The 56,828-nt window shown below is 61.0% G+C and carries 53 protein-coding genes (2 of these 53 cut by a window edge); 33 read left to right on the forward strand and 20 right to left on the reverse strand.

The genetic code is table 11. The features are described 5' to 3' along the window. The 6 genes in view from BJ985_RS01105 to BJ985_RS01130 are tightly spaced (at most 53 nt apart) and all read left to right on the forward strand, a layout consistent with a single transcriptional unit that may run on beyond the window. Positions 1-286 carry the final stretch of a PIG-L family deacetylase gene (locus tag BJ985_RS01105; protein ID WP_179386318.1) on the forward strand. Its footprint begins 584 nt before the window's first position, so 286 of the gene's 870 nt are visible here — the last part of the coding sequence; the start codon falls outside the window, past its left edge; it ends in the stop codon at positions 284-286. Beyond that, positions 286-663, forward strand: coding sequence for a hypothetical protein (locus tag BJ985_RS01110; protein ID WP_179386319.1), 378 nt, complete (start codon positions 286-288; stop codon positions 661-663). The genes BJ985_RS01105 and BJ985_RS01110 overlap by 1 nt, the downstream gene beginning before the upstream one ends. A gap of 53 nt (positions 664-716) precedes the next feature. Then, positions 717-1,040, forward strand: coding sequence for a ferredoxin (gene fdxA, locus BJ985_RS01115; RefSeq protein WP_005323553.1), 324 nt, complete (start codon positions 717-719; stop codon positions 1,038-1,040). 3 nt (positions 1,041-1,043) lie between these two features. Further along, the gene (gene dapC / locus BJ985_RS01120) at positions 1,044-2,132 is read left to right on the forward strand and encodes a succinyldiaminopimelate transaminase (RefSeq protein ID WP_179386320.1); all 1,089 of its coding nucleotides are present in this window, start codon (positions 1,044-1,046) and stop codon (positions 2,130-2,132) included. After that, a complete protein-coding gene (locus BJ985_RS01125; RefSeq protein WP_236587075.1) occupies positions 2,089-2,964 on the forward strand; it encodes a pseudouridine synthase in 876 nt (291 codons plus the stop codon). Before dapC ends, BJ985_RS01125 begins: the two co-directional genes overlap by 44 nt. Before the next feature lie 30 nt (positions 2,965-2,994). Further along, positions 2,995-3,558: a GtrA family protein gene (locus BJ985_RS01130; RefSeq protein WP_005323549.1), complete on the forward strand. Its 564-nt coding sequence runs from the start codon at positions 2,995-2,997 to the stop codon at positions 3,556-3,558. Positions 3,559-3,742: 184 nt separating this feature from the next. On the opposite strand, the gene BJ985_RS01135 is transcribed toward BJ985_RS01130, so the two are convergent. From BJ985_RS01135 to BJ985_RS01160, 6 genes are all read right to left on the reverse strand, one after another. Then, the gene (locus tag BJ985_RS01135; protein ID WP_179386321.1) at positions 3,743-4,225 is read right to left on the reverse strand and encodes a SoxR reducing system RseC family protein; all 483 of its coding nucleotides are present in this window, start codon (positions 4,223-4,225) and stop codon (positions 3,743-3,745) included. Next, complete coding sequence (locus BJ985_RS01140) at positions 4,218-4,427, reverse strand: helix-turn-helix transcriptional regulator (RefSeq protein WP_005323547.1); 210 nt, start codon at positions 4,425-4,427, stop codon at positions 4,218-4,220. The genes BJ985_RS01135 and BJ985_RS01140 overlap by 8 nt, the downstream gene beginning before the upstream one ends. A 57-nt stretch (positions 4,428-4,484) precedes the next feature. Beyond that, positions 4,485-5,342 (reverse strand): type IV toxin-antitoxin system AbiEi family antitoxin domain-containing protein, encoded by an 858-nt coding sequence (locus BJ985_RS01145; protein ID WP_005323546.1) that lies wholly within the window; start codon positions 5,340-5,342, stop codon positions 4,485-4,487. 313 nt (positions 5,343-5,655) lie between these two features. Further along, positions 5,656-6,987, reverse strand: a complete 1,332-nt coding sequence (locus BJ985_RS01150) for an amino acid permease (RefSeq protein ID WP_236587151.1) — start codon at positions 6,985-6,987, stop codon at positions 5,656-5,658. 99 nt (positions 6,988-7,086) lie between these two features. After that, on the reverse strand, positions 7,087-8,058 hold the full coding sequence (gene dapD / locus BJ985_RS01155) for a 2,3,4,5-tetrahydropyridine-2,6-dicarboxylate N-succinyltransferase (RefSeq protein ID WP_150851324.1): 972 nt from the start codon (positions 8,056-8,058) through the stop codon (positions 7,087-7,089). 17 nt (positions 8,059-8,075) lie between these two features. Continuing rightward, positions 8,076-9,434: an amino acid permease gene (locus BJ985_RS01160; RefSeq protein WP_179386323.1), complete on the reverse strand. Its 1,359-nt coding sequence runs from the start codon at positions 9,432-9,434 to the stop codon at positions 8,076-8,078. 89 nt (positions 9,435-9,523) lie between these two features. Between BJ985_RS01160 and dapE the strand changes: the two genes are divergently transcribed. The 7 genes from dapE to BJ985_RS01195 are packed head-to-tail and all read left to right on the forward strand — an operon-like array spanning position 9,524 to position 14,278. Beyond that, entirely contained in the window at positions 9,524-10,612 is a 1,089-nt protein-coding gene (gene dapE, locus BJ985_RS01165) for a succinyl-diaminopimelate desuccinylase (protein WP_179386324.1), read from the forward strand. Between the two features lie 2 nt (positions 10,613-10,614). Next, entirely contained in the window at positions 10,615-11,379 is a 765-nt protein-coding gene (locus BJ985_RS01170; RefSeq protein ID WP_005327506.1) for an LOG family protein, read from the forward strand. Between the two features lie 14 nt (positions 11,380-11,393). Beyond that, positions 11,394-12,206 carry a dihydropteroate synthase gene (folP, locus tag BJ985_RS01175; RefSeq protein ID WP_179387555.1) on the forward strand — a complete coding sequence of 271 codons (813 nt, stop codon included), beginning with the start codon at positions 11,394-11,396 and terminating at the stop codon, positions 12,204-12,206. Beyond that, positions 12,203-12,925 carry a glucosyl-3-phosphoglycerate synthase gene (locus tag BJ985_RS01180; protein ID WP_179386325.1) on the forward strand — a complete coding sequence of 241 codons (723 nt, stop codon included), beginning with the start codon at positions 12,203-12,205 and terminating at the stop codon, positions 12,923-12,925. The genes folP and BJ985_RS01180 overlap by 4 nt, the downstream gene beginning before the upstream one ends. Before the next feature lie 3 nt (positions 12,926-12,928). Next, positions 12,929-13,222, forward strand: coding sequence for a DivIVA domain-containing protein (locus BJ985_RS01185; RefSeq protein ID WP_005327512.1), 294 nt, complete (start codon positions 12,929-12,931; stop codon positions 13,220-13,222). 12 nt (positions 13,223-13,234) lie between these two features. Next, positions 13,235-13,402 (forward strand): DUF3117 domain-containing protein, encoded by a 168-nt coding sequence (locus BJ985_RS01190; protein WP_005323535.1) that lies wholly within the window; start codon positions 13,235-13,237, stop codon positions 13,400-13,402. Positions 13,403-13,411: 9 nt separating this feature from the next. Further along, on the forward strand, positions 13,412-14,278 hold the full coding sequence (locus tag BJ985_RS01195; protein WP_179386326.1) for a methyltransferase domain-containing protein: 867 nt from the start codon (positions 13,412-13,414) through the stop codon (positions 14,276-14,278). 341 nt (positions 14,279-14,619) lie between these two features. On the opposite strand, the gene BJ985_RS01200 is transcribed toward BJ985_RS01195, so the two are convergent. Both BJ985_RS01200 and glgA read right to left on the reverse strand, forming a co-directional pair. Then, positions 14,620-16,062: a GH32 C-terminal domain-containing protein gene (locus tag BJ985_RS01200; RefSeq protein ID WP_179386327.1), complete on the reverse strand. Its 1,443-nt coding sequence runs from the start codon at positions 16,060-16,062 to the stop codon at positions 14,620-14,622. Positions 16,063-16,074: 12 nt separating this feature from the next. Further along, entirely contained in the window at positions 16,075-17,229 is a 1,155-nt protein-coding gene (glgA, locus tag BJ985_RS01205) for a glycogen synthase (RefSeq protein ID WP_179386328.1), read from the reverse strand. 109 nt (positions 17,230-17,338) lie between these two features. Between glgA and glgC the strand changes: the two genes are divergently transcribed. Further along, the gene (gene glgC, locus BJ985_RS01210) at positions 17,339-18,556 is read left to right on the forward strand and encodes a glucose-1-phosphate adenylyltransferase (RefSeq protein ID WP_179386329.1); all 1,218 of its coding nucleotides are present in this window, start codon (positions 17,339-17,341) and stop codon (positions 18,554-18,556) included. On the opposite strand, the gene BJ985_RS01215 is transcribed toward glgC, so the two are convergent. Beyond that, entirely contained in the window at positions 18,553-19,200 is a 648-nt protein-coding gene (locus BJ985_RS01215) for an O-methyltransferase (protein WP_179386330.1), read from the reverse strand. The two genes, glgC and BJ985_RS01215, sit on opposite strands and share 4 nt — an antisense overlap. Positions 19,201-19,351: 151 nt before the next feature. On the opposite strand from BJ985_RS01215, the gene sigE reads away from it, so the two are divergent. The 3 genes from sigE (at position 19,352) to BJ985_RS01230 (ending at position 21,106) form a co-directional block, all read left to right on the forward strand. Continuing rightward, positions 19,352-19,981 (forward strand): RNA polymerase sigma factor SigE, encoded by a 630-nt coding sequence (gene sigE, locus BJ985_RS01220; RefSeq protein ID WP_005323510.1) that lies wholly within the window; start codon positions 19,352-19,354, stop codon positions 19,979-19,981. Positions 19,982-20,081: 100 nt separating this feature from the next. Then, on the forward strand, positions 20,082-20,531 hold the full coding sequence (locus BJ985_RS01225; RefSeq protein ID WP_034668126.1) for an anti-sigma factor family protein: 450 nt from the start codon (positions 20,082-20,084) through the stop codon (positions 20,529-20,531). 23 nt (positions 20,532-20,554) lie between these two features. After that, positions 20,555-21,106 carry a twin-arginine translocase TatA/TatE family subunit gene (locus BJ985_RS01230; protein WP_005327521.1) on the forward strand — a complete coding sequence of 184 codons (552 nt, stop codon included), beginning with the start codon at positions 20,555-20,557 and terminating at the stop codon, positions 21,104-21,106. Positions 21,107-21,110: 4 nt separating this feature from the next. On the opposite strand, the gene BJ985_RS01235 is transcribed toward BJ985_RS01230, so the two are convergent. Beyond that, positions 21,111-22,241, reverse strand: a complete 1,131-nt coding sequence (locus BJ985_RS01235; RefSeq protein ID WP_040425048.1) for an Mrp/NBP35 family ATP-binding protein — start codon at positions 22,239-22,241, stop codon at positions 21,111-21,113. Between the two features lie 105 nt (positions 22,242-22,346). Here BJ985_RS01235 and BJ985_RS01240 point away from each other — a divergent pair, with 105 nt between their 5' ends. Then, the gene (locus tag BJ985_RS01240; protein WP_005327525.1) at positions 22,347-23,087 is read left to right on the forward strand and encodes a hypothetical protein; all 741 of its coding nucleotides are present in this window, start codon (positions 22,347-22,349) and stop codon (positions 23,085-23,087) included. Between the two features lie 452 nt (positions 23,088-23,539). Here BJ985_RS01240 and BJ985_RS01245 read toward each other — a convergent pair whose 3' ends face one another. Next, the gene (locus tag BJ985_RS01245) at positions 23,540-27,262 is read right to left on the reverse strand and encodes a multifunctional oxoglutarate decarboxylase/oxoglutarate dehydrogenase thiamine pyrophosphate-binding subunit/dihydrolipoyllysine-residue succinyltransferase subunit (protein WP_407926945.1); all 3,723 of its coding nucleotides are present in this window, start codon (positions 27,260-27,262) and stop codon (positions 23,540-23,542) included. Positions 27,263-27,439: 177 nt separating this feature from the next. Continuing rightward, entirely contained in the window at positions 27,440-28,174 is a 735-nt protein-coding gene (locus BJ985_RS01250; protein ID WP_005323499.1) for a hypothetical protein, read from the reverse strand. Positions 28,175-28,290: 116 nt separating this feature from the next. Here BJ985_RS01250 and BJ985_RS01255 point away from each other — a divergent pair, with 116 nt between their 5' ends. The 3 genes from BJ985_RS01255 to BJ985_RS01265 all read left to right on the forward strand — a co-directional run bounded on the left by BJ985_RS01255 (position 28,291) and on the right by BJ985_RS01265 (position 31,941). After that, complete coding sequence (locus tag BJ985_RS01255) at positions 28,291-29,994, forward strand: carboxylesterase/lipase family protein (RefSeq protein ID WP_179386332.1); 1,704 nt, start codon at positions 28,291-28,293, stop codon at positions 29,992-29,994. 81 nt (positions 29,995-30,075) lie between these two features. After that, positions 30,076-30,924: a DNA primase gene (locus tag BJ985_RS01260; RefSeq protein ID WP_179386333.1), complete on the forward strand. Its 849-nt coding sequence runs from the start codon at positions 30,076-30,078 to the stop codon at positions 30,922-30,924. A gap of 174 nt (positions 30,925-31,098) precedes the next feature. Then, positions 31,099-31,941: a hypothetical protein gene (locus tag BJ985_RS01265; protein ID WP_179386334.1), complete on the forward strand. Its 843-nt coding sequence runs from the start codon at positions 31,099-31,101 to the stop codon at positions 31,939-31,941. On the opposite strand, the gene BJ985_RS01270 is transcribed toward BJ985_RS01265, so the two are convergent. Beyond that, entirely contained in the window at positions 31,938-32,456 is a 519-nt protein-coding gene (locus BJ985_RS01270) for a hypothetical protein (protein WP_236587076.1), read from the reverse strand. The two genes, BJ985_RS01265 and BJ985_RS01270, sit on opposite strands and share 4 nt — an antisense overlap. A 112-nt stretch (positions 32,457-32,568) precedes the next feature. Between BJ985_RS01270 and BJ985_RS01275 the strand changes: the two genes are divergently transcribed. Beyond that, positions 32,569-33,813: an MFS transporter gene (locus tag BJ985_RS01275; RefSeq protein ID WP_179386335.1), complete on the forward strand. Its 1,245-nt coding sequence runs from the start codon at positions 32,569-32,571 to the stop codon at positions 33,811-33,813. Positions 33,814-33,921: 108 nt separating this feature from the next. Here BJ985_RS01275 and BJ985_RS01280 read toward each other — a convergent pair whose 3' ends face one another. Both BJ985_RS01280 and BJ985_RS01285 read right to left on the reverse strand, forming a co-directional pair. Further along, positions 33,922-36,804, reverse strand: a complete 2,883-nt coding sequence (locus BJ985_RS01280) for a DUF3427 domain-containing protein (RefSeq protein ID WP_179386336.1) — start codon at positions 36,802-36,804, stop codon at positions 33,922-33,924. A 1-nt stretch (position 36,805) separates the two neighbouring features. After that, entirely contained in the window at positions 36,806-37,195 is a 390-nt protein-coding gene (locus BJ985_RS01285; protein WP_179386337.1) for a (deoxy)nucleoside triphosphate pyrophosphohydrolase, read from the reverse strand. A gap of 189 nt (positions 37,196-37,384) precedes the next feature. On the opposite strand from BJ985_RS01285, the gene BJ985_RS01290 reads away from it, so the two are divergent. Further along, entirely contained in the window at positions 37,385-38,731 is a 1,347-nt protein-coding gene (locus tag BJ985_RS01290) for a YjiH family protein (RefSeq protein ID WP_179386338.1), read from the forward strand. A gap of 8 nt (positions 38,732-38,739) precedes the next feature. On the opposite strand, the gene hutG is transcribed toward BJ985_RS01290, so the two are convergent. Further along, on the reverse strand, positions 38,740-39,672 hold the full coding sequence (hutG, locus tag BJ985_RS01295) for a formimidoylglutamase (protein WP_179386339.1): 933 nt from the start codon (positions 39,670-39,672) through the stop codon (positions 38,740-38,742). Between the two features lie 63 nt (positions 39,673-39,735). On the opposite strand from hutG, the gene BJ985_RS01300 reads away from it, so the two are divergent. The 3 genes from BJ985_RS01300 to BJ985_RS01310 all read left to right on the forward strand — a co-directional run bounded on the left by BJ985_RS01300 (position 39,736) and on the right by BJ985_RS01310 (position 42,573). Next, positions 39,736-40,479: an IclR family transcriptional regulator gene (locus BJ985_RS01300; RefSeq protein ID WP_179386340.1), complete on the forward strand. Its 744-nt coding sequence runs from the start codon at positions 39,736-39,738 to the stop codon at positions 40,477-40,479. 78 nt (positions 40,480-40,557) lie between these two features. After that, positions 40,558-42,111 carry a histidine ammonia-lyase gene (gene hutH / locus BJ985_RS01305; RefSeq protein ID WP_179386341.1) on the forward strand — a complete coding sequence of 518 codons (1,554 nt, stop codon included), beginning with the start codon at positions 40,558-40,560 and terminating at the stop codon, positions 42,109-42,111. A 48-nt stretch (positions 42,112-42,159) separates the two neighbouring features. Next, on the forward strand, positions 42,160-42,573 hold the full coding sequence (locus BJ985_RS01310) for a flavin reductase family protein (RefSeq protein ID WP_236587077.1): 414 nt from the start codon (positions 42,160-42,162) through the stop codon (positions 42,571-42,573). On the opposite strand, the gene BJ985_RS01315 is transcribed toward BJ985_RS01310, so the two are convergent. After that, positions 42,556-43,341 carry an SGNH/GDSL hydrolase family protein gene (locus tag BJ985_RS01315; protein WP_236587078.1) on the reverse strand — a complete coding sequence of 262 codons (786 nt, stop codon included), beginning with the start codon at positions 43,339-43,341 and terminating at the stop codon, positions 42,556-42,558. The genes BJ985_RS01310 and BJ985_RS01315 overlap by 18 nt on opposite strands. Positions 43,342-43,530: 189 nt before the next feature. Between BJ985_RS01315 and hutU the strand changes: the two genes are divergently transcribed. From hutU to BJ985_RS01335, 4 genes are all read left to right on the forward strand, one after another. Beyond that, positions 43,531-45,207 carry a urocanate hydratase gene (gene hutU / locus BJ985_RS01320; protein WP_179386344.1) on the forward strand — a complete coding sequence of 559 codons (1,677 nt, stop codon included), beginning with the start codon at positions 43,531-43,533 and terminating at the stop codon, positions 45,205-45,207. Then, positions 45,208-46,377 (forward strand): imidazolonepropionase, encoded by a 1,170-nt coding sequence (gene hutI / locus BJ985_RS01325; protein WP_179386345.1) that lies wholly within the window; start codon positions 45,208-45,210, stop codon positions 46,375-46,377. Positions 46,378-46,420: 43 nt separating this feature from the next. Then, on the forward strand, positions 46,421-48,280 hold the full coding sequence (locus BJ985_RS01330) for a DEAD/DEAH box helicase (protein WP_179386346.1): 1,860 nt from the start codon (positions 46,421-46,423) through the stop codon (positions 48,278-48,280). A 147-nt stretch (positions 48,281-48,427) separates the two neighbouring features. Next, positions 48,428-49,654 (forward strand): HNH endonuclease signature motif containing protein, encoded by a 1,227-nt coding sequence (locus tag BJ985_RS01335; protein WP_179386347.1) that lies wholly within the window; start codon positions 48,428-48,430, stop codon positions 49,652-49,654. A 20-nt stretch (positions 49,655-49,674) separates the two neighbouring features. On the opposite strand, the gene BJ985_RS01340 is transcribed toward BJ985_RS01335, so the two are convergent. Genes BJ985_RS01340 through putP form a run of 3 tightly spaced genes read right to left on the reverse strand, consistent with a single transcriptional unit; the run spans position 49,675 to position 52,350 of the window. Beyond that, positions 49,675-50,124, reverse strand: a complete 450-nt coding sequence (locus tag BJ985_RS01340) for a DUF2269 domain-containing protein (protein WP_179386348.1) — start codon at positions 50,122-50,124, stop codon at positions 49,675-49,677. A 44-nt stretch (positions 50,125-50,168) separates the two neighbouring features. After that, positions 50,169-50,747 carry an HNH endonuclease family protein gene (locus tag BJ985_RS01345; protein WP_179386349.1) on the reverse strand — a complete coding sequence of 193 codons (579 nt, stop codon included), beginning with the start codon at positions 50,745-50,747 and terminating at the stop codon, positions 50,169-50,171. Positions 50,748-50,784: 37 nt separating this feature from the next. After that, entirely contained in the window at positions 50,785-52,350 is a 1,566-nt protein-coding gene (putP, locus tag BJ985_RS01350) for a sodium/proline symporter PutP (protein ID WP_179386350.1), read from the reverse strand. A 179-nt stretch (positions 52,351-52,529) separates the two neighbouring features. Between putP and BJ985_RS01355 the strand changes: the two genes are divergently transcribed. The 3 genes in view from BJ985_RS01355 to BJ985_RS01365 are tightly spaced (at most 3 nt apart) and all read left to right on the forward strand, a layout consistent with a single transcriptional unit that may run on beyond the window. Next, positions 52,530-55,553: a DEAD/DEAH box helicase gene (locus BJ985_RS01355; protein ID WP_506256202.1), complete on the forward strand. Its 3,024-nt coding sequence runs from the start codon at positions 52,530-52,532 to the stop codon at positions 55,551-55,553. 3 nt (positions 55,554-55,556) lie between these two features. Beyond that, positions 55,557-56,378: an SWIM zinc finger family protein gene (locus BJ985_RS01360; RefSeq protein WP_179386352.1), complete on the forward strand. Its 822-nt coding sequence runs from the start codon at positions 55,557-55,559 to the stop codon at positions 56,376-56,378. Next, positions 56,378-56,828 carry the 5' end (the start) of a metallophosphoesterase family protein gene (locus tag BJ985_RS01365; protein ID WP_179386353.1) on the forward strand. 668 nt of this gene lie beyond the right edge of the window, so only the first 451 of its 1,119 coding nucleotides appear in the window; its start codon is at positions 56,378-56,380; its stop codon lies off the right edge, out of view. Before BJ985_RS01360 ends, BJ985_RS01365 begins: the two co-directional genes overlap by 1 nt.

The raw sequence follows: 56,828 nt of genomic DNA on the forward strand, positions 1-56,828 counted from the left end.
CCTAGACAATTTCACCAACGAGGGCGCCGATGTCACCGTCGCTCTTTCCGACGCCGCCCTGGACGCCAAGCGCTGCGCCATGCGCGCCCACGCCTCCCAAATCTGGGTGGCCGATGGCTCCACCACCCGCACCAACCCCGAGGCCGCCGTGGCCGCGTTGCACGAACCCGAGCAGGTGCCCGGGGCCTATGGTCTATCCAACCTGCTGGTCATGCCCCTGCTGCGCGCCGAGTACTTCCAGCTGGGACAGGGCGAGCCGGCCGATGACCTGCTGGGCGGCCTGTAATGCGCACGGATTTTAGCCGCGGCGAGCAGGTCACCGGCCTGGTGTGGTTGGGCATCGGCGCGCTATTGTCGGTCTTCCTCGAGGTCATCTACCTCACTGCGCGCATTCCGCTGTCTAATGGGGCGAGCGTGGCTTTTCCCATCACCATCCTGCTTGCGTGGTGGTTTAACTCCGTGCTCACCCGTACCGCCCGGCTATGGAGCCCCGCACCGATGGTCGGCGCCATCCCGCTCATCGTCTGGTGCCTGGGCTTTTTTGCCTTCATGCTCCTCGTACCGATGACAGGAGACATGCTCTTGGCCAATAATATTCTCAGCCTGTTCCTGCTTTTGGCCGGGATAGGCGGGGGCGTTTGGCCATTTTTCAAGCAGAAGTGACATACTGTTAAACATCCCAAATCCGTGACATCAGGAAGTTTCAAGGAATCTCCATGACTTATACGATCGCACAGCCTTGCGTTGACATAATGGACCGCAGCTGCGTTGAGGAATGCCCTGTTGACTGCATCTACGAGGGCAAGCGCATGCTCTACATCCACCCGGATGAGTGCGTGGACTGCGGCGCCTGCGAGCCGGCTTGCCCGGTCGAGGCCATCTTCTACGAGGATGACGTTCCCGATGAGTGGCTGGACTACAACGACGCCAACGCCGCCTTCTTCGATGACCTGGGCTCCCCGGGCGGCGCGGCGGCCCTTGGGCCACAGGACTTTGACGTCCCGATGATTGCCGCGCTTCCACCACAGAATCAGGAGTAAGACATGGCACGCACACCGCTAGGAAAGACGCTTCCAGACTTCCCCTGGGATTCGCTGGCCGGCGCCAAGAAGAAGGCCCAGGCCCACCCGGGTGGAATCGTTGACCTCTCGGTGGGCAACCCCGTTGACCCTGTATCCCCGGGCGTGCAGCTTGCGTTGACCGCAGCCGCGCAGAACCCTGGTTACCCGCAGACCGCCGGCACCCCGGAACTGCGCGAGGCCATCGCCGCCGCGCTCACCCGCCGCTATAACATGCAGGTTGACCGCGTCCTGCCGGTGGTCGGCACCAAGGAGGCCATCGCCTGGCTGCCTACGCTTCTGGGCATGCGCGGCGAGACCGTCGCCTTCCCCTCGGTGGCCTATCCCACCTACGAGGTGGGCGCCCTGCTCGCCGGCGCCACGCCGCTGCGCGCGGATTCCGATTTCCAGGATGCCTCCCTGGTCTTTTTGAATTCGCCGTCCAATCCCACCGGCCGCGTGCTCGGCGTGGAGGAACTGCGCCGCATCGTGGCGTGGGCGCGCGAGACCGGCGCCATCATCGCCTCCGATGAGTGCTACATGAGCCTGGGCTGGAACGACGATAATCCGCCGGTGTCCATCCTCGATCCGCGCGTGACCGATGGTGATAACACCGGGCTCATCGCCATGCATTCGCTGTCCAAGACCGCGAATATGGCCGCTTACCGCGCCGGCTTCTTCGCGGGCGATAACGAGCTCATCGCCGAGCTGCTGCAGCTGCGCAAGCACGCCGGCCTCATCGTTCCAGGTCCCATCCAGGCCGCCATGGTCGCCGCGCTCAACGACGACGACACCGAGGCACTCCAGCGCAACCGCTACGCTTCCCGCCGTGCAGTGCTTATGCACGCGCTTGTCGACGCCGGCTTTACCATCGACCACTCCGATGCCGGCATGTACCTGTGGGCCACCCGGGGCGAGAATTGCCGCGAGACCATCGACTGGCTTGCCGAGCGCGGCATCCTCGCGGCCCCGGGTGACTTCTACGGCCCGGCCGGCGAGAAGCATGTGCGTATCGGCCTCAATGGCACCGATGAGCGCATCGATGCCGCCGTGGACCGCCTCGCCGGTGCCTAATTCCGGTAGGCCTCCCGCCCGCGCGGGCATTTCGCCGCGCAAAACGGTCCTGCGCGGCCACGTGCCCGAGGAAGGGGAGTACTTCGCCGCCCGTGCCGGCGACTCTCCCTTTTCGCCCGGCACCGTGCTGCCGCCCGGCGCCGCACTTTCGCACCCCGTGCCCGCCTGGTACCACCCCTCCGTTCCTCCGGAACGCCCGATTCCTTTCGACTACTCCGTGGTCCACGCCGACCGCGACCTCATCGTGGCCGATAAGCCGCACTTCCTGCCCACGACCACCAACGGCCGCCTCCAGCGCGAAACGCTGCAAACCCGCCTGCGCGTGGACTTTGGCGAAGACGACATCGTACCCCTGCACCGCCTAGACCGCCTGACCGCTGGCCTCGTCATCTGCTCCCGCAATCCCGCAACCCGCGCCGCCTACCAGCGCATCTTTCTGGAGGGGAGTGCGGTGAAGAAGTATCGGGGCGTCGTCAAGCAGCCGCTTTTCGTGGACCGGGAAATTGCCCTGCGCATGCACAAGCCCCGCGGGTCGCGCCAGGTGTTCGTGGCCCCCGAAGGTACGCTGACCTCCACATATGTGCGCGCCGCCGGCCGGGAGGTGACCATGTGGCCGCGCACCGGCCATACCCACCAGTTGCGCGTGCTGCTCAATCACCTCGGCCACCCACTGCTTGGCGACGATACCTATCCCACCCCGCGCAAGCTCGACCTCTATGACTTCCGAACCCCGCTCGCGCTGCTCCATGAGGCTATAACTTTTATAGATCCTCTATCACATTCCGAGCGTCAATTTTTCAGTTCCCAGGCCTTAAGAACTACAATCGAGTAGTTATTTAATCACTGGCTAGAAAGGCGGCCCATGGCAGACCTCAGCGTCGCGCGCTTTGTGTCCAATTTTGGGCAGTTTCTCAAATTCGGCATTGTTGGCGGCTCGGGTACCGCGGTTAATCTCTTTGTGGTCTATTTGTGCAGAAAGATTACTTGGTGGTCTGGCGGCATCGAGGCGGATGACCCCTTCATCAATCTCTTCGGCTCTGTTTTCCATATCCGTTGGTACCATGTGTTTTTGACCATTGCGTTCTTGGTCGCCAACACTTGGAACTACCAGCTGAATCGCATGTGGACTTTCCGATCGGTGGCGAAGGTGTCTTGGCTGCGCGGTTTCTTCCCATTCCTTCTCGCTGGAATTGGAGCTTTTATCGTAAGTCAAGTTGTGGCGACACTGTTAATGAATCCGACTTCGCCGCTGCACTTGCCCTCAGACATTCTGGATGATTCGACCGGTTTGCGTACAAAGGTGTACTGGGCATCGGCCATTTCTATCATTGTCGCTATGCCGATTAACTTTATTTTGAACAAGCTTTGGACCTTCCGCTCGCAGCCGAAGACGCCTCAACTTGTCGAAGAAACCGAGCCAGCCTAGCTAGGTCCCGTATTTCCTTCCTCTCCGCCCCTCGCGCTCACCAGCGCAGGCTGGCGGAGATTTTTCTTTCTCCCCGTGAGCGCGAAGGGCACAGTACCTTCCGTCGCGCTCACGGGGAACGAAATCAGAGAAAACCCGCCGTCCGCGGTGAGCGCGAAGGGCCGGGTGAGGTGCCGGAGTGGGACTAGTCCTCTAGCTCGGCATCGAGGCGAGCTTGGTCGCGGCGGTGCTGGCGGCGACGAATGAAGGGGGCGAGGATGAGCACCGTGGTGATACCGACGGCGGCGCCGATGAGATAGGAAACGGGGTCGTGGCCGTCGGCAGGCGCATAGGCGTTATAGGCAATTCCTGCGAACATGACAATTAGTGGGATGAGGTAGACGGCGATAGCCGCCCAATTGCGGCTGACCAGCGGGGTGGCCACGCGCTTGCGCATCCAAGCAGAACCGATGGAGTTGCCCACGATGGACGGCACGAGCGCGAGGAAGCTCAGCATAGACATCTGGCCCGGAAGGACCCAGGCCAGAACTGCGGCGACGACGAGTTCGAGGAACGGGATTGGGGTCATTCCGATTACGCAGGCCTTGTAGAGCGTGTCGCGTTCGAATTCATCGCGGGTTGCGCGATCGATTTCCTTGAGGGAGTAATTGGCGATGGCGTTAATCATGTTGTTCAGCTCCAAAAATTTCTTCGACGGTTTTTCCTAGTTCGTGGCAAATGTCCAGCGCGAGGTGCACGGAAGGGGAGTAATTTCCCCGTTCGATATTGGCAATGGTCTGGCGGGAGACGCCGGCTTTTTCAGCGAGTTCGGCTTGTGATAATTCGACCCAGCGGCGCCACTTGCGGACCATGTTGGGGTGGTCGGCCATCCGGACTCCTTTACTGTGTGTCTTGCTTACATGTCCTAATGTAAAGGATAGTTGTCATTAAGGCAAATGTCTCACACATAGATGCCACTTCCAATAGGGCTGAGCTGCTGAGATCGGAAGCTCAGGGTTGCGGCCTTTTAGCACCTCAATAGTGGCTTTGATAAGCAGGATGGCTTCGCTGAGGTGGTAATTGATGTCGTCGGCAGTAAAGCGCAAAACGGTATAACCATGGGCTACGGCCGCGTTCTGTTTGGAGCGGTCAGCTTGAAAGGCCACACTGTGCTTGTGGTATTCCCAGCCGTCAACTTCCACCAGCAACTTGCCAATCTTCAGGTCAAAGCGGTAGCCGGCGATGAGAACATTGTGCTTGGGGTAGATTCCTTCTGCGCGCAGCTGCCTGCTTAGTGTGCGTTCCGGCGGGCTATCTGCGCCTATAGCCGAGTGTCGTATCGTCTCTTTTAGAGGCTTCGGGACGCGCCTCATTCGCCGCTGGTCCTCTTCTAGGCGGCCGGGGCCGTGCTTTCCTTGGTAGTAGTCTTCCAATAAAGACCTGCACGCACGCGAAATTCTGCGTGCAGCCCATAGCGGTTGCACCACAGGTAGGCCATCGACCTTGTGTGTGGCCCTGAGGCGCGAGTGCGAAACGCGAAAGTTCTTTCCCTTCAAAGTACGCGGTCCCTCCGCTTCCAGAGGAAATGTCAGCTGCCGGCCGAGGTAAATCTCCTGCGCCGTCTTTCCCGTGAAATGGATGCGGCTGAGCCCATGCGCCAGCGCCCGCGCCACCGCCCAGGGCGTCCATTCATCGGTATAAATCCCCCTGTGCACGCGAAAGAGCTTCCCCTCGCGAACCTTGCGACGAATCGCATCCTTGCTCAAACCTTGGCCGCGCAGTTCCGCGGTAGTCCATTCCCCCATGGGGCTTAACCTAAGCGGTCGTGTTGAGCTGTAGCTATGCGCGTCGCGGCATCCTGTGGATAACCCTGGGGTTGGGGGCGATTTTCCGCTGCGTGGTCTGGATAGCTGTGGATAACTTCCCTTCGCGCTCACCGGCGGCCTCGGGTGGCCCTGATTTGTGCTCCCCGTGAGCGCGACGGGAGGGGCGTGGGCAGAGCTCGCCGTAGGCGCTCACCAGGTGACGAAAAAGAGAGACCCCGCCTCGTGCCGGTGAGCGCGAAGGGCGGGGAGGGGCCAAGGGGAGTGGGCGAGCCGTGCCTCCAGGGGCGAGGGGCTAGGTGAGGGGCAGCGTCGAGGTCGGGTTGATGCCGCGAACCTTGGAATTGATGACGCCGGCGATGGAGAGCACCACGAACATGGCGGCGGCGGAGAGGAGTTGGGTGCGGGCGGTGGCGTCGGTAAGCATGAGCACCGCGATGGCTGCAAAGAGGGCGAGGGCAAACCAGGTGAGGTAGGGGAAGGCCCACATGCGGATGGGGAGGGGGTGGAGCGCCTCGAGCTGGCGGCGCAGGCGTAGCTGGCTGACTGCGATGAAGACCCAGACGATGAGCAGGGAGGCACCGGCGGCGTTGAGCATGAAGGTAAGAAGCCAGCCGGTATCGGCGTAGTTGAGCGCGACCATGACGGCCGAGAGGAGGACAGACAGGCCGATGGCGGTGGTAGGAACGCCGTCCTTATTGGTGGTAGTGAAGATGCGCGGGGCCTCGCCGCGGGAGGCTAGGGAATGCATCATGCGGGAGGAGGCGTAAATCTGCGAGTTGAAGGCGGAGAGCAGCGCGAGGACGATGACGACCTCCATGATGCCGGCCGCGCCCGGGATGCCGGCGCGCTCGAGGACCATGGTGAAAGGGGATTCCGCGGCCGTGGAGGCGCCGCCCAAGATGGAATAGGGCAGGAGGAACGTGATGACGAGGACGGAGCCCAAGTAGAACACGGAGATGCGCAAGATGGTGGAACGCACGGCGTTGACTAGGGATTTTTCGGGATCTTCGGATTCGGCAGAAGCGATGGCAACCACCTCGATGCCGCCGAAGGCGAAGGCTACGGCCAACAGGCCAGCCGCGACGCCGCCGAGGCCATTGGGCATGAAGCCGTCCTCAAGGAAGACGGAGGTGCCGATGAAGGAATGGCCGGGCAGGAGGCCCAGGATGAGCAGCGCGCCGATGATGAGAAAGGCCACGATGACAACGACCTTGATGAGGGCGAACCAGTACTCGAATTCGCCGAAGCTGCGAACGCGCAGCAGGTTGACGATGCCGAAGAGGGCCACGCAGATGGCGGCGGGAATCCACGGTGAGACGTTGAACCAAGAGCCGATGAAGCCGGCCGCGCCGGTGATTTCGGCGCCCAGCACGGCGACGGTGGCTAGCCAATAAATCCAGCCCTGGGTAAAGCCCGCCCAGCGGCCGATGCCGTGTTCGGCGTATTCGGAAAAGGAGCCGGAGGCGGGGATAACGGTGCCCATCTCGCCCAGCATCTGCATCACCAAAATGGCCAGAAAGCCTGCGATGACGTAGGCGAGGAGCACGGCGGGGCCGGCGGCGGAGATGCCGACGCCGGTGCCCAAGAAGAGTCCGGCACCGATGGTGGAGCCTAGCCCCATCATGGTCAGGTGGCGGACCTTCAGGCCAGAACCGAGGGTGGAGGAGTTATCAGTCACCCCTCCATCTTATTTTGCCCGATTGGGCTATAGGAATCGGGGGTGTTAATTCTTGTGCAGCTCGTCGTTAAGCGCGACGGCCTCGGCCTTCCACTCCACGGCCTCAACCGCACCGGAGACGGAGTTGCGGCGCAGCAGCATGCCGGAGGCACCGGAGAGCTGGGAGCCCTTGACGTTCTCGCCATTGTCGACGCCCAGTGCTTCCGCGACCTTGCCAAAGACGGCTACCTTGGTGCCGGCGGTGACGTAGAGGCCGGCTTCGACCACGGCGTCGTCGCCAAGCGAAATGCCAATGCCGGAGTTGGCGCCGAGCAGGCAGCGCTCGCCAATGGAGATGACCTCCTTGCCGCCGCCGGAAAGGGTGCCCATGATGGACGCGCCGCCGCCGATATCGGAGCCATCGCCCACGACGACGCCCGCGGAGATGCGGCCCTCCACCATGGAAGCGCCGAGGGTGCCGGCGTTGAAGTTGACGAAGCCCTCGTGCATGACGGTGGTGCCCTCAGCCAGGTGGGCGCCCAGGCGCACGCGGTCTGCGTCACCGATTCGGACGCCGGACGGCACAACGTAGTCCACCATGCGGGGGAACTTGTCCACGGAGTAGACAACGACTGGGCCGCGGGAAGCCAGGCGGCCGCGCACCATCTGGAAATCGGACACGGCGCACGGGCCGTAGTTGGTCCAGACCACGTTGTTGAGGTGGCCGAAGATGCCATCCATATTCAGGCCGTGCGGCTTGACCGCGCGGTGGGAGAGGAGGTGCAGGCGCAGGTAAGCATCGTAGGTATCGACGGGGGCGTCATCCAGATCCTTGATGGAGGTCTCAACGGCAACGCGGGCCACGCCGCGCTCCTCGTCCGGGCCTGCCAGCGCGGAGAACTGCTGGGGAACCTCTTCCAAGCGCTTGGTCTCGGTAGTCTCTACGTTCTTATCGGTGTATACGGCCGGGAACCATACGTCCAAGACGGTGCCGTCATGGGTAATGGTTGCTAGGCCACGTGCGGATGCAGAAGTCATGCCCGCTAGCTTAGCAACTACTTCCGCGCCCCCGCGCGCTGGCCGGTGGGAAGCACAAAGGACAAGATGACGAGCACCGAAGCCAGGATGAGCACCGAGATGACCTGGTTACGCGCGGCCGGATCAAAGAGCATCAGCAGGGTCAGTCCGGCCAAAGCAGCGGCCGTAACCCACGGAAGCCAGGGGAAGCCGGGTACGTGGATCTCGGTCAGCTCGCCATTATCGCGCAGGACGGGGTGCAACTTGATAAAGGAAGCCACGATGAAGGACCAGATGACCAGCAGGCACCCTCCGACCGCGTTGAAGAGGAAGGCCAGAAGCCCTGGCGGGTTCCAGAACTGCAGGCCCACCGAAGCGAAGGCGAAGACCATGGACAAGATGACGGCGTTGATGGGGGAGCCGGCACGATTTTGCTTCAGGAAGAATCCCGGGGCGCAGTGGTCTTTGGCCATATCGAAGACCAAGCGGGAGGTGGCGTAAATCTGCGCGTTGAAGGCAGACAGCAAGGCGAGGGCGATGATGGCCTCCATGAAGCCGGCAGCAAAAGGAATCTTGGCGGCCGCGAGCACCAGGGTGAAGGGGGAATCGGCCGCGACATCGGCGTCCTGGATGGAGCTAAACGGCAGCGCCATGGTGATCACCACGATGGAGCCGATGTAGAAAATCATGATGCGCACGATGATGGCGCGCACCGCGGTGGCCACGTTGTGCGCCGGGTTCTCGGATTCGGCCGCCGCAATGGTTACCAGCTCGATGCCGCCAAAGGCAAAGGCGACGGCCAGCAATCCGGCGGCGAAGCCAGGCATGCCATTAGGCAGGAAGTTATCGGTGAAGTTGGTACCGGCCAAGGAGACATCCATGCCCGGCAGGATGCCCAGCGCCATGAGCGCGCCGATGACGAGGAAGGCGACAATAACGCCGACCTTGATAATGGCGAACCAGAACTCGAACTCACCAAAGCCACCCACGGCCGCGAAGTTGACCACCGCGAAGAAGGCCACGGCAATAAGCGCTGGAATCCACGGGGCAATATCGAACCAGTTGGAAATGATGGCGGCCGCGCCGGTGATTTCGGCACCCATGACCATGATCAGCATGAACCAGTAAATCCACCCCATGGTAAAACGCGCCCAGTGGCCGAAGGCCTGGCCGGCGTAGGTGGAAAATGACCCCAAAGAGGGGCGGGCGGCGGCCATCTCACCGAGCATCCACATCACCAGTGCGATGAGCGCGCCGGCCACGGCATAGGAGATGAGCACGGAGGTGCCGGAAATCTGGATGCCGAGGCCCACGCCGAGGAAGAGACCGGCACCCACGGCGGAGCCAAGGCCCATCATCGTGAGATGACGGGATTTCAATTGAGTGGCTTCGGCCATTGTTATCACCTTAGGGAGGACGAATTATTTGCAGTGAAGTGAACTTTACACAATGCGGTGAGCTGCGCGGAGCGCTAGCATGGCGCTTTGTGACTTTAGATCTATATGCAGACCCCATCGAACTAACCAAGGCGCTCGTGGATATTCCGAGCCCCTCCCACCATGAGGAGGCCATCGCAGACGCCATCGAAGAAGCGCTGCGCGGATTGGACGTCGAGGTTGCCCGCTACGGCAATACCGTGTGCGCCCGCACGAACCGCGGGCTAGATTCCCGCGTGGTGCTCGCCGGCCACATTGATACCGTTCCGTTGGCAGAAAATGTACCGCATCACATGGAAACCTCTGAAGGCGGGGTAGAGATTATGTGGGGCTGCGGCACCGTGGACATGAAGTCCGGCATGGCCGTCTACCTCAATGCCTTTGCCCAGCTGCACGAAGCCGACGAGCTCAAGCATGACCTCACCGTCATCGCCTACGAGGGCGAAGAAGTAGCCACTGAATTTAATGGCCTGGGCCACCTGCAAAAAGACCACCCGGAGTGGCTCGAGGGCGACTTCGCTCTTCTGGGCGAGCCCTCCGGCGCCATGGTGGAGGCCGGCTGCCAGGGCTCCATTCGCCTGCGCGTGACCGCCCACGGCACCCGCGCGCACTCGGCCCGCGCCTGGCTCGGCTCCAACGCAGCGCACAAGCTCGCGCCCATCATGAGCCGCATCGCCGCCTATGAGTCCCGCGATGTCACCATCGATGGCTGCACCTACCGTGAGGGCCTCAACATCGTCCACCTCGAGTCGGGCGTTGCCACCAATACGCTGCCGGATGAGGCATGGATGTTTGTAAACTTCCGCTTTGCGCCGGACCGCACGAGCGACGAGGCGCTGGAGTATATGAAGTCCATCATCGGCGAGGAAGAAGATGTCACCATCGAGATCGATGACATCGCGCCGGCCGCCCAGCCCGGTTTGGGCCAGCCGGCGGCCAAGGCTCTTATCGACGCCGTCGGGGGCAACGTCCGCGCCAAGTACGGCTGGACCGACGTCGCCCGCTTCTCCGAAATGGGCACCCCGGCCGTAAACTTCGGTGCCGGCGACCCCGGGTTCGCGCATAAGAAGGACGAGCAGGTCCCCACCGCGCAGATCGCCGAAGTATCCACCGCCCTCCTGAACTACCTGAAGGGATAATAATGACCCCCGAACAGATGCGCACCCTGCGCGGTCCGATGCTGCTGCGCACCGAAGGCGAGCAGGCCTCCACCTTTGACCAGCGGCTCTTGGAGTCCGGCGCGGACCATGAGTGGCAGCACGCCGATCCGTGGCGCGTCCTGCGCATCCAAGGCGAGTTCGTCGCTGGCTTCGATGCGCTTTCCAAGCTGCCGAAGGCCGTTACCGTCTTCGGCTCCGCGCGCACCACGCCGGAGGATGCGAGCTACCAGCTCGGCGTCGAGGTCGGCCGCAAACTGGCCGAGCACTCCTATGCCGTCATCACCGGCGGCGGCCCCGGCATCATGGAGGCAGCCAACCGCGGCGCCCACGAGGCCGGCGGGCTCTCCGTGGGCTTGGGCATCGAGCTTCCCCACGAGCAGGGCCTTAACGAGTATGTGGATCTGGGCCTGAATTTCCGCTACTTCTTTGCCCGCAAGACGATGTTCTTGAAGTACTCGCAGGCCTTCATCTGCCTGCCTGGTGGCATGGGCACGATGGATGAGTTCTTCGAGGTCATGTGCATGGTCCAGACCGGAAAAGTGACCAATTACCCCATCGTGCTCATGGGCACCGAGTACTGGTCCGGCCTGCTGGAATGGATGGAAAAGACCCTGGCGGCCAGCGGCTATATCAACGAAGGTGACCGAGAGCTTTTCCTGCTTACCGACGACCCCGATGAAGCCCTCGCCCACATCATCCAGCGCCACCAAGTCATGAGCGATAAGCGCATCAGGGAGCCGCGTTGAGCCTCGCGCGCGTGATGGCGATTGTCAATCGCACCCCGGATTCCTTCTATGACAAGGGCGCAACCTTTGACCTCGACCCGGCGTTGCGCCGTTGTGATGAGGTGATCGCGGCCGGTGCGTCGATCGTCGATATTGGCGGCGTGAAGGCTGGCCCCGGCAAGGCCGTGGACGCGGCGGAGGAAATCGACCGCGTGGTGCCGACCATCGAGAAGGTACACGAGCGCCACCCGGACGTGCTCATCTCCGTCGATACTTGGCGCAGCGAGGTGGCAGAGGCCGCCATCGCAGCCGGCGCCGGCCTGGTCAATGACACCTGGGCCGGTTGGGACCCCGAGCTCATCGAGGTCTCCGGCCACCACCGCGTGGGATACGTGTGTTCGCACACCGGCGGCATCACCCCGCGCACCCGGCCGCATCGCGTCCACTTCGACGACGTGGTGGCCGATGTCATCGCGGAAACCACCCAACTGGCCGAGCGCGCCGCCTCCCTCGGCTGCCCGGAGGACCTGACCTTTATCGATCCGACGCATGACTTTGGTAAGAACACCTTTCACGGGCTCGAGCTCCTGCGGCGTATCGACGAAGTCGTCGCCACCGGCTGGCCGGTGCTTATGGCGCTATCCAATAAGGACTTCGTGGGCGAGACGCTCGACCGCGGGGTAGGCGAGCGCGTGGCCGGCACCCTGGCCGCTACCGCGTGGTCTGCCGCCCGCGGCGTGGCCGCCTTTCGCGTGCACGAGGTGGCCGAGACCGCCGATGTCATACGCATGACCGCAGCCATCCAAGGCGAGGTCGCCCCGCTAGCAGCCACGCGAGGCCTTGCATGAGCGTCTCCGTTATCATCCCAGCGCTCAACGAAGAGGGCACCGTCGCGGACGTCGTGCGCGCCTGCCTCGCCGATGACCCCCTGGAAGTGCTGGTGATCGACGCCGATTCCACCGACGCCACCGCCTCCCGCGCTGCCGCCGCCGGAGCGGATGTGCGCAATTGGCGCGATATCCTCCCAGAGGAACCGCGCCCCGGTAAGGGTGAATCCCTTTGGCGCGGGGTTGCCGCGGCGAAGGGAGACATCGTCGTCTTTGTCGACGCCGACCTTGGATCCGCTGCACCCGGCATGGTCTCGGCCTTGGCCGCGCCCTTCGCTGACCCAGCGGTGGAGATGGTCAAAGCCCGCTACCGCCGCAGCCTCAATGGCCAGCCCACCGGCGGTGGCCGCGTGACCGAACTGACCGCCAAGCCGCTCATCAAGCAGTTCTTTCCCGAGCTCGCCCACATCGATCAGCCCCTCGGCGGCGAATACGCCCTGCGCCGCGCCACCGCCCTAGAACTGCCCTTCGTGGAGGGGTATGGGGTGGAAGCGGGGCTAATGGTGGACGTCGGCAAGCGGGGCACAATCGCACAGGTAGACCTGGGCACGCGGGTACACCGCAACCGGCCGCTGCACGAGCTGGCGCCGATGGCCGAGGTAGTCGCGCGCACGCTGCTCGCCCGCGCCGGGGTCATCGCTCCCGTTGCTCAACGCCCGCCGCTAAAAGGTAAGGTTTAAGCCATGCTGTCTTGGATTATGCTCCTCCTTGTCCTCATCGCCCTGACCGTCATCGGCACCTGGGTATGGGGCTCCATCTTTGGCCGCGGCGAGGTCATGCACCCGCTAGACGAGCCGCAGAAGGTGCGCGAAAATAACCGCGCCGCCCTCCGCGAAGGCCGCCTTGACCAGGTGAAATTCGAGGTAGTTCCCCGCGGATACCGCCAGGACCAGGTAGACGATCTCCTCGCGCAACTGGAGGAACAACTATCTTCCGCGCAGAAAAGGTCTAAGCTGGAAGGAAAAGAAGTTAACTAAAGGAGACTCACTATGGCAGCAATGAAGCCGCGCACCACGGGCGGAGAAATGGAAGCAGTAGAGGAGTCCCGCAAAATCGTCATGCGCATCCCCTCGGATGGCGGCGGTCGCATCGTCATCGAGCTGAGCAAGGACGAGGCCGCCGAGCTCGGTTCCCTGTTGACTGAGGTTTCTAGCTAGTCTAGGTACATGCTTTCTCATATCGTCGACATTCTGGCCGATCCCAACGATGGCACCGCGCTTTCTGGTGCCGATGATTTCTCTCGCCTCGTTTCGGAATCCGGCCACTCTTTTGATGTGGCCAAGCAGGGCTACGTCACCCTCGCAGCCGGCGCCGGACTCAAGCACAAGGGCGATGACATGGATATGGTCAACGCCCGCGAGACCTATTTGGCCATGGGCCACTTCGCGCCCTTCGTTGAGGCCGTAACCGGGGCCGTCCAGGACGGACTGGATTCCGCCTCCCTGGCCGAGTCCACGCCCGCCTCCCTCCTCGAGGTGGGTGCCGGCACCGGCTACTACCTGGCCCACACCCTGGACTCCATCGCGGAGGCCCGCGGCGTTGGCCTCGACATTTCCCCGCACGCTGCGAAGCACTTAGCTAAGTGCCACCCGCGCGTCGGCGCCGTCGTGGCCGATGTGTGGGAGCGCCTGCCCATCCGGGATGAGTCCGTCGACGCAATCTCCGTCGTCTTCGCCCCGCGTAACCCAGCCGAGTTCCAGCGCGTGCTCGCCCCGGGCGGCCAGGTCATCGTCTTGACGCCCGGCGCCGGACACCTGGACGAGCTGCGCGAGCCGCTCGGCATCCTCGGCGTGGAAGAAGGCAAGGTCGAGCGCATGTATGAGCAGGCCGAGGGCTTCCTCGAGCAGGCGGCCGACCCGGTCGATATCTCGTTCCCCATCGAGCTGGATAAGGCCTCCGTCGCCGCTCAGGTGGGCATGAGCCCGTCCGCACGCCACATCAGCGCCGGCGAACTCGCCGAGCGCATGGCCGCACTGCCCCCGACGCTCACGGTCACCGCCCGCGCCCGCTTGGACCGCCTCCGCGCCGTCTAGCTCCCGGCCGGCCCCAGCCACCTCCACCGCCCTTCGCGCTCACCGGAAGCGCGTGGGGCGGTTCTTTTCGTCTCCCCAGTGAGCGCGAGGGGAGGTTTCCCCCTTGCCGCTCACCGGCACACGCTTTCCGACGCCCCAGCTTCTCCCCGTGAGCGCGAAGGACGCGTGTGAGGGAGCTAGGGGAGACGCAGCCCAGCGATGTGGATTGAAAACGAAATCCCCGCTCTTGCCGCTCACCAGGAGAGGCGGAACCGCGGTGGGCGGCCGCGCCGGTGAGCGCGAAGGGCGGGGGGGAGGGACGGAGAGAGACGGGTTGGGTGAGGAGGGGCGAGCCAGGAGGATTAAAGCTTGGAGCCGGAGCGCTGCCAGTCCTGCTCGATGACGGCATCGCCGGAGGTCTCGACCCGCAGGCCGGAGCAGCCGCCTTCGAAGTAGACGCGGGAGGCCATCGCGATGAGGCCACCGTCGACGAATACCTCGACGGTGGAGCCGTCTTGAATGATGGTGAGGGTATCGGAGTCGCCCTCGGCAAGCGTGGCGGTGGCGGGCTCGGAATCGGCGAAACAGTGGTCGAAGGCCTTGTTCATGGAGCGATCAAGGCTGATGTCATCGCCGGAGTGGCAGATGGTGGCGGCGGGGTCACCGGCGCCGTCGAGAAGCGTGACAGTCACGCAGGAACCGGAAGGGACTTCCATGACGCCGGTCCAGGAACGGGCGTAGTCGGAGAGCTTGACGGCATCGGGCAAGCCGGGGGCGGGGGCTTGGTAGAGGACGCCGCCCTCGAGGGTGACTCGGCGGGGCAGGGACAGGGCATTGGCCCAGCCTTCGGCCTCCCAGGAAGCGTGCTTGGTGGCGTCGTCGCCGCGGCCGTTGCCGTTGAGGAGACCAACGATGACGGCGCGCTCGTAGCGCTGCTCTGGGGTGAGAGTACCGGTGGTGGTGTTGGTACTGCGCGGGCGGGAGAAATCGTGGCCGAAGTCCACGCGGCGGAAGCCGGAGACCACGGTAAAAGTAGTGCCCTCCAGCCGGCCGACGAGGTAGCCGGAGACGTCGCGGCCGCCGCGCTCTAGCGTGACGAAGAGGACGTCGTAGATATTGCCGTCGACCTCATCGCGCAGGCGGACCAAGCGCGGCGAGACGACCGGTGGGATGGGCGAGGTGGCGGGGACTTCGCCTTCGAGGAAGCCAGGGTCGCCGTCGAACTTGAGGCTGCCGCGCAGCCGCCAAGACACGCCATCGGCCGATTCGAGGATGACGGGAACCGGGGCGTCGGAGTGGCCGGTGAGCGCGAGCATGAGCCAGCCGTCGTGGCCGTCATCGCGATCCTCGGAGGCCCAGTCGGGCACCACGGAGGGGGAGCGGAAGTGATCGAAGTTGCGGGTATTGCCTACGACCTCGCCAAAACGGACGACATTGGGGTCGAGGGCCTGGGGGTCATCGGAGACTTCGCAGATCTCATCCACGTCAGCGTAGCGGGCGAGGTGAACGGCGATTCCGGCGGCGGTCACCGAAGTGAAGTAGAGGTGGATATCGTCCGGGCCTTGGGCTACGGAACCGGCACGCAGGGAGAGCTCGCCGCCAACGGGCGCGAGGGCATCGTCGCAGTCCAACCAGTCAAAGGGAGACTCTTCGGAGTAGGTGTGTCCCCAGCGGGCAGGGGAGTCCGCGGTGGGGCGGTACTGGTAGAACAGGTGCCAGGTATCGCCGTCGCGCAGGATACCAGCGGGGGCGTCGAGGACGCCGTCTTCGGGGACAAAATGCAGTTCGGGGCGGTGAGTTGTCACGGCTATCCTTCCTTAAATCAAGCTGCGGTAGATATCGACGGTCTGGGCGGCAATGGTAGCCCAAGAGAAATCACGGATGGCGCGCTCTCGGCCGGCGCGGCCAAATTCCGCGGCGCGCTCTTTATCGGCGGCGACGTCATTGACGGCGGCGGCGAGGTCGGCTTCGAAGGCGGCGGTAGCGGCGGCGTCGTAAGGCACCAGCACACCGGTCTCGCCATCGACCACAACCTCCGGAATGCCGCCAACGTTGGAGGCGACAACGGCCGTGCCGCAGGCCATAGCTTCCAGGTTGACGATGCCGAGCGGCTCGTAAATGGACGGGCAAACAAACACATCCGCACCGGAGTAAATCTGCTGGACCTCGTTGCGCGGGAGCATGTCCTTGACCCAGAAAATGCCATCGCGCTGGGCACGCAGTTCCTCCACCAGCGCCTCGGTCTCCGCCGCGATTTCGGGCGTATCGGGCGCGCCGGCGCACAGCACCAGCTGGATATCCGGGTCGAATTTCTGCGCCGCCTGCAGCAGGTGCTTTACGCCCTTTTGTCGGGTAATGCGGCCAACGAAGGCAACGATGGGGCGTTGCTTATCGACGCCCAGCTTGTCCAACACATCTCCCTCTCGTGGCTGCCATAGCTCGGTGTCGATGCCGTTGAGGACGACGTGGACCTTGGAGGCGTCGATCCGCGGGTAGGCATCCAAGATGGAGTCCTTCATGCCGGCAGAAACGGCGATGACCGCGTCGGCATATTCCATGGCGTTCTTCTCGGACCACGAGGAGACGTCGTAGCCGCCGCCGAGCTGCTCGCGCTTCCACGGGCGGTGCGGCTCCAGCGAGTGGGCGGTGACGACGTGCGGAATATCGTAGAGCTGGGCGGAGAGGTGGCCGGCGAGACCCGTGTACCACGTGTGGGAATGGGCGATGTCGATGTCAGAGGCGGCATCGGCCATGCGCAGCCCAGTGGACAAGGTCTTGAGCGCGCCATTGGCACCCTCGAGTGCGGGGTCCACGCCGTGCACAAAAACGTCCTTTTCTTCGCGCGGGGAGCCCATGCAGTGCACGGAGACATCGATGATATCGCGCATAAAACGGGTGAGTTCAGCTACGTGAACTCCGGCTCCGCCGTAGATTTCCGGCGGGTATTCTTTGGAAAAGATTCCGGCTCTCATGCCCACCCAGAATACGTATCTCTGGTGCCGCGTGCAGAAATACGGGATGGGGGTAAAAATGTGCTTATATCTGCTGCGGAATGTGGGATTAGCGGTTAGGTTTGAAAACGTGAGAAGCCTGCCAAATGTCCTAGCCATCGTCCTCGCCGGCGGCGAGGGAAAGCGCCTTTTTCCCCTGACCGAAGACCGCGCCAAACCCGCCGTGCCTTTCGGAGGTTCCTACCGCCTCATTGACTTTGTCCTGTCCAATCTGGTCAATGCCGGCTACCTCAAGATTGCGGTGCTGACCCAGTACAAGTCCCACTCGCTGGACCGCCACATTTCCCAGGCGTGGAACTTGGCGGGGCCGACGCCGCAGTACATTGCCTCGGTGCCTGCCCAGCAGCGCCGCGGCAAGCGGTGGTACAACGGCTCCGCGGATGCCATTGTGCAGTCGCTGAACCTCATCTATGACGAGAATCCGGATTACGTCATCGTCTTCGGTGCGGACCACGTCTACCGCATGGATCCGGCGCAGATGGTAGAAGAGCACATTGCCACGGGGCTGGATTGCTCGGTGGCCGGCATTCGCGTGCCGCGCTCGGAGGCGACGGCCTTTGGCTGCATCCAGGCCGATGGCATGGGAACCATCACGGAGTTCGTGGAAAAGCCGGCGGACCCACCGGCCACGCCGGACGATCCGAATATGAGCTATGCCTCGATGGGCAACTATGTCTTTACGGCGCAGGCGCTTATTGACGCCCTCTTGGAGGACGAAAAGAACGAGGATTCTGCCCACGATATGGGCGGCGATATCATTCCGTACTTTGTGAAGCGTGGGCAGGCGCATGTCTATGACTTCATGGCCAATGAGGTGCCGGGATCTACCGAGCGCGATCACGGCTACTGGCGCGATGTGGGCACCATCGATTCCTTCTATGAAGCGCACATGGACATGATTTCGGTGCACCCGATCTTCAACCTCTATAACCGGAATTGGCCGATTCACTCCACGGATGATTCCAATTTCCCGCCGGCGAAGTTCGTGCAAAACGGCATCGCGCAGTCCTCGATGGTGGCGCCGGGCTGCATCGTCTCCGGCGGCACGGTGCGCAATTCCGTGCTGGCGTCTGACGTCCACGTGGCCGATGGCGCCACGGTCGAAGGATCGGTCATCCTGCCAGGCGTGCGCATCGGACGGGGTGCCGTGGTGCGCCGCGCGATCCTCGATAAGAACGTCGTCGTCAGCGATGGCGCAATTATCGGCGTGGACCGCGAGCGCGATGAGGAGCGCTTCAAGGTTTCTGACGGCGGCGTGGTTGTCGTCGGCAAAAACCAGAAGGTCTAGAGCTTCGTTACGAGGGTGAGCCCGGACCCCAGCGGCAACCGGGTCACGCTCGCACCCTCGAGCTCGCGCAGGTACTCGTCTGCTTCGCGGGCGGCGGCGGTGTCGCGGTCGGTCCGGGAGGCGTCGGCAAGCGTGCCATCGAGCAAAGAATTAGCCAAGACCAGGGTGCCGCCCTGGTGTAGCAGTGGCCACGCGGCCTTGATGATGGCGGGGAGCTCGAGCGCGGCGACGTCGGCGTAGATGACCTGGTAGGCGTCATTAGCCAGACGGCCCATGACCTCGAGTGGGCGAGACGGCAGGAAGCGGCCGCGTGAAGGTGCATAGCCAGCCTCGCGGAAGGCGGTCTTGGCGCTGCGCTGGTGCTCAGCCTCGGGGTCGATGCAGGTCAAGATGCCATTATCGGGCATGCCGGCGAGCAGGTAGAGGCCTACCACATTGGCGGCCGGGGTGATCGCTACGGACTGGGGGCGTTCGGTGGAACCGGCGGAGGCGGCCGTCAGGGTGGTGAGCAGCTGGCCCGTAGATTCATCTGGAACCGGCAGACCGTACTCATCGGCGTGGTCGCGCGCGCCACGCAGGGCCGCGGAGGGCTCGCTGGTGGTCTCGATATAAGAACGCAGTGCTTCATATGCGGTAGTAGTCACGTAATAAACCATAGGGAAAAGTGGCTGCCGATGTGGCAAAAACGCGCCTAGCCAGCGAGGTTGTGGTGGGTGGGGATAATGTGACGGACTCACAGGAAATTATCAGCACTGTGGCTGGAGTTTCACCTTGAAGTATAGAAAGATGACATGCATGACAACAACGAAGCGCGATGCCGAATCCCTTCAGCCTGCCACCCCTGAGGCGGAGTTGACCGGTACCGCGGCGTTCGATGCCGGCGAAGCCGACATGCCCGCCTGGGGTGACCTGGTGGCCGAGCATGCCGATGGCGTCTACCGCTTGGCGTATCGTCTCTCTGGTAATCAGCACGATGCAGAGGACCTCACCCAGGAAACCTTCATGCGCGTCTTCCGCTCCCTGGATAAGTATCAGGCCGGTACGTTTGAAGGCTGGTTGCACCGTATTACCACCAACCTCTTCTTGGACATGGTCCGCCATCGCTCCAAGATCCGCATGGAGGCCCTGCCGGAGGATTATGAGCGCGTGCCCGGCACGGATATGACCCCGGAGCAGGCCTATACCGTGGCCAACCTGGACCCGGCGCTGCAATCCGCGCTCGATGGCCTGGCTCCCGATTTCCGCGTGGCCGTGGTGCTGTGCGATGTCGTAGGTATGAGCTATGACGAGATTGCGGAGACCCTGGGCGTCAAGATGGGTACGGTGCGCTCCCGCATCCACCGCGGCCGTTCCCAACTGCGCGCGGCGCTCGAAAAAGAGGCGCAAACCAATGCGGAAACCCGCATGCTGCTGCGCACGCGTTAAAGCACCGCGCGCTAAACTTTAAAGAAACTGCATAGTCCCCGCCGCCGGCGGGGACTTTCCGTGTCACTGAAGGCCAAGCAACTACTGGAGGAGGGTGTCGATGGACTCGCTGCGAGGACGCCGGACCGTGTCCACGCTGAGCGTGCGCGGCGGATTCGATGCCGCCCAGGCCAAAGCCCGCGATAAGGCGAAAGCCAAGGCTCGGCGCAGCGATACCATCGGGCACCTCGGCCCAGAGGCTGTCGTTGCCTTCGTAGACGGGGAGATGGAGCCGAAATTCATGCACCGCGTGCGCATACACTTGGTGCACTGCGCCGAGTGCCGCGCTGATGTACATCAGCAGCGCCATGCCTCAGAGTGGGTTCGCCACTGCGCGGATTCCGCTAAGGTCAAGGCGCCGCAATCCCTGCTGGCAAAGCTCGCGGGCATTGCCACCGAAGAGGTTGCGCCCGGGCCGGATGCGGCAACGCCCGTGCACCGGCCGCAGCAGGATTTTTTGGACAAGGTGGAGATGGTGGTTCGCGCAATCAAGCACAATCAGCGCGGCTAAGAGTGAGGGACTAGTATTTAACCGTGTTTTCTTCCATTGGTTGGCCCGAGATTTTCGTCATCGTGGTTTTGGGCATCATCGTCATCGGCCCGGAGCGCATGCCCGAGGTGATTAAGGATGTGCGCGCGGCCATCTACGCGGCGCGCAAGGCCATCAATAACGCCAAAGCGGAGCTCAATGGCGAGATGGGGTCGATTACCTCGGAATTCGATGATATCCGCGGCCCGCTCACCCAAGCAGCCCAGTGGACGCGCCTCGGCCCGAAGGGCGCAATTACCAAGGCGCTTTTCGACGGCGACGATTCCGCCTGGGACGATTTCAACCCCAAGAAAATGGCAGAAAACGTCAAGACCGCTACCGCGCCACAGGAGCCGGAGGAACAGCCGCAGCCTCAACCGCAGCAGCAGCGCCGCCCGAGCTTCGACTACTCCCAGGTCTATGCCGAGCAGCCGCAGCCAGAGCCTCAGCAACGCCCTCAAGCGCCCCAGCCAACGGAGCAGCCCGCGCCAGAGAAAAAGCCGCCACGTGGTGGGGAAGAATCCACCGGCGGCGGCTTGTGGGGCGATGTAACCTAAGGCGTTAGTTCACGCCCAAGTTGAGGTTTTTGCCCACCAGGGAATCAGAACGTATGGCCAGCTTATCGGCCACTGCCTGGATCTGTTGGGCGGCGGGGGACTCGGGGGAATCGAGAACAATCGGTGTGCCGGCATCGCCACCGCTGCGCAGGGTGGGATCCAACGGCACGGAGGCCAGCAGTGGCACCTCATGGCCCAAGATGACGCCTAGGCGATCGGCCACAATCTGTCCGCCGCCAGAGCCAAAGACATCCATGGTGGAGCCATCCGGCATCACCATGGCGCCCATGTTTTCAATTACGCCGGCCACGCGCTGGCGGGTCTGCTGGGAGATGGATCCGGCGCGCTCTGCCACCTCGGCCGCCGCGGCCTGCGGGGTGGTGACAATGAGTAGCTCCGCATTCGGGATGAGCTGGGCTACGGACAAGGCGACGTCGCCAGTGCCCGGAGGCAGATCCAAGAGCAGCACGTCGAGGTCGCCCCAGAAAACGTCAGCCAGGAATTGCTGTAGCGCGCGGTGGAGCATGGGGCCGCGCCAGACTACCGGGGCATTACCCTCCACAAACTGACCGATGGAAATGTGCTTAATGCCATGAGAAATCGGCGGCAGCAGCATCTCATCATCGAGCACGGTGGGGCCGTCGGTGCAGCCCAGCAGGTTGGGTACGGAGTGGCCGTAAATATCGGCGTCCACGATGCCAACCTTGAGGCCCTTCTGGACCAATGCCGCGGCAAGGTTGACGGTCATGGAGGACTTGCCTACGCCGCCCTTACCGGAGGCCACCGCGAAAACGCGAGTGGTGGAATCTGGCTTTGCAAATGGGATTTCCGGCTCGGCTTGGCCACCGCGCAGCTTCTTCTTCAGCTCGCGGCGCTGCTCGTCGCTCATGGCTTCCATCGTCACCGTGACGTTTCCAACGCCCTCGATATCCTCTACCGCAGCGCGGGTATTGGACTCGATGGTGGATTTCATGGGGCAGCCAGCGATGGTGAGGTAGATTTCCACGGCCACGTCATTACCGGTGACGGTAACGGACTTCACCATGTTGAGTTCGGTGATGGGGCGGCCGATTTCGGGGTCTTCGACGCGGGAGAGTGCCTCGCGTACGGCGGATTCAGTAATAACGCTAGACATAACCCTTGCCATCTTAGTCACGCCGCAACAGGAGGTAAACACGCCCTCGGTGTAGAATCAGCTAGACGCTCACGCGCCGCTAACTAAAAGGAGAAGAGTATCGCTATGCGCAGCTTTGCCCGCCCCGCCCGCGCCATTGCCGGTGTGGTGCTGTCCGCAACGCTGCTTACCGGCTGCTCTTCCCAGTTCGATGCCAACCCTTTTGCCAAGAGCCCCCAGAGCGAGCCCATCGGCATTTTGGTGGATACCAATGAGACCGACCAGCTTGTCCTTGCGGAAATCTTCCGCCAGGAGCTGATGGGGCAGGGCCGCGAGGCGTCCATTGTGAAGGAAGACATTTTCCTAGACACCAAGGGTGGGCGTTCCATGAACCCGGGCGGCAATTTCTATGTAGGCTGCACCGGCGCGTTCCTTAATATCCTTAACCCCGGTGAGGCGCGGGCGATTTCTAAGGATTACAAGAAGGCACAGAAATCCTCCGAGCCCGGCGGGGAGGACTACCTGGCCCGCACCCACATTGCGCTCATGTCGAGCTTGCCCACGGATACCACCACGGTCGAGCCTTCCGGTGCCAGCGGCTGCGAGGAGGCTGAGCCCGAGTTGCCAGAGAATTTCGTGGTGCTCTATCAAGACGATCTTTTCGACCGCGAAGAGCGCCAGGCCGTGGCCTCGCTGACTAAGTTCATTACCCAAAAAGATCTCTCTGACATGGTCGAAGAGGTAGAAAACGACGACTCCAGCGCGGAGAAGGTCGTACGCTCCTGGATGAATTCCTCCGGTGGCGACATCGCCCATGAAGAAGGCGACTCCGATTCTTCCGGCGGGTCGAATCTCACTGGTTCTTAATATTTGACCGTTGGCAGGTTTGTGTGAGTTTCCCGGGCTTGTTGGCAACTTGGAGCTCCTGATGGTTAGCAACCGGCAGACCAACACCTCCACAGGATCAAGGACACGTGTGACTCGATATGGAACCATTCTGGGCTCGTGAATACCGACGCTAGTGCTTTTCATTGCTCCCGGGTTTGAGTGACAAGCATCCGCGACACGATTGGACATATCGAGTAAGCGCGTTACTTCTTAACCCGCTCCCTTGGCGCTCATGGGAAAGCGACCGCCAAGACAACAGTGTTCCGCTGGTGAGCGCGAAGGAATCGGAGATGAGAAAAGACGTGAGAGGGCAAGAACGCCGAGGGAGTGCTCCGGCAGAAGCAAGAACTGAAGTTTTACTAATGCTGACGTCGGCATGAGTAAACCCCAGCGAGGAGGTCCTCACTGGGGTTTAAACGGGGTAGAGGCGACTAGATGTCGAAGGCCTCTTCCAGCAGGTTCTTCTGCTCAATCTGGTGCACCTTGGCGTTACCGGTGGCAGTAGAGGACTGAGCACGGCGGGAAACGCGTACCAGCTCCGGCATATCCGGAATCAGGGTGCGCAGGTGCTCGTTGTAGAACGGCCATGGGCCCTGGTTGGCCGGCTCGTCCTGAACGAAGCGGACCTGGGTGGCATTCGGGTAAGCCTCGAATGCCTCGCGCAGGCGGTTGAACGGAATCGGGTGGAGCATCTCCACGCGGACGATGGCGATGTCATCGCGGCCGTCGGCCTCGCGCTTCTTTTCCAGATCCCAGTACAGTTTGCCGGAGACCAGCATGATGGTCTTGACCTTGTCGGTATCGCCGACCTTCTTGCCGTTGACGTCAACGAAGTTCGGGTCGTTGATAACGGACTGGAAGCGCTTGACCTCGGTGAAGTCTTCCACGGCGGAGGTGGCCGCCTTGTTGCGCAGCATGGACTTCGGGGTGAAGACGACCAGCGGACGCTTCATCTCGCCGAGTGCCTGGCGGCGCAGTAGGTGGAAGTGGTTAGCCGGGGTGGAAGGCTGAGCCACGGTCATGGAACCCTCAGCGCACAGCTGCAGGTAGCGCTCGATGCGGGCGGAGGAGTGGTCCGGGCCCTGGCCCTCGTAGCCGTGTGGCAGGAGGAGTACCAGGCTGGACAGCTGGCCCCACTTGGCCTCACCGGAGGAGATGTACTCGTCGATGATGGTCTGGGCGCCGTTGGCGAAGTCACCGAACTGTGCCTCCCAAGCCACGAGGGCGTCTGGGTTGCCCACGGTGTAGCCGTACTCGAAGCCCATGCCGGCGTACTCGGTTAGCGCGGAGTTATAAACCATGAACTTGCCGCCGTTGCCCTTGGAGGTGGCGATGGCGTGCATCGGGTTGTACTCGTTGCCGTTGCGTGGGTCGAAGGTGACGGCGTGGCGCTGCGTGAAGGTACCGCGACGGGAATCCTCACCAGCCAGGCGGACAACCTTGCCCTCGCCGGCCAGGGAACCGAAGGCGATGAGCTCGCCCCAGCCCCAGTCGATGCCGCCCTCGCGGGAGGACTTCTCGCGCTCCTTGGCTACCTTGCCCACGCGCTTGTGGTACTCAAAGTCCTCTGGTGGGTTGCCATAAGCGGCACCCAGCTCGGCGAGTTCCTCAGCGGTAATGGAGGTATCCAGGCCGCGGGTGAGCTCCTGGGAGGAGGTGATGCCGGTCTGCTCCTTCGGGCGGGCCTTGCCGGCTTCCTTGTGCTCAGCAAAGACGGATTCCATCTGGTCGTGGAAGTCGCGAGCGGCTGCCTCGGCATCCTCGGCGGAAAGGTCACCACGGCCGATGAGGTCGTTGGTGTAGTGCTCGCGCACTGCCTTGTGCTCGTCGATGACGGAGTAGAGCTCCGGCTGAGTCATGGACGGGTCATCGGCCTCGTTGTGACCGCGCAGGCGGTAGACCATGAGGTCAATGAAGACGTCCTTGCCAAACTGGCGGCGGTACTCGGCTGCCATCTGACCAACCCAGACAACTGCCTCTGGGTCATCGCCGTTGACGTGGAAGACCGGGCAGTCGAAGCCCTTGGCCAGGTCGGTGGCGTAGTGGGTGGAACGGCCGGAGTCCGGGGTGGTGGTGAAGCCCACCTGGTTGTTGACCACAATGTGGACGGTGCCGCCGTTGGTGTAACCGCGCAGCTGGGACAGGTTGATGGTCTCCTGAACAATGCCCAGGCCGGTGAAGGAAGCATCACCATGGAGCATGACTGGAACAACGGTGTGGCCCTCTGGGCCCTTGTCCAAGATGTCCTGCTTAGCGCGGGCGATGCCCTCCATGACCGGATCGACGGCCTCGAGGTGGGATGGGTTGGCAGCAAGGGTGACCTTGATTTCGCCATCGCCAAACATCTGCAGGTGGTGGCCCTCGGAACCCAGGTGGTACTTCACGTCACCGGAGCCGCCGAGCTGACCGCCCTTGTAGTTGCCGTCGAACTCGCCGAAGATATCGGCCAGTGGCTTGCCCACGATATTGAACAGGACGTTTAGGCGGCCGCGGTGTGGCATGCCGATGACGACCTCGTCCAGATCCTGGCCGGCGGCGGTATCAATGATGGAATCCAGCAGCGGGATGAGGGTCTCGGCGCCCTCGAGGGAGAAGCGCTTCTGGCCCACGTATTTGGTCTGCAGGAAGTTCTCGAATGCTTCGGCGGCATTGACCTTCTGCAGGATGTACTTCTGCTCCGCGTTGGTCGGCTTCGGCATGCCCGCCTCCAGGCGGTCCTGCAGCCAGCCGCGCTCATCGCGGTCGAGGATGTGGGTGTATTCGGAGCCGACCTTCAAGGTGTAGGCGGCGCGCAGGCGGGACAGCACCTCGCGCAGGGTCATCTGCTCCTTGCCGCCAAAGCCACCGACATTGAAGGTGCGGTCCAGATCCCAGATGGTCAGACCGTGGGTCGCGATGTCGAGGTCGCGGTGGTCCGGGTTAGGCAGGCCCGGCTGGATCCAGCCCAGTGGGTTGGTATCGGCCAGCAGGTGGCCGCGGGAGCGGTAAGACTCGATGAGCTGCATGACGCGGGTGTTCTTGTCCACGCCGGAGTTCGGCACGTCCTGTGCCCAACGGAACGGCTCATAAGGCACGCCCATGGAGGAGAAGAGGTCGTCCCAAAAGGCGCCGTCGACAAGCAGCTGGCCAATGGTGCGCAAGAACTCGCCGGACTCTGCACCCTGGATGACGCGGTGGTCATAGGTGGAGGTCAGGGTAACCAGGCGGCCGACGCCCAGGTCTGCCAAGCGGTCCGCGGAAGCGCCAGCGAACTCGGCCGGGTAATCCATAGAGCCCACGCCGATGATGGAGCCGGCGCCCTTAGTCAGGCGGGCGATGGAGTGGCGGGTGCCGATGCCGCCTGGGTTGGTGAGGTTAATGGTCACACCAGAGAAGTCATCCATGGTGAGCTTGTTCTTGCGAGAACGGGTAACGATGTCCTCGTAGGCCTCAACAAACTCGGAGAAGGACTTGGTCTCGCACTCCTTGATGGCGGCGACGACCAACGCGCGGGAGCCATCCTTCTGCGGCAGGTCAATGGCCAGACCCAGGTTAATGTGCTCCGGCTGGATGACATAAGGCTTGCCATCCTTTTCCTCGTAGCGCACGTTCATGTCAGGGTGCAGCTGTACGGCCTTAACCATGGCGTAGCCGATGATGTGGGTAAAGGAGATCTTGCCACCGCGAGTGCGCTTGAGGTGGTCATTGATCATGGAGCGGTTTTCCCACATGAGCTTGACCGGCATATCGCGCACGGTGGTAGCGGTAGGAATCTCCAGGGATTCCTCCATGTTCTTCGCAATGGCCTTGAACATGCCCTTGAGCTGGTGCTCCTCGCCGCCCTTGTAGTCTTCGATGCGGTCGAGCGGGGACTCGGACTTCTTCACGGACTGCTTGGCCTTAGCGGACTTTTCCTGCGCCTTGGCCACGGACTTATCCACGTTGGTCTCGCGGGCCTCCTGCTTGCGGGCGGTAGTCGTACCCTCAGTCTTCTTCGCGGCAGGCTTAGACGGCTTCTTCGGGGCTTCCTTGGCAGGTGCCTCAGACTTGGGCGCGCCGTTTGCTTCGAAGTAGTCGCGCCACTCCTTATCTACGGAGCTAGGGTCCTTGGAGTACTGCTGGAACTGCTCGTCTATCAGCCACGCATTGGGGCCGAAGATATTCGATGTGCTCACGGCAGGTATTCGCCTCATTTCTCTGCTTTAAAATGGTCGTTTATTCGACTTTAGTGCGGCCTTTGCACGAGCGCATGCGTCACTCGCCAAAGAGTCTGCCTACATGATACGGGTCATACCCCTAAACTCACTATGTTAGGGGTATCAATTGCCCCACTTATCGGTTCCCGGCTACCCCTAGGCTTGGGTGAGGGGAGAAAGCTGCTCGCTGGCGTGCTCGATGACCTGCTTGGCCAGCTTGCGGTTGGCGGTAGTGCCGAGCACGGCGCCGATGCCCATGGGCATGAGCTTGCTGATCCACGCCCACTCCAGGCGCTTGGTGATCTGCTTGGTAAAAAGCTTGGTCAGGCGGCCGTTGATTCCAGACAGCGTCGGGCCGGAGAAACGGGACAGGCTAGCGGCCGAGCGCATGCCCGCCACGCTATTGAGATCACCCACAAAGGTATCCACCAAAGCGGAGCCCTTCGAACCGGTCAGCACCAAAAGTACAAGGGCGCGGCGGCGCTCGGGGGACTTGATGTCATCGCCATGCAGGTAGGCCGAAGCCAAGATGTACCACGCGGTCGCCTCCAAAAAGACCACGGATTCGCCGGCGATGGTAGCTGCGCCGGTTACCAAGCCAACACCTGGGATGGCAGCGGAAGCGCCCGCGGCCGCACCCGTGCCGGAGGTGATATTAAGGAAGTGCTTGTCAATGAGCTCCTGTAGCTGCTGCGGGCTCGCGTCCTTATTACGCTTCTTTAAGTTCTCGACGTACTTGATGATGACGCCGGACTGCACGGCCACTGCGCGGTCCAGGGAATTGAGGAGCGCGGAGGTAAAGCGGTTGGTATCTTCCGGATCGATGTCATAGGTATCGACGGTGTCGACCTCGGCGGAGTTGTCCTTTTTGTCTTTAGTAAATAAACCCATGTGTCTTTCTCTTTCGCTAAAACTTATCTGCGCCCAGCATAGTAAAGGCCCTATTAATGCGCCGCCGCGCCGCAACGAGATCGCCGAGGGCGTGCAAGCGACCTAAGCTAGTGGGTATGGTTACGCCGCACGAGAACAACCGCGACTCCGAGGGTTTCCCTCTGGAGGAGTCTTCCGCGGCGGCGCGCCTGAAAGCGGAGCAAGCCCACGAACGCGCCCGCCGCGCGCACGAGGAGGCCCAAAACGCCCTGGCAGATGAGCTCACCGTCCGCACTACCTCTGGGTGGGTGCGCGGCGTTATAGAGGAGGACCTGCGCACCGATCGCCCCATTAGCGCCGGGCCGGTGCTTACCTGGCGCGGCATCCCGTTTGGTGATACCACCGCCGGGGACAACCGCTTCCGCGCCCCGCAGCCCGCACCGGCTTGGGAGGGTGTGCGCGATTGCAGCCAGTTCGGCCCACCGGCCCCGCAGCCCACGTATTCCTGGACCGATCGCATTATCGGCTCTGAGGACTGCCTGCACCTCGACATCGTGCGCCCGCGCACTGAAGAGAAGCTTCCCGTGGTGGTCTACCTGCACGGCGGCAGCTTTATCATGGGCTCCTCTCACATGCTTATGCTCCGCGGTTTTGAGCTGGCCACCCGCATGGACGTGGTCTACGTATCCATTAACTTCCGCCTCAACTCCCTGGGCTATTTGGATCTGCGCAGCCTGGGCGGGGACTGCAGCGCTAACCCGGCGGTGGCCGATCAGATCCTGGCGCTGCAGTGGGTGCGCGACAATATCGCAGCCTTTGGCGGCGATCCTGATTCCGTCACCCTGATGGGCGAGTCGGCCGGTGGCGCGGCGGTGCTCACCCTCATGACGAGCCCGGCCGCGGAAGGCCTCTTCCACCGCGCTATTGCCCAGTCCCCGCCGATTGCCATGATCCATTCCCGCGCCCAGTCCACCTTGTGGGCGCGCGAGCTGGTGCACCGCATGGCCTTGCCCCGGCGCACCTCGGTGGAGGACCTGCGCCAGGAAAACTTTGCCGATCTGGTGCGCTCGGGCCAATCCATGATGTGGCGGGCCGGCGAGCTCATTCACCTCAATTCCTGCTACGCGCCCACGGTGGATGATGAGCTCATTCCGGAACACCCCATCGCCGCCTTCGAAAACGGGCACCAGCACCAGGTTCCGCTGCTCATCGGCACGAACTCGGACGAGGCTAGCTTTGGCAAATTCCTCTTCCAGCGCCAAAGCTCCCGCGAGCGCGCCGCCTTGCGCCTGCTGGCTTCCTTCGATCCCCAGCACGCCCCCGAGGTCGTCGCCGCCTATGACGGGGCGGTGGCCCGGGAGGACTTTGCGCACCTGCTTGCCGACGCCCTCTTTTGGGCACCTTCCACCCGCATCGCCACCGCCCATGCCAAAGTGGCACCCACGTGGATGTATCGCTTCGACTTCGCCTCTGCCGTGCTCAAGTGGTTGGGCCTCGGTGCCATGCACTCGATGGAGCTGGGCAATGTCTTCGGTGACCCTTATTCCTCGCGCGCGTCTTTCCTTACCAATTGGGGCTCGCGCGCGGAGATGGAGGAACTTACTGCCACCATGCAGCAACACTGGTCTGCCTTCATCCATGGCGGCCGCCCGGAGATGAGTTGGCCGCGCTACGGGTCCACTCAGCGCGCCACCATGATCTTCGATGCCGAGGCCTATATTGAGCACGCCCCGCACGAGCTCAAGCGGCAAGCCTGGGAGGGATACCACATGTTGGAGTGGGGAAGTGGGCGCCCGGAGCTGGTGAGATCTTTGGGCTTCCAACCATCCGGGTGGGAATAACGGTAGACTCCACAGTGACCGCGGGCGGCGGCTTGCCTACCGTGGGAACCTCTGCTTCCGAAGGATGGATTTTAAACCACCATGAGCTTTTTCGAAGATATTGCTTCTGCATTGGATGCCGAGGGCATCGAGTCCCGCGTCAACGATGACGTCATGTTCGTTCCAATCACCTCTGATCTGGAAATCCAATTTATTGAAATCGATCCGCTTCTTCCCGCCGCGAACGTCTACATTGCCGCGGCGGATGTTGATGAAGACGATGAGGAATTTGAGGCAGTCCTTGTCTCCGTCGCCTTCTCTGTAGACGATGCCGTGGAGGCGGTCTCCCGCCACATCGCCACCGACCAGGTGGTCACCGTCCTGCGTGACCTGCTGGAGGGCACCGATGAGCGCATCGCGGAACTAGAATTTGCCCAAGATGAGCTCAACCCGCACCTCGTCGTGGCTGAAGTGGCCAACGACTCGGAGCTGCGCGTACTCGTGGAAACCATCGACGGCGTCCCGTCCGCCATCGTCCGCTTCCTCGCCTTCGACTTCGATGAAGACGATCTCGATGACATGGAGGATGAGGCAGTCGCCCTCGCGTGGGAAGTGGACGAAGAGGATGAGGACCTCGACGAGGCTGACCGCCTCGCCCTCTTTGATAACGCCGAGTTTGATGACGTTCCCATCGTGGAGGTTCCCGCCGAGGCCCTTGAGCTTGGCACCTACACCGACTTCGATCGCCTCTTTGATGTCCTAGGCCTCGTCTCCGAGCAGGCCCTGGACTGGGAAGCACAGCTCGTCTCCTTCGATGACGAAGACTACGAAGAGCCTGACGTCTACGACATCTTCGGCGAAGACGACGAGGACGAAGACGAAGACTACTTCGACGGCGACGATGCCGACCTGGACGACGAATCCGTCGCCCCCGCAGCTGACGAAAAATAATCCCCGCCTCCCCGTAGCCCAGCCCCGCCGTCTCCCGCGGCTAGGCTGGGCCTTTCCCGTTTTAGGGGCCCTTTTGTGTTGCTACTTTCGCGCGCCGCCAATTAGGCTTTAGGGCATTCCCAGCCTGCAGCTGGAAGTCCCCCCTAAACCTAGCCTTGTGAGGAGGAGAAGACCATGGCGATGACCCGCGATACCACGTGGCGCTACGTCCTTGTTGTAGTAGCCGTGGCACTCTCGCTTGCCGCGTGGTTTTGCACCGTCTTTGGTGTGTACGCCACGGTAAATGTGACTTTCGAGTCCTACCTGACCGCCAGCGTCTGGGCCCTCCTCCTAGTGGCCGCGGTGCTGCTATATACCTCGCAGCATGGGCTGGTGCCTAACTGCATCCTCCTGTATCCGATCTTCGGCGCCTCCATCAACCTGCTGTTGGGCTCGTTGACGGTGCGCACGCAGGTGCCGATGTTCTTCGATGCTGTCGGCACCGCCATCGTCGCCATCATCGCCGGTCCCGTGCTCGGCATGGCCACGGGGCTTACCACCACCGTATTGGGCGGAGCGTACTTTGCCTATAATCTCGCCTTTGCGCCCGTAGGTATCTTTATCGGTGCCGCAGTAGGCCTGCTGGCTCGCCGCGGGGTATTCAACAAGCTGTCCTGGATCATTTTCTCCGGCCTCGGAATAGGCATCGGCTCCGGCGTGATGAGCGTGTACGTACTCATCTTTTCCTTCAGTGGTCACCCACGCAAGGGGCCACAAAACCTCACCAAGTTCTACGAGATGATCGTCCAAGACGAGCGCCTGGCCATCATCTTGCAGGGCCTTACCTCGGACATTCTGGATAAGGTCTTTACCGTCCTCATCGCCTGCTTGGTCCTGCGCTTTATGCCAAAGGCAATCGCCCGCCACTATACGGTGACCTTCAACCACGAGGTGATGAAGAAGGTGCTCCACGCGCCTGACCCGCATGCAGACTCAGACGCATCTGCGCAGTCAACACAACAGCGAGCGACCGCCTAGGCGGCTTGGCTGAAGCCGGCGAAGAGCGACTCGGGGGAGTGGACCGGCTGATAGGAGCTATCCACGAGCCACACATAAGTGGCATTCGGGCCACGGGAGACCTCGTGGACTGCACCCACCATCTCTGCCGGCACGAGCGTGCGTATCCAGCCCTCGGCCACAGCTGGATCTACCGGCTGACCAAAGTTCTCGGTAATGCGGATGGTAATCAGATACGCCGGAATGCGGTCTTGCCCAAAGCCACGCACGCGGGCCTTCACGCGCGCACCCACGCGGTGGCGGGTAATGCTCATGCAATACTCTCCGCCCGGTCCACCGGCGGGCGTCGGCAGTTGCTTTATCGGTGGGCGCCAGGTGGGAGTAGGGCGCGCCAGGGAGCGCGGGTGGTGCATGATGGCGGCGATGGAATTGATGGTGTCATATTCGTGGTAGAGCAAGTCCGCCGCAATCTCGGAAGCGGACTGAGGCAGGTTCATCGCGGTGGGCTGGGGAAACTTCTTTTGTACGTTGTGCATGGCCATCACACTAGAACCCAACGCGGACACAACCCCACCAAAAACAAACATATGTTCGAACATAAGTCGCAAATGGCTTTCCCTGACGCCAAGGATTAGAGTTGCAGCCGATATGATGAATACACGCAGTGGGGAAGTAGAACACGAGGAAGCGCCCAAGATTCCGCGCGAAATCTGGGTCATGGTCACGGCCGCCTTTATTATCGCTTTGGGCTATGGCCTTATCGCCCCGCTGCTTCCGCAGTTCGTGGTGAGCTTCGATGTCTCCATGGCTGCCGCGGGCCTAGTGGTCTCCATCTTCGCCGCCTCGCGCCTTATCTTCGCGCCCATGTCCGGATCGCTTGTGGATCGCGTCGGCTCGCGCCGCGTCTATCTTATCGGGCTCATGACCGTCGCGGTGACCACGGGTCTAGTCTCCATTGCACAAAGCTACTGGCACATCGTGGCCCTGCGCGCCCTGGCCGGGATTGGCTCGACCATGTTCACCGTCTCCGCCATGGGTCTTATCGTGCGCATGTCTCCGCCGACGATTCGCGGCAAGTGCTCTGCCACCTACGCCACGGCCTTCCTGCTCGGTAACGTCGCCGGCCCGGTTCTTGGTGCCAGCCTGTCCTTCCTGGGTTTCCGCTGGCCATTTTTCATCTACGGCGTGGGCGTGGCACTGGCCGCGTTCGTCGTCTGGTGGCAAATGCCTCGCGTCAACCACAAGCAGGCCAGCCAGGATAAGCTGCCGCCCATGCGCCTGCAGGAGGCCTGGGGCGATACCGCCTACCGCGCGGTGCTGACCTCCAACTTTGCCCATAGCTGGATCAACATGGGAGTGCGCGTATCCGTCCTGCCGCTTTTTGCCGCCTCCATCTTCCACAATGGCGCGGCCGCCTCCGGCCTGGCGCTCGCAGTCTTTGCAGCCGGCAACGCCATCGTGTTGCAGTTCTCCGGCAAGTGGTCCGATATCCACGGCCGCAAACCACTTATCCTCATCGGCCTCGTCGGCTCCGCCACCTTCATGGTGCTCATGGGCATGGCCACCAGCGTGTGGTTCCTCTTGCTCGTCTCCGCCTTCGCCGGCGCCTCTTCCGGGCTTATCAACCCCTCCCAGCAGGCCGCGGTGGGCGACATCGTGGGCAATGACCGCTCCGGCGGCAAGGTGCTATCCACCTTCCAGATGGCCGGAGACTTCGGCCAAATCCTAGGCCCCATGCTCATTGGCCTGCTTGCCGACGCCTCCGGCTTCCCCCTCGCCTTCACCGTCTGCGGAGCCATCGCCTTCATCGGCATCATCGCCTGGGCATTCGGCCGCGACCCGCATGCCGGGGCGGGGAACAAGCCGAAGCGAGTGCCGCAGAGAGGCCGCTGAGCAGCTCTTAATCCTCCAGTTAACTTTGCCTTCCTAGTAGGTGAAATTTAGTTTTTAAGAGAATTAGGAGTGTTGTCTAACGGTGCTCCTGGTCCTTGAATGCTGTGCTTATGTTTCAGAGGCCTCCAAGTATTGTAAGAATCCGTCGGAAACTGGATTATCCAACAGAAGCTTCATTCTTACGGTGCTCAAATTCTTGTTGTCATCACTCTGAATATATGTTTCCTCAGGATCAGTGGCGTGAGCTTCGCCAAGATAGAAGAATCCTCTTCCCTCAGTGTCGTTCCTTTGTACAAATACGTGAAGAGGAAATTTGTGATTAACAATCGCGGCCTCACTTTTTCCTTTCAAGGAAGTCCTATTCCTGGTGAACCATTGGAGCGTTCCATGATCGAGAAAAGTGTCCTGATATTTTACTTGGGCCGATACAGAATCGCCTTTGTGATAAGTGATAAAAATAGGAACTGATCCCGAATATTCGTCTACTTTATATCCGTACAAAGTAGACATCTGATTCGTCTCCAACTTTAGGAGGCGACAGGCATCTTTACGCGTGTACCTGTTGCCGACTTTGAGTGTTCCTTCCCAAAAGCCTTTTTCTCGTGACCTAAAAAGCGCAGTTTCTACTAGATCGTCAACATGAGAGCGGAAAGAATTAGGGAAGTCTTCGGAATTATTGTTGTATAACGATTCAAATTCGGTACCTAGGGTAAATCCACTGCTATCGGACTTGATGATTGGCTCGAGAGAATAAAACCTGGAGTCGTAGAAGCTTAGGTTTAGGACTCTTTCGACGACGGAAACATCGTCTTCAGAGCTAGCCATATTCTTGGACTTAAGCAAATCTTGGAAGGCTGAACGAGAAATGTTTGAGTGTTCAAGAAGGTGCTTCAATAGAACCAATTCTTGGGGCTGTTTGCCGCTTAAGAGTTCGTTTGAAAGAAACTTGAGATAGTTGGATTCTAGAGGAGTCGGAGGTATGTCGACGAATTTTTGTTGGTAGAGCAGATCCCAGTAATTCTGGCGTTTCGTAGCCATGACTAATGGATCCACGGTGTCGAATCGTGCAAAATCAAACAACTTTGGTAAGCGGTTTAGCCGAACTTCTAGTTGTTTTATTTCCTTCTTCAATTCAAAAACGCTGTCAAGCGACACTTTGGAAAGAGACTCGAAAATTTTCTTGCGCGATATGTGATCGAAATTTACGCTCGATACTCCAGCGATCGTGTTGTTCTCATTATTCTCGATCATCTTTTTCCTAATGGAATCCTTGGATTTTGAGTTGTCGCCAAAAAGCGCGATTGGGATTAGGAAGTTGTTCTTATAGTTTCCGATAAAATCAATGACCCGAAGATGATCTTTGTTTTGGAATTTTCGGAGCCCTCGTCCCAGCTGTTGAGTAAAAATAATGCTCGATTGGGTTCCTCGGAGCATCACAATCTGGTTTACGCTGGGAATGTCGATTCCTTCGTTAAAGATGTCGACAGTAAGGATGTAATCTAGCTCGCCTGCTTCGAGCTGTTTGATGGCTGTGTTTCTTCTACTTTGTTCTGTATCTCCCAACAGGGCTGTAGTGCGAAGCACCTTTCCATTCAACGTTGATGAGTTGAGCAACTCGGAAAGTTCTATAGCTTCTCGTTTTGAGCTGCAGAAAATTAAGCCACGAACGTCTTGAGGAAGTCCATACTTTGCCAAATTTTCTAGAATGTGCTCGACTCTTTCGGCGGAGACAAGTTTGGACAGTTCTGAAGTGTCTTCAACTACTTCTCCTGACTCTGTTACATAGTCAGTTACCCCGTAATAATGGAACGGGCAGAGTATTTTCGCTTCCAGAGCTTCTTGGAGTCTAATTTCATAGGCCACGTTGTAGTCGAATAAGCGGAAAATATCTTTGCCGTCAGTACGCTCAGGCGTAGCAGTGAGTCCCAACAGGAACTTTGGCTTGAAATGGTCTAATACAGTTTCGTAGGTCTTGGCGATCCCTCGGTGTACCTCGTCTACGATGATGAAATCAAAATCTGTGGGAGAAAACTTGTTGAGGTTTCCCGCCTTGGCCAGTGATTGGATGGAAGAAAATATGAATCTCGGCTCAACATCTTTATCGCTACCCACAAAGAAGCCGAAGTCATTGGCCGGCGACTGGAAGACTCTTTGGAATTCTTCCGAAGCTTTGCGCAAAATCTGCTCGCGGTGCGCTATAAAGAGCACCCGAGAAGGGGAGAACTGTTTAGCCGCCAGTGCGGAAAGAATAGTCTTTCCCGTACCTGTAGCAGAAATGACAAGTGCTTTATTCTCTCCGGCAATTTGCAGTGCTTCTAACTGAGACAGTGCTCTTGCCTGCATGCTATTGGCTACGATAGGTCCGGTTTCTGCATTTCCGTCTTCATTCGTGCTCTGCCGCGCTACGGGGATAAAAGCACGCCGCTTTTCGTAATGCTGTATCCATTCCTCAGTAAGTGGTACCGCTGTTTCGCATTGCAAACGAATGGCATCTTGAAGTTGGTAAGCGATATCGCCATCGAGAGAGGTGGAAAAACGAATATTCCATTCTGTGTTTTGTAGCAATGCAGAGTCGGTCAGATTAGAGCTTCCTACAATTGCAGAAACTTCAGGGCCTTGATTAAACACATAGCCTTTAGGGTGAAATGCGCCATGGTCATCGTCGTAGATGTAGACGTCCACATTGCTCAATCTGTTGAGCTCCCGGAACATACTGGGTTCATTGAAATCTAAATACGTCGAGGTAATGATTTTTCCTCGACCAGGGAAGTCCAGAAGTGCTTGTTTTAAAAGCGCTAGGGCGCGACTCGAGATAAAGGCGACCGAAAAGCAAAAACTTTCTGAGCGGTGGAGATTTTGTTGCAGAACACGCAACATTGTCTTTTCACCGGTGTTGTTGATGAGTTGTGGATTAGAAATTTCCGGTGATTCGATATGCCGGTTCAAAAAGCCGTGCGCAACGTCCTTTGCGAGATTGCTAGAGAGATCCATACTACGAGTTAGAGAGAATTGAAACGGTTGGGATATCCGCGGGAGCCCAATTGAGCTGGGGAAGCTCACTTGGCTCGAGCCAACGAATCTCGGAATGCTCAGTAAGCTGGGGTGAGGAACCGACTAGTTCACATTCAAAAGTCGAAAGTATGACGATTCCGAAGTCATATTCGTGCTCGGTTGTGGTAATCGGTTGACCTACGGCAGCTTCAATTAGAAGCTCTTCTTTAAGCTCCCTTGCTAGTGCTTCTTTTGGAGTTTCTCCTTCTTCAATTTTTCCACCTGGAAACTCCCAAAAACCGCCTAATGACTTACCATTTCCGCGTTTTGCTGCAAGGATTTTTCCTTCCTTGCGAAGTACTGCTCCGGTAACGTAAATCTTCTTTTTCATTACAACTCCTAGTGCAGGTTAAATATAGAGAAGTTTAGCATTAGGTGATTTCTGGTCAGTGCCGTTAGGGATGTGAATGCACAAAGCCTAGACAGCGCGCTGTTACTTAGATAACATGTCCCCAATGTTCGCGTAAGGCTGTCACGCGGGCTTGATTTTTGTATGCAAGCTTGAGGAGACGGTTTTACTGTGACTTCTACCGAATCTGTCTACACCTCGCACCAGAGCCATGACGGGGAGATCCCGCAGCCTGGGGGACGGTGGAAACTCTTTTTATATAGCGCCATCGGCGCGTTCGTATTCTTCCTGCCGGTGACGTATCAGGATAAGCGCTCCATTCCTTTGGACCACATGGTCACCATGGTGCGCGAGGGGATTCCAGCGGCGGTGCCGTGGATTATCTTTGCGCTTGCCGTCTATGGCACGGTGCGCAGCTTTACCACCGGCGCGTTCAAAGAAAGCGTATTGCAAGCGGTCTTTGCGGTGCTCAACATTGTGGGTGCGGTGATCTCTTTCCTTATGGTCATCGATGCGCTGCCGTGGGTATTGGGCGATGAAGACCTAGTGCCGTTCCTGTGGAATTCCATCGCGATTCCGGTAGGCCTCATCGTGCCTATCGGTGGCGCGTTCCTAGCGTTTCTCATTGGCTTTGGCCTGCTGGAATTTGTTGGCGTGCTCATGCAGCCCATCATGCGGCCGCTGTGGAAGACGCCAGGACGATCCGCCATTGACGCGGTGGCCTCGTTTGTGGGCTCGTACTCGCTGGGCATTTTGGTGACGGACCGCGTCTACCAAAAGGGCGGCTATACCGGGCGCGAGGCGGCCATTATTGCCACCGGCTTTTCGACGGTCTCTGCGGCCTTCATGGTCATCGTTGCTAAGCAGCTTGACCTGATGAAAGTCTGGGGCACCTACTTTATTGTCACGCTCATCGTGACCTTTGTGGTGACGGCCATTACCGTGCGCATTCCGCCGCTGCGCACCATTCCGGACGAGTACTTTGCTGAGGCACACCCAGACCCGGAAAAGCCGGTGGAGGGCTCGCGCATCAAGAACGCGTGGCGCGAAGCAATGCTGGCATTGCAGCGCGCGCCGTCCTTGTGGGAGTCCATCTGGGAGAACCTGCGCGATGGCGTGCGCATGGCGGCGGCCATCGTGCCTTCCATCATGTCGGTGGGCCTTATTGGCCTACTGCTTGCGCGCTTTACGCCCATCTTCGAGTGGATTGGCTACCTGTTTTACCCATTCGCGTGGGTAGTGCAGCTGCCGGAGCCGGTCCAGGCCGGCAAGGGCGCGGCCATGGGTATTGCGGAGATGTTCCTGCCCGCCACCGCGGTGGCAGACAGCGACAACATGGTGGTCAAGTTCGTCATCGGCGTGGTGGCAGTCTCCGCCATCATCTTCTTCTCCGCGCTGGTGCCGTGCATCCTGGCTACCAAGATTCCGGTGAAGCTCACCCACCTGGTCATCATCTGGTTTGAGCGCGTGGCGCTGACCATCCTCATCGCCACGCCGATTGCCCACCTGCTGTTTTGAGCTAAGCGCTAGGCCCCGAGGTGGGCCGTGACGATGTCATCGATAAGCCGCGCCGCTGCCTTGGCGGTGCGGTTATCTATGTCAAAGGTGGGGTTGAGCTCGACGACGTCCACCAGGGCCAGCTTGCCCGTCTGTGCAATTGCTACAGCCATGGCGCGGATGCGCTCATAGCTCACACCCAGAGACGCCGGGGCGGATACGCCCGGCGCGGTGGATGCTGGCAGGACGTCGAGGTCGATGGATAGGTGGACCTTGTCCTTGCCCTCCGTGGCGCGGGCAGCGAGCTCGCCGCATTCGGCTGGGGAGAGGTTGACCAGCTCTTCGTCTAGGGTGATGGCCACGCCGAGGGACTCGGCTTCGTCGAAAAGCACCGCGGTGTTATTGGGGCGGGAGATACCCAGCACGGTGTAGTCGAAGTCATCGGTGAGCTCCGAAATCTGCTTGAACGGGGTGCCGGAGGTGGCTTGATCGGCGCGGCGCAGATCGAAGTGGGCGTCCAGGTTGATGATCTTGGTGGCTCCCACCGCGCGGTAGAGGCCGCGGTGGGAGCCGAAAGCAGTCTCGTGACCGCCGCCCAAGATGATGGGCAAGGTGCCGGCTTCGACGAGTTCCTGCACCTTATCGGAGAGCGCATCGTGGGCGCCGTCGAGGTCGTTGGCTTGGGTGGTGATCGTGCCGGCGTCGGCAAGCGCATGCGCATGGTGCACCGCCAAGGAACCCAGCGCGGAACGCAGCGCGGCCGGGCCTGCGGCAGCACCCTGGCGGCCCCCATTGCGCAGCACGCCCTCATCGGAGGCAAAGCCCACCAGGGTTACCGGGGCGGGGGAGTCGGTGGACTGATTGATAACGCTATGCCAGCGGGCGTGCTCTGGGCCAGGGCCATCGGAGCGGCCGGACCATTCAGGGGCGGGGGTGAAAAGTTCAGCTTTTTCGGTGTTCATGGTTACCGAGGGTAGGCAAGAACGCGGGATATGGCAGGAAAATTCTGCTTACAATCACTAAGTGTGAGTACAAATCGAGTTCCAGCGGCCCGTCACGCGTTAGAGATTCTTAAGTTGTTATCGACGATTGACGTTCCAATTTCTGCTGCCAGGATACAAGGTGAACTGGGACTGCCGCGGTCATCTACGTATCACTTGCTAGCGGAGATGGTGGATGCCGGCTTTGTGGCGCACTTGCCGGAGCATAAGACATATGGCCTGGGCCTTGCGGCCTATTCCATGGCTTCGGCCTATGTAACTCAACAGCCTTTGGTGCGAATGGCTACTCGGGACTTGGAACGGTGCGCGGATCTGGTGGGTGGATCGGGGCACTTGTCTCGTATGGCTGGATCGGAAATCTTGTACTTGCAGGAGGTCCGTGCTGCAGGGGCAATCTCTTTGGTGACCGAGGTTGGTGTGCGATTGCAAGCGCATAAGACGGCGTCCGGGCGCGTAATGCTGGCGCATCTTCCTGACGCGGAGGTGCGCGCCGCATTCGATACTGCGGGTGGTAGTGGCTTTTCTGCTTTGAAGGAGCGCTTGCGGTTGGTGGCCGCGCGGGGTTGGGACCAAGAGGTGGAGGAAATTACTCGTGGCCAGGCTTCTGTAGCGGTGCCCATTCTGGACCATCTGGACCGCCCAGCGGCGGCGGTGGCGGTGACGTATCCGGTAGGGACGCCAGATGCAAAGGTGGATGCCGCCATTCGGGCACTGCAGGAGGCGTCAGACAAGGTGGCGGGGAAAATGTACCGCAATCGAAGAAAGTGATGTAGCATACATCTATCGCGTTGGGTTGTCGCGCGACACATTTTTGATTATCAATCCCTACTCCAAGGAGTTTTTGCCATGCCTAACGCCTACCCATCCACCGTGACCGTCAACGTCGGTGCGTTGAGTATCGAGGACGTCGTTGCCGTTGCCCGCTATGGAGCAAAGGTGGAGATTGCGCCCGAGGCTCTCGAAGAGGTAGCCGCGACCCGCGAGCGCGTGGAAGAACTGGCACAGGATCCCACCCCGGTCTATGGCATTTCCACCGGCTTTGGTGCACTTGCCCGCCGCCACATTCCGGAGGAGATGCGCGCCCAGCTGCAGCTTTCCTTAGTGCGCTCGCATGCCGCGGGCACCGGCCCAGAGGTGGAAGAAGAGGTCATCCGCGCGCTCATGCTGCTGCGCCTGTCCACCTTGTGTACCGGTCGTACCGGCGTGCGCCCGGTGGTCGTAGAAACCTATGCCAAGGCGCTGAATGCCGGAATCGTTCCGGTGGTGCGCGAGTACGGATCGCTCGGCTGCTCCGGCGATTTGGCGCCGCTGGCACACTGCGCATTGGCCCTGCTGGGCGAGGGTGAAGTGCGCGTCAATGGCGAACTCAAGGACGCGGGCGACGCTCTGGCCGCGGCCGGCATCGAACCGCTGCAGCTGCGCGAGAAGGAAGGCCTCGCGCTTATAAACGGCACCGATGGCATGCTCGGCCAGCTCTGCCTGGCCATTACTGACCTGCGCGCGGCCGCCAAGACCGCCGATATTGCCACCGCCATGACCGTGGAGGGCCTGCTGGGTACCCTCGTGGTCTTTGCCGATGACCTGCAGCAGTTGCGCCCGCACCCAGGCCAGGCCGATGCCGCGGCCAATATCCTCCAGGTGGCCGAAGGCTCGCAGATTCTGGAGGCCGCGCTCGAGGAATTCAAGAAGAACCAGGTGCAGGATGCGTACTCCGTGCGCTGCGCCCCGCAGGTTGCCGGCGGGTTCCGCGATACCCTGGCCCACACCGCCCAGGTGGCCGAGCGCGAGCTGGCCGCCGCGGTGGATAACCCGGTGGTAACCAAGGATGGTCGCGTGGTCTCCAATGGCAATTTCCACGGCGCGCCAGTTGCCTATGCGCTCGACTTCCTTGCCATCGTCACTGCGGACTTGGCGTCCATTTCCGAGCGCCGCACCGACCGCTTCCTGGACCCGGCGCGCAACCGCGGGCTGAATGCCTTTCTTGCCGACGACCCCGGTGTCGACTCCGGCCACATGATTGCGCAGTACGCCCAGGCCGGCATCGTGAGCGAAATGAAGCGCCTAGCCAACCCATCTTCGGCCGATTCCATTCCTTCTTCGGCCATGCAGGAAGACCATGTGTCTATGGGATGGTCCGCCGCCCGCAAGCTGCGCAAGGCCGTGGATGGCCTACAGCGCGTGCTGGCCGTGGAAATCCTCACCGCCGCCCGCGCCATCGACATGCGCGAGGGCACCCCGGCCAAGGGCACCGGCGCGGTGATTGAGAAGCTGCGCCAGACTGTGGACGGCCCCGGTGTGGACCGCTACCTGTCCCCGGAAATCGAGGAGACCGTACGCCTAGTCAAGGAAGGCGCTCTTATCGACGCCGTCGAGGACGCTACTGGAAAGCTGCGTGGTTAATACGTCGACGATAACCCCTTGCCATTTTCGCCCTTTAAGGCGAGCACAGTGCCACGACCTATTGGTTGGCTCTCTAGCGTCGACGGCCAAGGTCGCGAAAATATCGCTCCCTATAGCCAGTGGCAAAACCTCACCTTCGATCCACCCATGGTGATGTTTTCGGCCAACCAGTACCCGGATAGTCGTCGTAAGGACACGGTCCTCAATGCCGAGGAAACCGGCTGGTTCGTGTGGAATATGGACACCTATGACCTGCGCGAGGAAGTCAATAAATCCGCCCAGGTGCTCGACTATGGCGACAGCGAGTGGGACCGCCTTTCCGTCACCAAGGAATATGCGGACAATTACCGCATTCCCATGGTGAAGGAGTCTCCGGTGAAGTTCGAGTGCCAGTACAAGACCACGCTGCGCGTGCCCGGTTCCGACGACGCCGCGCGCGCCGGGCTAGAGGGCAGCGCGTAGCGCCTGGGCCATTGCCACCTGGCCCGCGTGTGTGGGGTGCATGGGAAAGGAATTGGTGTCCTTTCCCGTAAAGTCCACCCACGGCGAGGGGGAGCAGGCGGTGTGGTCTAGGGCGGCGTCGGCAAGCACGTAAGTAGCCCCGTGGCGCTCGGCGGCCTCGCGCACTGCCTGATTGATGCGCTCGATGGAGGCGGCCAACCATTCCCGGTCACTGGCCGGGACTTTTTCTATGTAGGGGCAGGTCTCCCCGTGCTTGATAAGGGGGAGGTAGCCGGTGGCAAGGACCTTCGCATTAGGGGAGCGGCGGTGAATTTCCTCGTAGACCTTGTCGAGCCGGCGGGGCAGATCGCGGATTTCTAAGTCAATCTGCGCGCCTGATTCCGCCTGGCAGATATCGTCCGTGGCGCACTGGGTAAGGCGCACGAAGCTGGCGTCATTGCCGCCGATGGATAGGCTCACCAGGTTGGTGTCCTCGCGTAGGGCGTCCACCTGGGCGGGGTGTTCGCCGGCCGAGGAAAGTACGTCGAGGGTGCTAGCGCCCTGGCAGGTGACATTGGTGAGCTTTGCGTCCATCTCCTTGGCCGCGAGCTCGGGGTAGGAATCTTGTGCGCGTACGCAGGTATTGGGTGGATCCAGTGGCAGTGTGGTCGAGCCCATGGCCGCATAGGAATCTCCCAGCGCGACATAGTGGGGTGGCTGCGGTTCCTCGGCGGGGGTGGAACAAGCGGTGAGGAGGGCCGCGGAAAGGAGGGGGATGAACCGGCGCATGCAGGCCATCGTAGATCATTCCGCGGGTGTCTCATATACGAGACAGTTAGGGTTTGTGTGGCCTGTTACATAGATGTGAATCACAGTAAGTTGTGACCTGTGACGCCAAACAAGCCCTCGGGGACAGCCCCGGGACACCGGCCTAGGGGGCTTGGGAGGGCGTCGGAAAAGCACGACGAAAGGAAGCCCATGTCTCAACCACGCGAAGTACGCGCGCCGCGCGGAACCGAATTGTCCGCCAAGTCCTGGCAGACCGAAGCGCCCCTGCGCATGCTCATGAATAACCTCGATCCCGAGGTTGCCGAGCGCCCCGAGGACCTCGTGGTCTACGGCGGCACCGGCCGCGCAGCACGCAGCTGGGAAGCCTTTGACGCCATCGTAGAATCCTTGAAGGACCTCGAATCCGATGAGACCCTGCTGGTGCAGTCCGGCAAGCCGGTGGGCATCTGGAAGACCAACGAGTGGGCACCGCGCGTGCTCATCGCTAACTCCAACCTCGTGGGAGACTGGGCTAACTGGGAGCACTTCCGCAAGCTCGAGGACGAGGGCCTGATGATGTACGGCCAGATGACGGCCGGCTCTTGGATCTACATCGCCACCCAGGGCATCCTGCAGGGCACCTTCGAGACCTTCGCGGCAGTGGCTAAGAAGCGCTTTGGCGGCAGCCTTGCCGGTACTTTCACCCTGACCGGTGGTTGTGGCGGTATGGGCGGCGCACAGCCGCTGTCCGTCACCCTCAACGGCGGCGCCTGCCTCATCGTGGACGTGGACGAGACCCGCCTGAAGCGTCGTCAGCACAAGCGCTACCTGGATGAGGTTGTCACCGACCTCGATGAGGCCCTCAAGCTAGTCCTGGACGCCAAGGAAAACAAGAAGCCGCTGTCTGTCGGCCTGGTAGGCAACGCCGCCGAGGTCTTCCCAGAGATCCTGCGCCGCCAGCGCGCCGGGGAATTCACCGTAGACATCGTCACGGACCAGACCTCCGCACATGACCCGCTGTCCTACCTGCCTTCTGAAATCACCATGGAAGACTGGCACAACGAGGCCAAGGCGGATCCGACCACCTTTACCAAGAAGGCCCGCGAGTCCATGGCCGCCCAGGTCCAGGCCATGGTCGAGTTCCAGGATGAGGGTGCCGAGGTCTTTGACTACGGCAACTCTATCCGCGATGAGGCCCGCAAGGCCGGCTACCAGCGCGCCTTCGAATTCCCGGGCTTCGTTCCGGCCTATATCCGCCCGCTCTTCTGTGAGGGCCTGGGCCCCTTCCGCTGGGCCGCGCTTTCCGGCGACCCAGAGGACATCAAGGTCACCGACCAAGCGCTCAAGGAGCTCTTCCCGGACAACGAGCACCTGCACAACTGGCTCGATGCCGCCGAGGAGTATGTCGAGTTCGAGGGTCTGCCAGCACGCATTTGCTGGCTGGGCTACAACGAGCGCCACAAGGCCGGCCTGCTCTTCAACGACCTGGTGCGCGAGGGCAAGATCAAGGCGCCGATCGTCATCGGCCGTGACCACCTGGATTCTGGCTCCGTGGCATCCCCATACCGCGAAACCGAAGCCATGCTCGATGGCACCGACGCCGTGGCCGACTGGCCGCTGCTCAACGCCATGACCGCTGTGTCTTCCGGCGCTACCTGGGTTTCCCTCCACCACGGCGGTGGCGTGGGCATGGGCCGCTCCATCCACGCAGGCCAGGTCACCGTTGCAGACGGCACCGAGCTCGCCGCGGCCAAGCTGCGCGCGGTGCTCACCAATGACCCGGGCATGGGCGTTATCCGCCACGTCGATTCCGGCTACACTCGCGCAAAGGAGGTCGCCGATGAGCGCGGCGTCCGTATTCCAATGGAATTCAAGGCAAGGGACTAGATGAGCACACTTTTTACCGGCATTTCAGAACTCCGTACGGTCAGCGAGCGTGGCACGCTTAACGACGCCGCCATTATCGCCCAATCCGGCACCATCGCCTGGGTCGGCCCAGCCTCCGAGGCACCGGCCGCCGACGAAAAGGTGGACCTAGGCGGCCGCGCCGTCCTGCCCGGCTGGGTAGATTCGCACACCCACATGGTCTTCGACGGTGACCGCTCCGCCGAATTCGAGGCCCGCATCTCCGGCGGTTCCTATGAGGCAGGCGGCATCGCCGTGACCATGGACGCCACCCGCCAGGCCGGCACCGACCGCCTGGACCAGCTGGTGGCGGACCGCGTGGCCGCCGGCCGCCGCGGTGGCACCACCACCTTTGAGACCAAGACGGGCTACGGCCTCAATACCGAGTCCGAGGTGGAGGCCGCCAAGGTAGCCTCCCGCCACGTCGATGACGTGACCTTCTTGGGCGCGCACCTGGTCCCGCCGGGAGCGGACGCGGAGGAGTACCTCGACGAGGTCGTTGGCCCCATGCTCGAGGGCGTTGCTCCCTACGTGCAGTGGATCGACGTCTTCTGTGAGCGCGGCGCCTTCAACGAGGAACAATCCCGCCGCGTGCTGGAGGCCGGTAAGAATTTGGGCCTCGGCCTGCGCGTGCACGGCAATCAGCTGGGCGAGGGGCCGGGCGTTGCCCTCGCCGTCGAACTGGGCGCGGCCTCGGTAGACCACGTCAATCACCTAACCGACGAGGACGTCGAGCTGCTGGCCAATTCCGATACCGTGGCCACCATGCTGCCGGCGTGCGACCTGTCCACCCGCGAGCCGCTCGCCCCGGGCCGCACGCTTCTCGACGCCGGCGCTACCCTCGCCATCGCCTCCAACCTCAACCCTGGCACGTCCTATACCTCCTCGATGAATTACTGCGTGACCACCGCGGTCCTGCAGCAGCACCTCTCCGTCGATGAGGCCATCCACGCCGCCACCACCGGCGGAGCGACCGCCCTGCGCCGCCACAACGTGGGCAACGGCCTCGACCCGCAGGGCCGCCCGGCTAAGGGCACCATCGTGGAGGGTGCCGCCGCGGACCTGCACGTGCTCGACGCACCCAGCGCCGTGCACTTGGCCTACCGCCCAGGCATGCCACTGAGCTACCGCACTTTCGTCGCGGGCGCTTAGGATATGGAGTTTGGGGCGGCAATCGCGTAGGGTTGGTGAAGCAATGAGCATTACCGATAACGCCACCGGCGGCGTCAACGAGCCGGAAGATTTTAATAAGTCGGAATCTCAGGACAACTCGCAAGGTGTCACCAAGGACACCAGGGCTGCGAATACTTCTGAGGACACCGGCGCTGAGTCCCAAGATTCAGCCAACGACAACTCCCAGGGGTTCGCGCATCTTGGCCTGCCAGAGAAAATTCTGGAGGCCGTTGCGAAAGTAGGCTTCACCAAGCCGTCCCCCATTCAGGAAGAAACCATCCCGATCTTGATGGAAGGCCGCGACGTTGTCGGCCTTGCCCAGACCGGTACCGGCAAGACCGCAGCCTTTGCGCTGCCGGTTCTGTCGCAGATTGACACCAAGGCCCGCCATCCGCAGGCCCTCGTGCTCGCTCCCACCCGCGAGCTGGCCCTGCAGGTGGCGGACTCCTTCCAATCCTTCGCCGAGTCCCTCAAGGGCGTCGAGGTGCTGCCTATCTACGGTGGCCAAGCCTATGGCATTCAGCTTTCCGGTCTGCGCCGCGGTGCGCAGGTTATCGTGGGCACCCCGGGTCGCGTCATCGACCACCTGGAGAAGGGCTCGCTGGACCTGTCCCAGCTGCAGTTTCTCGTCCTCGATGAGGCCGATGAGATGCTGAACATGGGCTTCCAAGAAGACGTCGAGCGCATCCTGGAGGACACCCCGGACCGCAAGCAGGTGGCGCTTTTCTCGGCCACCATGCCGAACGCTATCCGACGCCTGTCTAAGCAGTACCTCGACAACCCCGCCGAGGTCACGGTGAAGTCCGAGCGCCGCACCAATGACAACATCACGCAGCGCTTCCTCCTCATTCCGCACCGCGCAAAGATGGATGCCTTCACCCGCATCCTCGAGGTCATCAATTACGACGCCATCATCGTCTTCTGCCGTACCAAGCACGAGACCGAAGAGGTGGCCGAGACCCTGCGTGACCGCGGTTTCAGCGCCGCCGCCATCAACGGCGATATTGCGCAGGCTCAGCGCGAGCGCACCGTCGATCAGCTCAAGGATGGCCGCCTAGACATCCTCGTGGCTACCGACGTCGCCGCCCGTGGCCTCGACGTCGAGCGCATCACGCACGTGGTCAACTTCGATATCCCGAACGATACCGAGTCTTACGTGCACCGCATCGGCCGCACCGGCCGCGCTGGACGCTCCGGCGAAGCCATCCTATTCGTCACCCCGCGCGAGCGCCGCATGCTGCGCTCCATCGAGCGCGTGACCAACGCCCGCTTGGAAGAGATGGAACTGCCGTCCGTCGATGAGGTCAATGAAAAGCGCAAGGAAAAGTTCGCGCAGTCCATTACCAACTCCATGGATAATAAGCAGGCGGACTTCTTCCGGACCTTGGTGCGCAAGTACTCCGAGGACAATAATGCGGCCATGGATGACATCGCTGCAGCCCTCGCCGTCATGCTGCAGGGTGGCAAGAACTTCCTGATGGAAGACAAGCCGCTTCCCAAGCCGAAGCGCGATCGCGACCGCCGCGATGATCGCAAGCGTGATTTCAAGGGTGGCAGTAAGGGTCGCGGCCCCAAGCGGCCGGACGGAGACTTTGAGACGTACCGACTGGACGTCGGCAAGCGGCAAAATGTGCGACCAGGAGCCATCGTCGGCGCTATTGCCAACGAGGGTGGCTTGTCTGCCAAGGACTTCGGCCGCATCACCATCGCGGTGGGCCACACCCTGGTTGACCTGCCAAAGAACCTTGACCCGGCAGTACTGGACCGACTGAAGGATACCCGCATTTCCGGCCAGCTGATCAAGATTCAAAAGGACACCGGCCGCCCGCCACGCCGTGATCACGGCGGCGGACGCAAACGCGGTGGACGCTGGCGCGACTAGCATTTTCGACTCAATGGGCCTCTTCGGAGGCCCATTTTTTCGTGCCCTTTGACCTGCGGTTTTACTATAAACGGGGGTAGGGTGTCGGAGGGGTTTGTATACTGAAAGCGCAAACATGTTCTAGAGAAACTTCTGCGGGGGAAGTCCATGAATGCGCCCTATTTTGCCAATACCAATCCAGCAAATTCCACCTCACAAGCAGCTACAGACATCCGCAAGGCTGAATACCTCCTATGGAAACGCCTGCATCCAGACCCGGATGACGATATCGAAATAATTAGCCAATCACTGTCGGATCTCACCGGAACGCGCCAGTCCCGAATTAGAAATATCATTTTCGCCTTTGAGCGATTACAGGAGCTGCCGCGCCTTAAAGCCCGGCAGGAAGAGCATTACCACTTAGATTTAGACCGCTTAATCACTATTGACCAGACGCTGTCCAAGTTAGGCGAGATTGACGCCGAAAAACGCCTGCTTATCGACGCCGAATTAACCACCTACCTCACCCCCAAACGCCCTAACCAAAAATTACCGTCCCACCGCAACCTGCGGCGAAAGCTGCGGGAGCTGATTGTCCGCCTTGATCCCACCATCGCCGCACGCGACCCGCGGCGCAAGGAGTCCTATCACCTCGAGCCTACGGGCGGGGAGTGGGCCGCAGTGTGCCTAGACGTGGGCTTAGAGACTGCCGAAATCATCGACCGAAATATTCGCGGTGTGGCCACAGAGAAGGACATCTCCTTGGCTCAGGCTGCGGTCGAGTTGCTCACCGGTGAGGCCGAAGCCAGGGCGAAGGTGGTGCTCAATATGTACCGCTGCGATCTGCCGGATGCTCCGGCTTTCGTCCAAAGCTTGGGTTGGGTTTCGCCGGAGGTGGCCGATGACATGCAATCGCGGGCCACGACCGTGCGCGACATGGAGAAGGCGGCACAAGATGAAAGTGGAAACTACGTCACGCCGCCGCGTATCCGCGCCTTTGTGGAAGGGCTCGATGGAACCTGCCGGTGGCCCGGATGTACGCGGCCGGCTATGGCTTCCCAGATGGACCATCGGCACGACTTCGCTGACGGAGGACCTACTTCGGCGGCAAACTTGACCTGCCTGTGTCAACATCACCACAACATCAAGACTGATGGACGGGCGTTTTATATCAAGGATCCAATTAGCGGGGACGTCGTCTGGCTCTTTGAAGATTCGACTTGGGTCTATGACGAAGCCAGCGGTCCGCTCGCGCCGAAGAATCGGAGGTGGGCGCAGACTGTGGCGCAGGCGACGCGGCGGCGTCGAGAAAATGCGCACGAAGATGCGCAAAAGCTGAAGGAAGAGCTAGAAAACGAGAAAAGGGACAGTGAAGACACTGTCCCAGAGGAGTAAATGGCTATTTAGAAGGCCACTTAGAAGTTGACGTACATCAGGATGAGGCAGATGATCCACAGAAGGTTGAATACGCCGCCGAATGCGGACAGCGGCTTCTTGGCTGCCGCGTAGTCGAAGGATTCAGTCGATTCGAGGGCGGCCATTGCCTTCTTTTGCTTTGGCAGAATGACGAAGAAGAGCAGGCACCATGCGACGATGGCAACCAAGATGGCGATGTGGAAATTCACTTCGGACTTGTAAGCGCTGATATCGGAAAGGAATACGCCGAGGCCGAGGATAGGCACGATGGCAGAGATGTAGCCGTAGGTATTGGTGATGTTGTGCAGGACGCGAGCGGAGCCGAGCGCCGCGTGGTCACCCTGTGCTGCCTTGGCCATTTGGGTCTGGAAGCTGGAGGTGGATACGCATACTGGGCCGATCAAGAGAATGGCTGCGGCCACGTGGAGGAATACAAGGAAAGAAGTCATTGAAAGAACCCTTCAATCGCGGAAAGTTGCCACGTCAACCCTAATCAACTTCCGGTGAGTACGGCTAACCGACATTGCCTTTGCATCACCCGAACGTCCTTGGAAGGCAGGGGAAGGGAGTACTTTCGGGCGATGTCGGCGAGTCGGCGGGAGTAGTCGCAGCGGTTGGCGGGAGGTAGCCATTCCGCGGGGAGGGCGTCTGACTTTTCTTGGTTGAGCTCACGGCTGGTAGCTACGAGATTGAGCGGGTCGTTGCCAAAGCGGACCTTGGTTTCGCGGTCCCACTCGGAAGCGCCAAGGTCATAGGCCGCGGAGAGGGGAAAGATGTGGTCGATCTCAATGGGAGAGGTAGCGGGAATGGTGGTGCCACTATAGGGGTCATAAAGAGTCCCGCTGCGGGCGTGGCAGGAGTGGAGGGGATCGCTGGATTGGCTTTCTAGAATGACCTCGCGGGTGGTGCAGGCGCCGTGGGGTTGCCAGATGCCGAAGTCCTCACGGTTGTAGCCGGCGGCTTCGGGGCGGGAGGGGAGCGTGGTGACGTCAAAACGCGGAAAAGGCCACGCATACCATGCACCGATGAGGACGGTGATGCATGATAGCGCGGCCAGGTAATAGGACTTCATGTCCTATTGGACTGCGAGGGGCCCGCGTTGGTTCCGATTACTTATCAGTGACCTTTTCTGCGGCTTCCTCAAAGTCGAGGTCGGAGTTATTTTCCACGAGCTTGGCCAGCTTGGTGGCCTCTTCAAACTCGGCAACAACCTCCGGCTGTGGTTCCTTGGTGAGCTTGGTGACTACGACGGCCACGAGGAGGGCCAGGAAGAAGCCTGGGACCATCTCATAGAGGACGTCGGAAAGCGGGGACATGCCCCAGCCAATGGCCACGACGGCGCCGGTTAGCATGCCGGCAATCGCGCCGGTGGAATTGAAGCGCTTCCAGTACAGGGACAGCAGAACGATGGGGCCGAAGGCAGAGCCGAAGCCCGCCCAAGCGAAGCCAACCAGGCCGAGGATGGAGTCGGACGGGTTGATAGCCAGCAGGGCGGCGATGACCGCGATGGCCACGATGGCGGTGCGGGAGAGGTTGATGAGGACCTGCTCGCCCGGCTTCTTCTTAGCAAAGATGAGGAAAAGGTCCTCGATGAGAGAAGTAGAGACGACGAGCATCTGGGACGACATGGTGGACATGATGGCGGCCAGAACTGCGGTCAGGACGAAGCCGGCGGGCAGTGGGTGCATCATGGCCTGTGCCATATCCAGGAAGATGGTTTCGAAGTTGTCCTGGTCGGTGATGCTGTGGCCGGTTTGGGTGAAGTAAACAGTGCCAGAGAGGGCGACGAAGATGGCGCCGATGACGGACAGGCCCATCCAGGTAACGCCGTAGAAGCGGCCCTGGCGGGCGTCGGAAGGCTTACGCAGCGCCATGAAGCGGACCACGATGTGTGGCTGGCCAAAGTAGCCCAGGCCCCAGGCTAGGTTGCCGATGATGACGCCAGCGGAAACGCCCGCGAACATAGAGAAGTAGCTGTCATTTTCCACTACGCCATCGGTGCCGTAGGCATTATTGCCGGCGAAAGAGAAGATGGAGACAGGATCGCTGAGAGAGACGATTGCCATAATCGGCACGATCATCAGGGCAACGAACATAAGCACGCCCTGGACGACGTCCGTGTAGGACACCGCCAAGAAGCCGCCGACGAAGGTGTAGAAGATGGTCACCGCGGCGATGACGAGCATGCCGGTGAGGTAGTCGCCACCGAAGGTGGATTCGAAGTAGCGGCCACCGGAGACCATGCCGGAGGAGACGTAGAAGGTAAAGAAGAAAATAATGATGGCTGCGGAGATGATGCGCAGCAGGCGGGACTTATCGTGCAGGCGGTTTTCAAAGAAGGACGGCACGGTAATGGAGTTGGCCGCGATCTCTGAGTAAGAGCGCAGGCGCGGTGCGACCCACTTCCAGTTTGCCCAGCAGCCGACGAGTAGGCCGATGGCCATCCATAGCTCGGACATGCCGGAGAGGAAGAGCGCGCCAGGCAGGCCCATGAGCAGCCAGCCGGACATATCGGAAGCGCCTGCGGAGAGGGCCGCTACGAATGGGTGCAGACCACGGCCGCCCAAAACATAATCGTCATATTGATCGGTTTGCTTGTAGCTCCAATAGCCAATGGCTGCCATTGCGAGGAGATACACGATCATCGCAATGACGTACCAAGTTGAATCTTGCACGTTTTACTCCTTGTAGATGTGTGATGACATTCTCACGTTAACGAGGTCACAAGGTTAACCCAAGCGAAAATACAGGTGTGGCATAGATCTCCGGCTCGATTTTCTGTCGTTCAACTGGGAAAAGGGTGGAACATAACGAGCCTGTAACAAAACCAAAAGGGGCTGCTATGCTGGCGGCTATGGCTTCTTACCTCGTGCATGGACTGTGGCTCCCCGTTACGGGACTAGGTCTATGGATTGAACAGGTAGAAGGACACAAGATCGTCATGCCCAATGCCGTTCCTGAGGGCACCTTCCCGCCAGCGGTGGAGTCCATCTTGGCGAAGAAATCCTTCCGCAACCGAGCGCGGGTATCGCTGCGCACGCCCAAGGGTAAGGATGTCTCCCTGATGGTGCCCATGGCGATGTTCGGACCCGAAGAGGCCGTGGCGGCGCTTGCCCAAATGGAGCACCTGAACCACAAGCCGCCCGCCACCATCGCCCCCGACCTTCAGTGGCTGATTCATGCCTACAGCGGCCTGTGCAAGTTCGTGCGCGCCGGGCGCGTGACCTTCCGGCTGGCTTACCAGGCCAATGAGTGGTTCCCCATGTGGCAGCTGGCCTCCGGCCTGGGCGAGCGCGGCTGGCTCGCGGAGATGATGGCGGCCGCGCCGGGCATTTTGCACGTGAATAATCGGGCACTCTCAGATGACATGGCCGATGAGCTCACCCACTGGATTGCCTTTCGCGAGCTGCGGCCCGTGGCGGAGGCTCCGCGCCCGATGCCGTGGCACGAGTTTGCCCGCGCCCTGCTCGATACGCGGCCAATCCGACGGGGGCGCTCGCAGCTGCTGCGCGGGCTCAATGAGTGGAAGAATTCCATCTACGAGGTAGAACTCCAGCTGGTCTACATCGTGGAGGAGCCGCTTGACGTTGACCCGGATACGGCCAAGTGGCCAGTGCGCGTGCGGGTGCGCTCGGGCACGGATTCTCCACGGCCGGTGTCGGCGCAAAGTTTGGATAGAGCGAGTGTGGAAAAGCTGCGCGAAGCTCACCGCAAGGCCGTGCGCATCGCACCCACGCTGGGGGAGACGGCGCAGCTGCCACAGCCTGGCGACGGCGACTGGGACGTCTACCTAGAAACCCACCAGCTCACCCATTTTATTACCCACGAGGTGGATAAGCTCAAGGCCAGCGGCGTGACCGTCATGCTGCCCAAGGCGTGGGCGCAGATGGAGACTAAGGCCAAGCTGGAAACCCACGAGGCTCGCGATCCGGCCGAGGCCGCCACGAAGAAGCACATCGGCATGAATAAGCTAGTGGACTATAACTGGCGCATGTCCGTGGGCGATGTGGAGCTAACAGAGGAAGAGATGGAGGACTTGGTCAATTCCAAGTCCGGCCTTATCCAGCTGCGCGGCAAGTGGGTCATGGCCGATAAACAGGTCGTCTCCCAAGTTTCCGGCTACATGGACGCGCTGCGGGAGAAGGCCATCGCGCGCAAGAAGAAGGAGCTCGAGCAGCTAGCAGCCTCCGCGGAAATGGCCAAGCAGCTCGACCAGCCAGGGTGGCAAGCCCTGATGGAGGACGTGGAGCGCCGCCGCCAAGAATTCAACGAGGGCGGCGAGGAGCACGAGCAGGTCACCGTGGCCGAACTGCGCGAGTTGGCCCTGGAGTCTATGACCCAAGAGCCCATTGAGTTCACCGGCAGCACCTGGCACACGGCGCTGCTCGGCGGGGTGGATAAGGTTGCCCCGGAGCGAGTGGAGATTCCTACGACTGTGCATGCGGAGCTGCGCGAGTACCAGCGCCGCGGCGTCGACTGGCTGTATTGGATGTCGCGCAGTGGCATTGGAGCAGTGCTTGCCGACGACATGGGACTCGGCAAAACCCTCCAACTACTGTCCCTCCTCGCGGTGGAGAAGGACCGCGGTGAGCAGACCGGCCCCACGCTCGTGGTGGCACCAACGTCCGTGGTGGGCAACTGGGCCCGCGAGGCCCAGCGCTTCGTCCCAGATTTCAAAGTCATGGTGCAGCACGGTCCCAGCCGCCCGCGCGGTGAGGACTTTATTAAGAAGGCCGGCGAGTGCGACCTCGTCATCACCACCTATGGCACCGTGGGCCGCGACTTCAATGACATGGGCGAGGTGGGCTGGCAACGCGTTGTCCTCGATGAGGCCCAGGCCATCAAGAACTCCGCGACCCGCTCGTCCAAGGCCGTGCGCTCGCTGCCCTCAGAGCACCGCGTGGCGCTGACCGGCACCCCGGTGGAAAATCGACTCTCCGAGATGCGCTCCATTCTGGATTTTTGTAATCCCGGAGTGCTGGGCACCGCCTCGTTTTTCCGCAATCATTTTGCCAAGGCCATCGAGCGCAATAATGACGAGGAGATGTCCGAGCGCCTCCGCCAGCTCACCGCGCCGTTTATCCTCCGCCGCGTCAAGACGGACCCGAATATCATCGATGACTTGCCGGAAAAGTCCGAGCAGATCCTCACCGTGTCCATGACCACCGAGCAAGCCGCCTTATATAAGGCACTGGTCAACCAGGTGAAGAAGGACCTGCAGGAGGCGACGGGCATTAATAAGCGCGGTTTGGTGCTGGCCTCGCTGACCCGCATTAAGCAGATTTGTAATCACCCCGCGCACTACCTGGGCGATAACTCGCCGGTGACGCTCAAGGGAAAGCACCGCTCTGGCAAGGTCAAAGAGCTCATGCGCATCGTGGATGAGGCCACCGAATCCGGCGAGCGACTCCTGGTGTTTACCCAGTACAAGGCCTTTGGCGATATCCTGCAGCCCTACTTAAGCGACCAGCTCGGCCGCGAGATCCCCTTCCTCCACGGCGGGGTAAGCAAGAATAAGCGCGACCAGATGGTGGAGGATTTCCAGTCCGAGGACGGCCCACCGGCGATGATCCTATCGCTCAAGGCGGGCGGCACCGGCCTGAACCTCACGGCCGCCTCTATCGTCGTGCACATGGACCGCTGGTGGAATCCGGCGGTGGAAAACCAGGCGACGGACCGTGCCTTCCGCATTGGCCAGCGCCGCAATGTGCAGGTGTATAAGATGATCACCGCAGGTACGCTGGAGGAATCCATCCAGGATATCTTGGACGGTAAGACGCAGCTGGCCGGCGCCGTGGTGGGCGAAGGCGAGGGCTGGCTCACGGAGCTAGACCCTGATCAGCTGGCCGCACTCATGAGCTACCGGGGGAGGGAGTAATCCATGGCCGTCAAAGGCGACGACAACGTCATCTATGCCAATTTTGGCACCCGCAAACGAGTAAGCACCCCGGCCGAGGTCAATCACGTAGACCGCAGCGGGCGCATCCTGTCCACTACGGCTGCACGAATCGCGGCCTTTACCTCGCATGGCGCGGATCGCGGCCGGATCACCCGCGGCCGCCAGTATGCCGAGGGCGGCCACGTCGTGGGCCTCGAGGTGCGCAACGGCGCCATCCACGGGCGCGTGGCAGGCTCCCAGAACGAGCCCTTTGCGGTGCTCATCCAGCTGCCGTACTGCAATAACGACGATATCGCCCAGCTGGCCACCGAGTTCGCCCGGACCCCCAATTCCGTGGCCAATGCGCGCAAAGGCCTGCTTTCCGACGCCGCCTTAGACACCCTTTTCGCCCCCGAGGCCGAAGACCTCCGCCTGACCTGCGACTGCCCAGATGGCGAGTACGTGTGCAAGCACATCGTGGCGGTAGGCGATAAGCTCGCCACCCGCGCTGATGCGGACCCGGCCGTCATTTTTAATATGCGTGGTCTGGACTTTGCCCGCCTAGAGCGCATGGTCCTCGAACAGGCCAAGACGGTCAGCCGCGAAAGCTTTACCCCGAGCGACCTGTCCGAGGAAGAAAAGAATGAGATCTTCTGGAACGGCCGCGAGCTGCCGAAGCTGCCGCAGCCCAAGGTCGCCCCGGCCATCGATGACTCCGATCCGGACCTGTTGCGCAAGGCCATGCGCTCGGTTTCACACACCAATCTGGATCTCCTGCGCGCGGTATCCGATATTGAAGACCTCTACTATCACCTCTCGCACTAATGACTGCTACCACGTTTATCCATACCTCTGATTTTCAGCTGGGCATGACCCGGTGGTTCTTGAAGGGCGAGGCCCAAGGCCGCTTTAATGATGACCGCGAGGCCGCCATCGTCCGGTTGGGAGAGCTGGCTAAGGACACGGGCGCGGACTTCATAGTCGTGGCCGGTGATATCTTCGAGCATAATGCCCTCTCGCGCGACATCCTCGCCCGCGCCACGGAGATGTTCAAGCGCCTTCCGGTGCCGGTCTATGTCCTGCCCGGCAACCACGACCCGCTGGTGGCGGATTCGGTCTTTTATAAGACCAGCGCGGAGAATGTTCACGTCATCGCAGACTCGGAGCCCATCGAGGTTGCACCCGGCGTGGAGCTGGTCGGCGCGCCGTACCTGTCCAAGCGCGCGAATCATGACTTGGTCCGCCAAGCGCTCGAGCCGTTGGAGCCGGCTGAGG

Origin of the sequence: Corynebacterium tuberculostearicum (genome assembly GCF_013408445.1) — a bacterium.
Lineage (GTDB): Bacteria > Actinomycetota > Actinomycetes > Mycobacteriales > Mycobacteriaceae > Corynebacterium > Corynebacterium tuberculostearicum.

What these genes read in the sequence shown, in the direction of transcription:
- BJ985_RS01110 (WP_179386319.1), top strand. Translation starts at nt 286, where the DNA reads ATGCGCACGGATTTTAGCCGCGGCGAGCAGGTCACCGGCCTGGTGTGG.
- fdxA (WP_005323553.1), top strand. Translation starts at nt 717, where the DNA reads ATGACTTATACGATCGCACAGCCTTGCGTTGACATAATGGACCGCAGC.
- dapC (WP_179386320.1), top strand. Translation starts at nt 1,044, where the DNA reads ATGGCACGCACACCGCTAGGAAAGACGCTTCCAGACTTCCCCTGGGAT.
- BJ985_RS01125 (WP_236587075.1), top strand. Translation starts at nt 2,089, where the DNA reads ATGAGCGCATCGATGCCGCCGTGGACCGCCTCGCCGGTGCCTAATTCC.
- BJ985_RS01130 (WP_005323549.1), top strand. Translation starts at nt 2,995, where the DNA reads ATGGCAGACCTCAGCGTCGCGCGCTTTGTGTCCAATTTTGGGCAGTTT.
- BJ985_RS01135 (WP_179386321.1), bottom strand. Translation starts at nt 4,225, where the DNA reads ATGATTAACGCCATCGCCAATTACTCCCTCAAGGAAATCGATCGCGCA.
- BJ985_RS01140 (WP_005323547.1), bottom strand. Translation starts at nt 4,427, where the DNA reads ATGGCCGACCACCCCAACATGGTCCGCAAGTGGCGCCGCTGGGTCGAA.
- BJ985_RS01145 (WP_005323546.1), bottom strand. Translation starts at nt 5,342, where the DNA reads ATGGGGGAATGGACTACCGCGGAACTGCGCGGCCAAGGTTTGAGCAAG.
- BJ985_RS01150 (WP_236587151.1), bottom strand. Translation starts at nt 6,987, where the DNA reads ATGATGGGGCTAGGCTCCACCATCGGTGCCGGACTCTTCTTGGGCACC.
- dapD (WP_150851324.1), bottom strand. Translation starts at nt 8,058, where the DNA reads ATGACTTCTGCATCCGCACGTGGCCTAGCAACCATTACCCATGACGGC.
- BJ985_RS01160 (WP_179386323.1), bottom strand. Translation starts at nt 9,434, where the DNA reads ATGGCCGAAGCCACTCAATTGAAATCCCGTCATCTCACGATGATGGGC.
- BJ985_RS01170 (WP_005327506.1), top strand. Translation starts at nt 10,615, where the DNA reads ATGACCCCCGAACAGATGCGCACCCTGCGCGGTCCGATGCTGCTGCGC.
- folP (WP_179387555.1), top strand. Translation starts at nt 11,394, where the DNA reads ATGGCGATTGTCAATCGCACCCCGGATTCCTTCTATGACAAGGGCGCA.
- BJ985_RS01180 (WP_179386325.1), top strand. Translation starts at nt 12,203, where the DNA reads ATGAGCGTCTCCGTTATCATCCCAGCGCTCAACGAAGAGGGCACCGTC.
- BJ985_RS01185 (WP_005327512.1), top strand. Translation starts at nt 12,929, where the DNA reads ATGCTGTCTTGGATTATGCTCCTCCTTGTCCTCATCGCCCTGACCGTC.
- BJ985_RS01190 (WP_005323535.1), top strand. Translation starts at nt 13,235, where the DNA reads ATGGCAGCAATGAAGCCGCGCACCACGGGCGGAGAAATGGAAGCAGTA.
- BJ985_RS01195 (WP_179386326.1), top strand. Translation starts at nt 13,412, where the DNA reads ATGCTTTCTCATATCGTCGACATTCTGGCCGATCCCAACGATGGCACC.
- glgA (WP_179386328.1), bottom strand. Translation starts at nt 17,229, where the DNA reads ATGAGAGCCGGAATCTTTTCCAAAGAATACCCGCCGGAAATCTACGGC.
- sigE (WP_005323510.1), top strand. Translation starts at nt 19,352, where the DNA reads ATGACAACAACGAAGCGCGATGCCGAATCCCTTCAGCCTGCCACCCCT.
- BJ985_RS01225 (WP_034668126.1), top strand. Translation starts at nt 20,082, where the DNA reads ATGGACTCGCTGCGAGGACGCCGGACCGTGTCCACGCTGAGCGTGCGC.
- BJ985_RS01235 (WP_040425048.1), bottom strand. Translation starts at nt 22,241, where the DNA reads ATGTCTAGCGTTATTACTGAATCCGCCGTACGCGAGGCACTCTCCCGC.
- BJ985_RS01240 (WP_005327525.1), top strand. Translation starts at nt 22,347, where the DNA reads ATGCGCAGCTTTGCCCGCCCCGCCCGCGCCATTGCCGGTGTGGTGCTG.
- BJ985_RS01250 (WP_005323499.1), bottom strand. Translation starts at nt 28,174, where the DNA reads ATGGGTTTATTTACTAAAGACAAAAAGGACAACTCCGCCGAGGTCGAC.
- BJ985_RS01255 (WP_179386332.1), top strand. Translation starts at nt 28,291, where the DNA reads ATGGTTACGCCGCACGAGAACAACCGCGACTCCGAGGGTTTCCCTCTG.
- BJ985_RS01260 (WP_179386333.1), top strand. Translation starts at nt 30,076, where the DNA reads ATGAGCTTTTTCGAAGATATTGCTTCTGCATTGGATGCCGAGGGCATC.
- BJ985_RS01265 (WP_179386334.1), top strand. Translation starts at nt 31,099, where the DNA reads ATGGCGATGACCCGCGATACCACGTGGCGCTACGTCCTTGTTGTAGTA.
- BJ985_RS01270 (WP_236587076.1), bottom strand. Translation starts at nt 32,456, where the DNA reads ATGCACAACGTACAAAAGAAGTTTCCCCAGCCCACCGCGATGAACCTG.
- BJ985_RS01275 (WP_179386335.1), top strand. Translation starts at nt 32,569, where the DNA reads ATGATGAATACACGCAGTGGGGAAGTAGAACACGAGGAAGCGCCCAAG.
- BJ985_RS01280 (WP_179386336.1), bottom strand. Translation starts at nt 36,804, where the DNA reads ATGGATCTCTCTAGCAATCTCGCAAAGGACGTTGCGCACGGCTTTTTG.
- BJ985_RS01285 (WP_179386337.1), bottom strand. Translation starts at nt 37,195, where the DNA reads ATGAAAAAGAAGATTTACGTTACCGGAGCAGTACTTCGCAAGGAAGGA.
- hutG (WP_179386339.1), bottom strand. Translation starts at nt 39,672, where the DNA reads ATGAACACCGAAAAAGCTGAACTTTTCACCCCCGCCCCTGAATGGTCC.
- hutH (WP_179386341.1), top strand. Translation starts at nt 40,558, where the DNA reads ATGCCTAACGCCTACCCATCCACCGTGACCGTCAACGTCGGTGCGTTG.
- BJ985_RS01315 (WP_236587078.1), bottom strand. Translation starts at nt 43,341, where the DNA reads ATGCGCCGGTTCATCCCCCTCCTTTCCGCGGCCCTCCTCACCGCTTGT.
- hutU (WP_179386344.1), top strand. Translation starts at nt 43,531, where the DNA reads ATGTCTCAACCACGCGAAGTACGCGCGCCGCGCGGAACCGAATTGTCC.
- hutI (WP_179386345.1), top strand. Translation starts at nt 45,208, where the DNA reads ATGAGCACACTTTTTACCGGCATTTCAGAACTCCGTACGGTCAGCGAG.
- BJ985_RS01330 (WP_179386346.1), top strand. Translation starts at nt 46,421, where the DNA reads ATGAGCATTACCGATAACGCCACCGGCGGCGTCAACGAGCCGGAAGAT.
- BJ985_RS01335 (WP_179386347.1), top strand. Translation starts at nt 48,428, where the DNA reads ATGAATGCGCCCTATTTTGCCAATACCAATCCAGCAAATTCCACCTCA.
- BJ985_RS01340 (WP_179386348.1), bottom strand. Translation starts at nt 50,124, where the DNA reads ATGACTTCTTTCCTTGTATTCCTCCACGTGGCCGCAGCCATTCTCTTG.
- BJ985_RS01345 (WP_179386349.1), bottom strand. Translation starts at nt 50,747, where the DNA reads ATGAAGTCCTATTACCTGGCCGCGCTATCATGCATCACCGTCCTCATC.
- BJ985_RS01355 (WP_506256202.1), top strand. Translation starts at nt 52,530, where the DNA reads ATGGCTTCTTACCTCGTGCATGGACTGTGGCTCCCCGTTACGGGACTA.
- BJ985_RS01360 (WP_179386352.1), top strand. Translation starts at nt 55,557, where the DNA reads ATGGCCGTCAAAGGCGACGACAACGTCATCTATGCCAATTTTGGCACC.